This window comes from Sphingomonas sp. (assembly GCF_026460985.1).
In the GTDB taxonomy this organism is placed as follows: domain Bacteria; phylum Pseudomonadota; class Alphaproteobacteria; order Sphingomonadales; family Sphingomonadaceae; genus Sphingomonas.
Window position 1 is genome coordinate 1 of sequence record NZ_JAPKNM010000072.1, and the last position, 51,034, is coordinate 51,034.

A 51,034-nucleotide genomic window follows, 5' to 3' on the forward strand; every position below is an offset into this window, starting at 1 on the left:
GGCACCCAATAGCCGTTGCGGCCCTGATCGTTGTGGAAGATCGGCACGTTGATGCCGTCAGCCCGCGCCTTGGCGTAGAGATGGTCCATGTAGCGGCGTTGCGCCGGCGTGGTCAGCGCCAGCTCGTTCTCGATCTGGTGGAGGATGACGTTGCCGCGATTGCCCTTGCCGTCGCCGTTGATCTGGTGGCGCGCGATGATCGCGTTGACCCTGGTCAGCCACTCGTCCGAGGCGGCGAGATATTCGGGATCGTCGGTGCGGGCGCGGCCGCGCTGGTTGACCAGCCAGCCCGGGAAACCGCCGCGGGTGAGCTCGGCGTTCACATAGGGGCCGGCGCGGGTAATGACCCACAGGCCCTCTTCCTCGGCCATGGTGAGGAGGCGGTCGATGTCGCGGATGCCGCTGAAATCGTAGACCTGCTTTTTCGGACTGTGGAAGCCCCAGTCGAAATAGAAGGCGACGGTGTTGAAGCCGCTGGCCTTCATCTTCTGCAGCACGTCGCGCCACAGATCGGGCGAGGGCAAGCGGAAGGCGTGCATCTCGCTCGACCAGATGATCGTGCGCTTGCCGTCGATCATCAGCGAGCGTGCGTCGTAGGAGACGCGGCCGAAACTCTTGACCGGTGCGTTGAGATTGGCGGTCTGTCGGGCTTCCTGCGCTGCGGCGGGGAAGGCGAGCAGCGACGCGACGGCGAGGAGGGCGGTGCGGATCACGGCAGGTAGAACACCGGCTTGAGCGGCCATTCCTTCGGCTTGTTGTCGGGTTCGACCTCCATCAGCGGCGCCATGTAATCCCACCATTTCTTCATCACCGGATGCGCGGGCAGCGCCTCGCGGCTATTGTCGTCGGTGAGCTTGAGGACCGCGAAGAGCGACAACGTCTCCTCGTCGAGGAAGATCGAATAGTCGCGGATACCGCTAAGGTGGAGCAGCTCGGCGAGTTCGGGCCAGATCGCGTCGTGGCGCGCCCTGTATTCGTCGACGACGCCCGGCTTCAGCTGCATCTTGAATGCGTGGGTGGTCGTCATGCCCTCTCCTGAAGCCCATTATGTGGGATTGTAATGCAACATTTGGATAGTCGAATGGCGCGGCGGCGTCAAACTTCGGTGGGCCAATATTGCGCATCCTCGGCACGCGCGTGGGCGCTATCGAGCAGCACCGGCGGACGCGGATCGCCGGCCTCGCGCGACAAGCGCAGCTTCTTCACTTCGAGCCCGGTCACGTGGCGTGCCCAGAAGCCCCAGGCCGGGGTGGGGCCGAACATGCTCGGCTCGGGATAGGCGTCGGCCAGCTCGGGCGGGCTTGCGGGCACGGGCTCGGAATAGCCGCCGCGGAACGACAGGTCGATGTCGCGCAGCTGGACGCATTCGATCGCATGATCGGGGAGGCCTGCGAGGATCGCGGCGAAGCGCGGGTCGATGCCGGTCGCTTCCAGACCGCGTATCTCGACATTGCGCATTCCGCCCGGTTTCGTCCCCTCGGGCCCGCGCAGCCGCGCACCGAGACGGAGGAACAGCGGCGCGGTGGTGACGTCCTCCATCAGGATATTCTCGGCGAGCACATCCTCGATCGTGCCGCCGTCGACCGTCTCGAGCGCGAGCCCGCGGCTGCGTTCGAAGCGGCAATTGGCGATGCGGATGCGGCGGAAGTCGCCATTGCTCTCGGTGCCGATCTTGATCCGCCCGGTTACCCGGTCGCGGTCGGGCGCCAGCTCCTGCGTGCGCTGGCGGGTGCCGTCGAGCATGGTGCCGAGATCGTAGCCGCTGACTGTGCAGTCGCGGATCGCGATATCCTCGCAGTTGGCGCGTTGCCTGAGTCCGAGGCTGGTCTTGAGCACGATCGCGTCGTCATTGGGGGTGTTGACCCGGCAGCGCTCGATGCGGGCGTTGCGGACGCAATCGAGATCGAGCCCGTCGCGATTGGTGTCGATGGTCAGGTCGGTGACGTCGAGCCCGTCGACCTCGCTGGCGAGCAGCGCGAAGTGCCCGCCCTTGAAGAGCGTGAAGCCGTCGAGCCTGACGCGCTCGCAATGCGCGAGGGCGATGGCCTTGTTGCCCATGCCCTGCATGGCCGCGCGGCTGCGCTCGAGCTTGCCGATATCGGCGGTGGCCATGCCCGCCATCGACAGCGGGCGCTCGCCTGCCTGCTTGCTCCACGGGGTGCCGGGGCCGTTGCGCGTGAGGCCGAGCCCGAGGATCCGGCCCTTGCCGATGATCGCGATGTCCTGGGCTCCTTCGGCCCAGATCAGGCTGTTGTGCCAGTGGCTGTGGCCGAAATCCTGATAGAGCTGTGGCCCGCGCTCTTCGGGCAGGTCGTATTGGCCAAGCGTGCCCTTTTCGGCGGCGATCAGCGTGGCGCCTTCTTCGAGGACGAGGGTGACGCGGCTCTTCAGGCGCAGCGAGAAGCTGAGGTAGCGGCCCGGCGGCAGGATCACCATACCGCCGCCGGCCTTCTCGGCCGCGAGGATCGCGGCGTTGATAGCGGGGGAATCGAGCGCAATGCCGTCGCCCCGGGCGCCGTGGTCGCGGACGTCGAAGGTTTGGCCGGTGCGCATTAGATCCTCCCCCGGAGGGGGAGGGGGACCGCGAAGCGGTGGAGGGGTATTCTCCACGAACGACATCGCCTGAGGCGCGCTACCCCTCCGTCAGCTTCGCTGCCACCTCCCCCTCCGGGGGAGGATGAGGAAAGCGGGCGCATCAGCTCCCCGCCGGTCGCACGTCGCTCTCGGCGAGGCTCGGGGCGATCGCGCCTTCGCCGAGATCGGGACGGGCCGCATCGAAGCTGCGCGCCTTCGGCTTCAGATGCGCCGCCAGTTCCGGCACCTGCGTCGCGATCTCGGCGGCGATTGCGCGGGCGAGGAACCAGGCGCCGGGGTTGTTGTGGTGCGTGCGGTCCTTTCCGCCGTCGTTGAACAGCTTGGCCGCCTCCGTCTCGCTGAGCGCTTCGTAGAGTGTGACCGTGCGTTCCTGCAGGTCGATCAGCGGGATCCCGTCCTCGCGCGCGACCTTCCGCACCGCCGCGCCATATTCGGCGAGCGTGCGGCGGACTTTGCCGTCAGCCTCATAGTTGCGCCGCTCGGGCGAGGTCACCAGCACCGGATGTGCGCCGCGACGGCGCGCCTCGGCGATATAGGTCCTCAGCCAGGCGGGATAGGTGGCCGCCGGATCGACATAGGTCTGCGGCCACTGCGCTTTCTGGTCGTTGTGGCCGAACTGGATCAGCAGCCAATCGCCCGGCCTGATCAGCGACAGCATCTTGTCGAAGCGCAGCTCGGTGACGAAGGATTTGAGCGTCTCGCCCGATTCCGCGTGATTGGCGATCGCGATGCCGGTGTCGAACAAGGCGGGCAGCATCTGTCCCCAGCTCGCCGCGGGCTCGGCGCGCTGGTCGGTGACGGTCGAATCGCCGGCGAGGAACACGGTCGGCACATCGACCGGCTCGATGTCGATCGAGGCGACGCGCGGGGCCCCCAGGAACTCGAGCGTCAGTTTCTCGTCCCAGGTATAGCTCCCCGCCTCGCGGCTCTTGAGCTTGACCTGCGTGCCGCCGGGCGCGTTGGCCGGGGGCGGGGCGAGCTGGGCGTTGCGGACGTTTACGATGAAGCTCGCGGTGACGTACTGGCCCGGCTTGGTCGTGATGTCGCGCAGCATCAGCCGGCGGGCCTCGGCCTTGACCGTGACGCGCCCGCCGAGCCGCACGGTCACCCGGTAATTGCCCTCCGGCACCGCGGCCGAGAAGAGAAACTCCTTGCCGCGGCGCTGGGGCTCATAGCCGTAGTCGCCCCTCTCGTACGGCTTGTCCGCCGCCACTACGACGCGGCCGGTGGGGTGCTTGGGCGGCTCGAGATCGAAGCGGAGCGGGGCCTGGGTCATCGCCATCTGGAGCGCGATTAGCAGCATCGGCGGTTACTTCGCGCCCAGGAAATACGAGGTGTGCGGCGGCTGGTTGTACGCTGTGTTCTGCCACGCCACGCCGAGGCGATAGACCGGATCGTGCATCAGCGTCACCATGCGTTCGCCGGTGGGGAAGGGCGTCGCATAGATGCGCAGCTCGCGGCTGTCGTCGCTCGGTACCACCAGTTCCTCGCGCCAGTCGCCGATTATGTCGGCCGAGAGCGACGGGTTTTGCTTCGTCCCGTTGTTCGAGACCACGCCCGGCGGATCGAGCAGCACCTGCTCGCTGCCGGCATTCCAGTCCCATTTGGTGATCTTCTTGCCGTCGAGCAGCTCGCGCAGCCGGTCGCCGTCCCACCATATGCCGAAATTGGCCGCGCGCGGATGACCGCCGGGGATGACGTTGCCCTTCACGTCGTAAAGCTCGCGCGAGTTGCTCGCCCAGGCCTCGGCGCCGGGATGGCGCGGGTCGATGTCGATTGCGATGCCGCGGCCGGTATCCTTGTCGGCGGGGGTCGACCAGAGGATGGCGCCGGTCTTCGCGTCGAGCATCGCCGCGCCGCGATTGCCGCTCATCCGCATAGTCTCGTGGACGCCGAACTTCTCGAGGCCGGGATGCGTCGGGTCGAGGTCCGACAGGTGCATCGCGTCGCCATGGCCGAGCCCCGAGGACCAGAGGCCCTTGCCGTCGTCGTCGATCACCATCGATCCGTAGAACACCTCGTCGCGCCCGTCGCCGTCGACATCGGCGACCGAGAGCTGGTGGTTGCCCTGGCCGCCGAACTTCTCGTTGCCCGGTGTCGCGCTGTCGAACAGCCAGCGCATCGACAGCTTGCTGCCCCGATAGTCCCATGCCGCCACGGTCGAGCGGCCATAATAGCCGCGCCCGAAGACCAGGCTGGGCTTGTGCCCGTCGAGATAGGCCACGCCCGCGAGATAGCGTTCGGAGCGGTTGCCGTAACCGTCGCCCCAGACCGCCTTCATCGCCTCGTAGCTCGGATTGTCGCCGCTCGGATCGCGCGACGGGGCATAGGGCGCGCTGGCGAGCGCGCGGCCGGTGAGCCCGTCGAACACGGTGAGATATTCGGGCCCTTTGAGGATGCGGCCCTTCAGTTCGGAGACCTTGCGCCCGTCGGAAAGCACCTTGGCGCCGGTGCGGTCGTCGATGTCCACCTCGCCCTCGCGGCTGGTCCAGCTGCCGTGCGGATCGCCGATCATGTGGCGGGTGCCGTCGACGGTGCCGTCGGCGGTCTTCATCGCGATCTCGGCCCTGCCGTCGCCGTCGAGGTCATAGACCATGAACTGGGTATAGTGCGCGCCCGAGCGGATGTTGGGACCCAGGTCGATCCGCCAGAGCTTTTTGCCCTCCAGCGTATAGGCGTCGATCAGCGTCGTGCCGGTATAGCCCGAAAAGGCATTGTCCTTGGCGATCGTCGGATACCATTTGACGATCAGCTCGTAGCGGCCGTCGCCGTCGAGATCGCCGACCGAGGCGTCGTTGGCGGTGTAGCCATAGGTCTCGCCGTCGAAGGTGCGGCCGTCGGCGGGCTTGTCGAGCGGGATGGCGAGATAGCCGTTCGTCCAGGCGGCGACACCGGCATCGCGCACGGCGAGGGCGTAGCGCGACGTCGCGGTGCCGGTCTTGTCGAGATAGCTCGTCGCCGCGTTGCCTGCGATCCGCGCGATCGGCCTGCCGTCGCGGTAGAGCGTGAAGCGCGCGCCCTTCGGGTCGGTCGCGAGCAGCCGCCACGAGACATGGTTGCCCCCACCCGCCGCCGGCACCGCGACCAGCCCGCGATCGAGCCGTTCGACCTGCCGTCCCGCCACCACGGGCGCCGCGGGCGCCGGCAGCGCCGACGCGATGATGAGTGCCGCCAGCATCAAAACTCTCCCCGGATCGTTTTGCGCGACGCTGCGCCCGGACCGGGACGGAGTCAATATATTCCCAATAAATGGCACGACGATTTATATTTCGGGATAACCTCCGCATCGGCCTTGATGCAAAACGGGCTGCGATCCGAAGATCGCAGCCCGTTTCCCCCTTATGCGGATGTCCCGAAAGAAGCGGGCCGCCGCGCGCGACGGCCCATAAGGGAGGCAAGGCCTAGAACTGGAAGTTCACGCCGAAGTTGAACGTCCGCCCGATCCGGGTCTGGAACAGCGTGTCCTTGCGGGTGCTGTCGATATAGAGGTTGTTGCGCTCGTCGGTGAGGTTCTGCGCTTCCAGGATCACCTTGATGTTGTCGGTGATCGCGTAGGATGCGGAGGCGTCGACGAACAGGTTGGGCGAGTTGCCCTGCAGGTTGCTGCCCGGCGAGGCGGGGATGCCGCGGATATAGCGGTCGCGATAGCTGCCCGTCGCGCGGATGCTGAACTTGCTGTCCTCGTAGAAGAGCGTGCCGCTCGCGGTGTTCTTCGAAAGGCCGATCAGGTCCGCGGTGGTGGTCACCGTCGGCACGCCGTTCACGCTCGCCAGCACGTACTGGATAGTCGAGGTGACGTGGGTGTAGTTCGCCAGGATGCCGAAATTGCCGAGGAAGCCCGGCAGGAAGTCGAGCTGGACCTGCGCGTTGACTTCGATGCCCTCGAGCGGGCCGCCCGGCGTGTTCACCGGCTGGCCGATCGTGAAGATCTCGGTCGGCGCGGTGTTGGTGTTGGCGAGCAGCGCGTCCGGAAGGCCCAGCTGGTTGAACGGGATCTGGCTGGTGACGCGCTGGATGTAGGTTTTGATGTTCTTCTTGAAATAGGCGACCGACAGCAGCGAGCCCGGCTTGAAATACCATTCGAGCGCGGCGTCGAACGTGTCGGCGCGGATCGGGTCTAGATAGGGATTGTTGATGTTGCCGGTGCGCGTCGTCGCGGTGATGCCGCTGGTCGGCGCGAGCTGGCCCAGCTCGGGACGCGACAGCACCTTGGCGGCCGAGAGACGGAGGATCACGTTCTCGACCGGCTCGATCGCGACGTTGCCCGAGGGCAGCCAGTCGTCATAGCCGCGCGCGACCCGCGCATATTGGCCGCGCAGATTGGTGGGCGTCGAGCCGGCGGGCGCGGCGACCGAGATATAGCCCGCGGCCAGCATGTCGGTCCGGACATAGCGCACGCCGATGTCGCCACGGATCTTCACCGGGAGCGCGTCCTCGGTGTCGAAGGTGGTCATCACATAGGCGCTCTTGATCTCCTCGCGGATCCGCGAGGCGCCGGCGCCGCACTCGGTCCGGCAGAAGCGGATCGAATCGAAGTCGAACACGCCGTCCCATTTGTCGGGGTCGATCGCCGCCCAGCTCGCCGGCGCGCCGCGGCCGAACAACTCGTCGAGGCCGCTGATCTGGCGCGTGATGCTGGCGAGGCTGGTGCCTGCCGGCAGCGCGCGGACGACCGTGTCCGCGGTATAGGGGCTGGAGTTGTAGGCGTTGTAGTCGCTGCGCCGGAACTGGCCGCCGATCTTGAGCTTGAGGCCCTGGTCGACGTCCCAGTCGGTGTTCACCTCGGCGGTGAGGTTGTCGGTCTGGTTCTTGGAGGGCTTGCCCTGGAAGCTGAACCCGCCGAGCACGGTGCCGTCGGCAAGGCTGGGCGCATAGGTGAAGTTCGCGGGATCGGAGACGTCGAAGCCGAAACCGATGATCGGGGTGGCTTCACCATCGCGGAAATCGACCGAGAAATTGTCGGTATCGATCGCATCCATGAAGGTCTGGAAGCGCTTCGGACCCCACCAGACCGACTGGTTGATCCCGAAGAACATCGTCATCTCGAACTTGTCGGTGAAGCGGTGGCGGAAGTTCAGATTGCCCTGCTTGAAGTCCGAGATCCAGTGATCGACCAGCCCCTCGGAGCGCACGTCGACGCCGTCGAACAGGCCGTAGACGAGCGAGCCGTTCTGGTCGAACTCGATGTCGCGGACCGACACCATCGGCTGGCCGTTGTTGGTCACGCTGCGGCCGAAGGAGAGGCCGAGGATGTAGTTGTCGCGGCGCTCGACGTCGTAGCGCGAATAGAGCGCATCGACGCTGATGTCGGTGTCGTCGTCGGGCGAGAACTGGATCGTCAGCGTGCCGCCGATGCGCGTCGTGTCCTGCTCCGAGTTCACGTAGCGCGGCAGGCGCGGCAGGAAGGCGCCGCTGCCCGGCGTGTTGGGCAGATCGGCGCGGCGCAGGTTGGCGACCGTGTTGTACGCCGTCAGCGTGCTGGTGCGCGGATTGTTGGTGCTGCACAAGGTCGCCGTCGCGCCCTTGGTGCCGACCGCCGGGCTCACCGGGGTGAAGCCGATCGGCGTGCAGAAGGGCTGGAGCGCGGCGGGGCCGGCGCCGTCAGGATCGAGGCCGTTGGTGTTGGCGGAGAGGATGTCGACCGCCGAATAGCCGACCTCGCGGATGTTGCGGCGCTGATAGGCGATCGAGGCGAGGATGCCCCAGCTGTCGCCGAGCTTCTTCGAGACGAGCAGCGAGGCGCGCGGATCGACCTGCTTGCTGATCGTGTTGTAGACGCCGCGCGCGGTGGCCGAGAGGACGAAGTCCTTGGCGAAGTCGAGCGGCTTGGGCGCCTTGAGGTCGACGGTCGCGCCGAGCGAGCCTTCCTCGACGTCCGCCGACGTGGTCTTGCGCACCGACAGCGACGAGAAGATCTCGGTCGGGAAGACGTTGAAGTCGAAGCTGCGGCCCGAATTGCCGGCGCCGTAGATGTCCGACGAGCCGGTCTGCGCGGTGCCTTCCATGCCGTTGATGCGGACGCGGGTGAAGCCTGAGCCGAGGCCGCGCACCGCGATGTTGCGGCCCTCGCCGCCGTCGCCGCGCGTCAGCGCCACGCCGGGGACGCGCTGCATCGATTCCGCGAGGTTGCTGTCAGGGAACTTGCCGATGTCCTCGGCGACGATCGAGTCGACCGCGGCGGTCTCGTTGCGCTTCTGGTTGAGCGCGCTGTTGAGCGAGGCGCGGAAGCCCTGGACGACGATCTCGCCCTCGTCCGTCGCCTCGGGAGCCTGCTGCGCCGTCGGGTCGGCGGCGGGCGCGTCCTGCGCCATTGCTACCGGTGTCCACGCCAGCGCCACGGCTAGCGCCGCGCCCGAAATCCCCGCGCTGCGAACGCGCGAATATGCTGAAACCCTCATGCTCATCCCCTCCTCTGGTGCCGCCATGACCGCCGCGCTTTTCGCGCTGGTCGGTCTCATTTCTTGTTCTTATTTCCCAATATATATGACGTAACCGGAAGGCTCCGCCAATCCCCTTTTGCCCATTTGTTCCGGCAATGTGGGGTTTCGGTCACACTCCAGACACAGGTGGTCGCCGTCGACCGCGTCGAACGGTGTCCACCGGTGTCAACTCGAGGTCAAGGCTTCGGTTTTCGCCGGGTCTAGAAGCGCGTCAATGGCAGGCGGCGCTGCCGAGCGGCGTGGTCCGGGTGAGGTCGGGGCGTTCGGCGAGTACCTTCTCGGCCACCGGCACCTTCAGTCCCTTCAGTTCCTGCGCGACCAGATTGGCCATCGCGCGCGCGCCGAGTTCGCTGAAATGGGTGTCGTCGGCGATCCCCTTGGGGAAGGCGGCGACATTGTCGGCCGGGGCATAATGGAGATAGAGCCTCTTCGACCCCGCCTCGCCGGCGCGGCTGACCAGATCGAGCGAGCGCGCCTCGAGATCGATCATCGGGGTGTTGGTGCTCGCCACCAACTCGCGCTCCACTTGCGAATAGGCGGCGAAGTCGGCCTTGGCGCGGGGCCCGTCGAACGAGCGGCGGGCGGGGGGCGTGACCAGCACAGGGGTCAGGCCCCGGCCGCGCGACTCCCAGATCATCCGCAGCAGATTGTCGCGATAGAGCGTCGCCGCCGGCGCATAGCGCTCGGGGCGCGACACGGACGCGTCGTTATGGCCGAACTGGATCAGCACCAGGTCGCCCAGCTTCGCCTCGGCGAGCAAGGCGTCCCACTTGCCTTCGGAGATGAAGGTGCGCGTGCTGCGTCCCCCCACCGCGCGGTTGATCACCTCGACGTCCGGCGCGAGCCCGCATTTGAGCATCATGCCCCAGCCGAGCTGCGGATACTTGTCCGCGCCGTAATTGGCCGCGGTCGAATCGCTCGCGATCAGGATGCGCTGCTGCGCGCTTGCGGGTAGGGCGGTGGCGAGCAAGGCCGCGGCCGCGACGAGCAGCGCCCTCATTGCAGGTTCACGAAAGCGCCGCCGTCGACGAGCAGCGCGGCACCGGTGACATAGGCGGCCATGTCCGAAGCGAGGAATATGATCGGGCCGGCGAGATCCTCGGCCTGGCCGAGCCGGCCGAGGGGGATGCGGCCTTCCATGTACTTGCGCTTCGCCTCGTCGGCGAGATCCTCCTTGTTGATCTCGGTCAGGATCGTGCCGGGGAGGACCGAATTGCAGCGGATATTGTGCTTGCCGAGCGCGATCGCGGTCGACTGCATCAGCGAATGGAGCCCCGCCTTGGTCGGCGTATAGTGCGTCTGATATTCGCCGCCGACCAAGGCCGAGATCGACGAGACCGCGATCAGCGCGCCGCCATGGCCCTGCTTCACCATCTGGTTGGCCGCTGCCTGGCACATGAAATAGCCGCCGAGCAGATTGACCTGCATCGTGCGCTGGACGGTCTCGACCGGCATGTCGAGGAAGCTGTGGAAGGGGCAGATCCCGGCGTTGGAGACCATCACGTCGACCTTGCCGAACGCCTCGACCGCCTTGGCCACGAACTCGGTTGCGGTCTCGGGCGCGGCGACGTCGCCCTTCACCGCAAGGCCGCGCCGGCCGGCGGCCTCGATCTCGGCGATGCAGGCCGCAGCGTCGTCGTCGCGGCTGTGATAGTTGATCGCGACGTCCGCGCCCGCCTTGGCTGCGCCCACCGCCGCGGCGCGGCCGATGCCCGTCGATGCGCCCGTGACGAGCACGGTCTTGCCTTCCAACAACTTCACTTGCCTCTCCCGGATAGGATTATCTGCGCGTGCGGCGCGGCGGGCGCACGTCGGGGCTCCAGCCCAGATCGGTGCTGATCCGCTGCGCGGTCTCGCGGACCTCGGTGCTCAAAGCCGCCATCCGCTCGTCGTCCATATATTGCGCCGCGCTCGACACGCTGATCGCCGCGACGATCTTGCCCGAGACGTCGCGCACCGGCGCGGCGACGCAGCGTATCTGGTCCTCATTCTCCTCCAGGTCGAACGCGTGGCCCGCCTGGGCATAGCCGCGCATCCGCTCGAACCAGAGCTCGCGGTCGGCGCTGGGGGCGCCATGCGCCTGGTCGGCATCGAACACGCGCGTCCATTCGGCCTCGCTGGCGTCGACGAGCAGCGCCTTGCCGAGCCCGGTCGAGGTGAGCGGCTGGCGGTCGCCGATGCGGCTCGAGATCTCGACGCGGCGGCGGCCGGGGATCTTGTCGAGGTAGAGCGCGAGGTCGCCGTCCATTCTCCCCAGATGCACCGTGTCCTCGGACGCCGCGGCGAGCTCTTCCATGCGCGGGCGCGCGATCTGGACGATGTCGGCCTGGCTTTGCGCGAGGAAGCCGAGCTGAATGAGTTTCGGGCCGAGCTGATAGCCGTCGCGCGGCAGATAGGTGAGGAAGCCGCGATCGATCAGCGCGTTGGCGAGCCGGTGGGTGGTCGAGCGCGTGAGCGCCATGCGCTGCGACAGTTCGGCGAGCTTGATCGGGCCGTCGATCACCTTGTCGAGCATGTCGAGGCCGCGGATCAGCGTCTGGCTGCCCTGCACCTTGGGGCCCGCTTTCTTGGCGGCGGGTTCCGATTCAGCGTTTGACGTTTCGCGTCTCATCTCGTAACATCCTATCCCATAAAGTGAGAAAGTAAAGCATCGGGAGGGGTGCGAAGCGGCGGAGCATTTTGGCTACCGCCATACCCGTTCATCAAGGCACAGCAGCGCGACGTATCACATGATGGTATGTCATGCTCGCGGTTTTTCACATTATCAGGTGGCGTATCCGGATATGGTACGGTGCCGAAAAAGGGATCAGTCGACGTGGCGGCAGCCGGCCTTTCGAAGATCAAGCATGTCCGTGCCTTCACCGTCCGCGGCGGCGGCGCCGATTACCACGATCAGGGCGAGGGGCACTGGATCGACGACCACATCGCCACGCCGATGGCGCGCTATCCCGAATATCGCCAGTCGCGGCAGAGCTTCGGCATCAACGTGCTCGGCACGCTGATCGTCGAGATCGAGGCCGAGGACGGCACGATCGGCTTCGCGGTGACTACCGGCGGCGAGCCCGCGGCGTTCATCGTCGAGAAGCATCTCGCCCGCTTCCTCGAGGGCCGAGATCCGCGCGAGGTCGAGAAGATCTGGGACCAGATGTACTTCTCGACGCAATATTATGGCCGCAAGGGACTGGTCGTGAATGCGATCTCCGGCGTCGACCTCGCGCTCTGGGACCTGCTCGGCAAGCTGCGCGGCGAGCCCGTCTATCAGATGCTGGGCGGTGCGGTGCGCGACGAGCTGCAATTCTACGCGACCGGCGCGCGGCCGGACGTCGCCAAGGAGCTGGGCTTCATCGGGGGCAAGCTGCCGCTTCACCATGGTCCGGCCGAGGGGCTGGAAGGCCTACACAAGAACATCGCCGAGCTCGCCGAGATGCGAGCCCGCGTCGGCGACGATTTCTGGCTGATGCTCGATTGCTGGATGAGCCTCGACCTCGACTATGCCACGCGCCTTGCGCACAGGGCTTACGACGAGTGCGGGCTGAAGTGGATCGAGGAGGCGCTCAGCCCCGACGATTACTGGGCCTATGCCGCGCTCAAGAAGAACGCCCCCAAGGGCCTGCTCGTCACCACCGGCGAGCATGAGGCGACCCGTTGGGGCTTCCGCATGCTGATGGACATGGAATGCTGCGACATCATCCAGCCCGACGTGGGCTGGTGCGGCGGCGTCACCGAACTGATCAAGATCGCCAACTATGCCGACAGCAAGGGCGTGCTGATGATCCCGCACGGCTCGAGCGTGTACAGCTACCACTTCGTGATCACCCGGCATAACAGCCCGTTCGCCGAGTTCCTGATGATGCATCCCGGGCCGACCGAAGTCGTCCCGATGTTCCACCCGCAATTGATCGGCGAGCCGGTGCCCGTGAACGGGCGCCTGCACGTGAGCGCGCTCGACAAGCCCGGCTTCGGGGTCGAGCTCAATCGCGACCTGCCGATGCACCGCCCCTACACGCACTGAAAAGCGAGAGACCGACCCACATGAAACTCTGCCGATTTGGACCCGCCGGAAACGAACGCCCCGGCCTGATCGATGCCGAGGGGCGCATCCGCGACCTTTCGGGCCATGTCAGCGACATCGGGCCCGACCAACTCCAGCCCGAAGGCCTCGCCGCGCTCGCCGCGATCGATCCCGCCTCGCTGCCGCTCGCGCCCGAGGGCGTCCGCTACGGCCCGCCAGTGGCGGTCACGCGCCAGTTCATCGCGATCGGCCTCAACTATGTCGATCACGCGCACGAATCGAACCTGCCGATCCCCGAGGAACCGGTGATCTTCACCAAGGCGGTGAGCTGCATCCAGGGTCCGCACGACATTGTCGTGATCCCGCGCGGATCGGTGAAGAGCGACTGGGAAGTCGAGCTCGGCGTGATCATCGGCAAGGGCGGATCGTATATCGACGAGGCGTCGGCGCTCGATCATGTCGCCGGCTATTGCGTGGTCCACGACCTTTCCGAGCGCGATTACCAGATCAATCGCGGCGGCACCTGGGACAAGGGCAAGGGCTGCCCGACCTATGGCCCGGTCGGCCCGTGGCTGGTGACTTCGGATGAGGTCGGCGATCCGCAGCAGCTTCGCCTCTGGCTCGACGTCAATGGCGAGCGCAAGCAGGACGGCACCACTTCGACGATGATCTTCCCGGTCTCGAAGCTCGTGTCGTACGTCAGCGAGTTCATCAAGCTGCTGCCGGGCGACATCATCACCACCGGCACCCCGCCGGGCGTGGGCATGGGGCAGAAGCCCGAGCCGGTGTACCTCAAGGCGGGCGACAAGGTCGCGCTCGGCATCGAGAAGCTCGGCGAGCAGGCGCAGGACGTCGTCGCCTGGTCGGAGGCACGCGCTTGACGCTCTATCCGGATCGCTTCGCGGGCCGCACCGCAGTCATCACCGGCGGCGCTTCCGGACTCGGCCGCGCCGTCGCCAAGCGCTTCGTCGCCGAGGGCGGCAAGGTGGCATTGTGGGATGTCAACGCTGACTGGCTCGCCGACGTGGCGGGCGAGGTCGGCGCCGCGCACACGGCTTTGGTGGACGTTTCGGATGCCGCCGCGGTCGCCGCGGCCGCTGCCGGGACCGCCGCGGCGCTCGGCCGGATCGACGTGCTCGTCTGCTCGGCGGGCATCACCGGCGCCACCGCGCCCGCGCACGAATATCCGCTCGACAGCTGGGAGCGCGTGGTCGAGATCAATCTGAACGGCCTGTTCTACTGCTGCCGCTCGGTCGTCCCCTACATGCTCCAGAACGGCTATGGCCGCATCGTCAACGTATCGTCGGTGGCGGGCAAGGAAGGCAATCCCAACGCCTCGGCCTATTCGGCGTCCAAGGCGGGCGTGATCGGCTTCACCAAGTCGCTCGGCAAGGAGCTGGCGGGCAAGGGGATCATCGCCAACGCGCTGACACCGGCGACCTTCGAGAGCCCGATCCTCGACCAGCTTCCCGCTAGCCAGGTCGACTATATGCGCTCGAAGATCCCGATGGGCCGGCTGGGCGAGGCCGAGGAAAGCGCCGCGATGATCCTGTTCATGGCGAGCGAGGAATGCAGCTTCACCACGGCGTCGACCTTCGACACCTCGGGCGGGCGGACGACGTACTGACGAAACTAAGCCCCTCCCCTTCAGGGGAGGGGTTGGGGTGGGGCCTTTCCGCGAGTACCGTCTCTGCGAGACCTCCCCCACCCCCAACCCCTCCCCTGAAGGGGAGGGGCTTGATAGGAGGAAGAGGTTAGTGGCGCGCGATCTGCCGTTCATCGATGCCCATGTGCATCTCTGGGACCTCGACCGTATCGCCTATCCCTGGCTGACGCCGCCCTTTGCCGATGACGGCCCCAACGGCAGCGTCGAGCCGATCGCCAGGACCTACCTCCTCGACGACTATCTCGCCGACGCCCAGGGCTGGGACGTGCGCGGGATCGTCCATGTCGATGCCGGCGCCGACGCCGGCGCGGCGCTGGCCGAGACCGAATGGCTGCAGGGCCTCCACGACGCGCGCGGCATGCCCAATGCGATCGTCGCCTTCGCCGCGCTCGACGATCCGGGCGTGGAGGCTTTGCTCGACGCGCATGCTGCGCATCATGCCGTCCGCGGCATCCGCCATATCGTCAACTGGCACGCAGATCCGCGCCGCACCTATAGCCGCCGGGACGTGACACAGGACGAGGCCTGGGCGCAGGGCTTCGCGCTGCTCGGCAAGTATCAGCTGAGCTTCGATCTCCAGGCCTATCCTGGCCAGTTCCCCGGACTCGCCAAGCTGATCGCGCAGCACCCCGAAACGCAGGTCGTCATCAACCATAGCGGCATGGCCGTTCCCGGCGAATGGGAGCAATGGCGCACCGGCATGGCCGCGCTCGCCGCTCTGCCCAATGTCGCGACCAAGCTTTCGGGCATGGGCTTCACCCATCGCCCGTGGAGCCTCGACCAGGCGCGGCCCTACATCCTCGAGGCGATCGAACTGTTCGGCACCGATCGCGCGATGTTCGCCAGCGACTTCCCGACCGACAAGCTCTTCGGCAGCTTCGCGCAGCATCTGGGTGCCTACGACGCGATCACCGCCGGCTTCAGCGAGGACGAGCGGCGCGCCCTGTGGGGACGCAACGCCGATCGCATCTACCGGCTCGGGCTGGGCGTCTAGGGGGCAATGATGCGCGAGACCCGGGACCATAAGTGGCGCAACACGATCCTTGCAGGGCTCGCCAACTATATCGACGCGGGATCGATCGTCGCCGGATCGGTGGCGCTGGCGCTGTGGAAGGAGATCTACGGACTCTCCGACAATTTCATCGGCCTGATCGGCGCGTTCAGCGCCAATGCGATCTCGGCGGGTGTGGGCGCGCTGATCGGCGGCGTGCTGTGCGACAAGTTCGGGCGGAAGAAGATCTACCAGTACGACATGCTGTTCTACGCCTTCGGCATGCTCTTCCTTGTCTTCGCCTCGGCGCCGTGGATGATCGTATTGGGCTTCGTGCTCGTCGGTCTCGCGGTGGGCGCGGACATCCCCGCCTCCTGGTCGCTGATCGCCGAGCAGGCGCCCGACGACAAGCGCGGCGCGCATTCGGGCGTCGCGCAATTGCTCTGGTATCTGGGGCCGGTCGCGGTGCTGGTCGCGGCCTATTTCCTCCAGCCTTGGGGGATCACCGGCATTCGCTGGCTGTTCGCGCACCTCGCGGTGCTCGCGATCGCGCTCACCTTCCTCCGCTCGCGGATGCGGGAATCGCAGCGCTGGGAGGAGGCGCAGGCCGCCTCGGCGGGGCAGGCGCTCAGCCGGAACTGGCGCGAATTGTTCAGCCCGCGCTACTTGGGCGCGATGCTGTTCCTCGCCGCGATGTACGGCTTCTGGAACCTCTGGGCGGGCTATAACGGCTTCTTCACGCCGTTCCTGATCGCGCAGAACAACCTGCCGGCCTGGACCGCGACGATGCTGCCGGCGAGCTATTTCCTGATCGGCATGTTCTCGATCCTCGGCATCTTCATGACGCTGTCGGACAAGGTGAACCAGCGGCTGCTGTTCGGCATCTCGGCGGCGCTGCACGTGGTCGGCATGGCGCTGCTCGCGATATTCGGCTTCAAGCTCGAGATCGTCATCCTGCACGTGATCATCATGGGCGTGGCCGGCGGCTTTGGCGCACAGAGCTTCTTCCAGCTCTGGTCGGCCGAACTCTTCCCGACCGCGATCCGCTCGACCGCGCAGGGCGCCACCTTCGCGATCGTGCGTATCGGTCTCGGCATCTGGAGCCTCGCGGTGCCGACGCTGGCGGCGCACGACTTCACCACGCTTGCGTGGATCCTCACCGGTTTCCTCGTCGCCTCGGGGGTGATCGGGCTGATCTGGGCGCCGCGCAACGAGGGCAAGTCGCTCGAGGAGATCGCGGCAATGCCGTCATCCCGGCGAACGCCGGGATCTCGGGCGGCAAGCGAACGGCCCGTGGCCTGAGGTCCCGGCTTTCGCCGGGATGACGGAGGAGGGGTTACTCCGGCAACACCAGCCGTAATACCGTCGGCTCCGGCGCTTCCTCGCGCGGCAAGTCCCGGTTCGGCGGCAGCGTCGCCCAGGCGATCGCCACCCCGGAGCGATCCTCGATGGTGTTGAGCTGCATCCCCTTGGGCACCGCGATCCGCGCCGCCAGCCGATCCGCCAGGGTAACCCCCGGCCGCTCGCCGACCCGTGCCAGCGTCGCGCCGTCGAGCAGCAGGTCGATCGGCTTGCCGTCGCGCACCACCGGCACGCGCAGCTTATTCCCTTCCATCGTCGGCGCCGTGACCCGCAACCGGAAGTCGAGCGAGCCCATCCCGCCGAAGTCCCAGCGAAAGCCCTTCCAGTCGCTCGCCTGCGCCACCCGCCAGCCCTTCGCCTCGCGCCGAGCGACGAAGACCTGCGTGTTGCCGCCAGCATCGAACTTGTGGAACGCGATCACCGCCCGCCCGGCGGCATCGAACCCGATCGGCGTATTGTTGTTGATCATGCCCCTGCGCACCGGCACCGGATCGATCACCTCCGCGCCGCCCAGCCGGATCGGCAGGGGCAGGAGCGTTCCATCCGATCGCTCCCAGCGCACCAGGTCGCGGCTGCGCGCATAGGAAAGGTCGTGATTGGTCGCGGCATCCGGCGTGTCGCGCCATACCCAGCTCAGGTGGAACCAGCCGTCGGGGCCCGCCACCGGGCCGACGAAATAGGCGCTGCGCTTGCCCTCGCCATCGACGAGTGGTGCGTCGAGCAGTCGCTTCCAGCCGCCGTCGAGACGATTGTAGATCTCGCGCCCGCGTCCGCTGCCGCCGTCGCGATATTTGAAGATCAATCGTCCGGCAGCGTCCTTCAGGAAGACGGGGTAGGTCATGCTCCGCTCGGCGGCGGCATTGACCATCGCGGGCACCCGCGCCAGCGTCCGCACGTCGCCGGCATTGGTGGTGCGGAAATAGACGAGCGGATCGTTGTGCATGTTCGCGGCGACGTGGAGCCGGCCGTCCGCATCCACCGCCATCGCGATGCTGTTGTGGCTGTCCCAGCCCACCCAGCTCGGCAGCCGGGCATAGATCCACCACGAAGAGCCGCGCGGGCGGCTGGCCACGCTCAGCTGGCGCGCGGAATCGTAATAGCCGACATAGATGTGGCTCTCGGTCACCACGAGCGCGAAGGGCACCTCGTGCCCCGCCCAGACGCGGTCGATCGCCTCCATCCGCTGCGCCGCCGCGGGCGCCGCACAGGTCAGCGCGAGCGGCGCCAGCAGCCGCAGCATCAATCGAGCTTCAGGTCCGCGACCGCGGCCGCCGCGAGCAGGAAGCCGCCGACGCCGTAATATTGCGTGTCGGTGGCGAGCACCTGCTCGGGCCGGTCGCTGACCTGCTGCACCCAGCCGAGCCGTCCGTCGGGCTGGATCGCGCGCTGCAGCGCCGACCAGCCCTTGCGGATCGCCGGTTCATATTCGGCGCGCGATAGCAGCCCCGCCTTGACGCCCCAGGCCAGGCCAAAAGTGTAGAAGGCGGTGCCGCTCGATTCGGGAGGCGAATCCTCGGGCGCGAGCAGCGAGGGCGCCCAATAGCCGTCGGGCTTCTGCACCGCCTTCACCTTGCCCGCCATCTCGACGAACAAGGCCTCGAGCTTGCGCCGCTCGGGATCGCCCTTGGTCAGCTTGGGGATCATCAGCGCGAGCCCCGCGACCACCCAGCCATTGCCGCGGCTCCAGAACATCTTCCGGCCCTTGGCGTCGCGCCGGTCGAAGAAGCGGCTGTCGCGGTAGAAGAGCCGCTCGGCCGGATCGTAGAGGAAGTTGACCGTCGCCCAGATCTCGCGGATCGCATAGTCGCGATAGCGCCGGTCGCCGGTCTGGCGCGAGAGCTCGAGCATCGCCGGGGGCGCCATGAACAGCGCGTCGCACCAGCACCAGCGCTTGAGGCATTCGGTGGCGCCATAGCCGCCCTTCTCGGGCACGACGAAGGCGAGCGTCACGCGCGGTGGGTTCGCCAGGACCTTGTCGAAGGTCCGGCGCACCGCCTGGAGCGCCTCGCTGCCCGCACCGTGCTTCGCGGCCCAGAGATAGCTCTGCGTGATCGCATGATCGTCGGCGAAGAAGGGGAGGCGGCCCGGCTGCCATTGATTGGCGCGGCCCATGGCGAGGATCGCGGCGGCGATGTCGGGCGGGGCGCCGTGATCGGCGAGCGCGGTCATGCCCACCCAGAACGCCGCCTGCTCCCAGGCGCGCGGGTTGCCGGTCTCGCCGCCCGCGCGGGAGATGTGGCTGGTGTCGCTCATCCGCTGGAGCTGCCAGCGCGCCAGCCTGGTCGCCGCGTCGATCGCCGCTTGCGGGCTAGCGGCGGCGGGCTGCGCCATCGCGACGCCCGGCAGCGCACCGCCCAGGGCCAGCAGGAGCAGGGTGGCGGTGCGCAGCGACATCCGGGGCGTCTCCCTAGAAGGCGAAAGGCGCCGTCACACGCCGCTCGGCCATCATGAAGGCGTCCGCGACGATCTGCAGCGGACGGACGTCGACGTCGCTTTCGCCGGCCGCGACCAGTTCGGCGAAGCGCGCATAGAGCCGCGGATATTCGCGATCGGGCGCCTTCTGCTCCTCGGCGCCGGGAAGCTGAAGGATGCTGCCGCCCATGCCGAGCCGCAAGGTGCCGGCATCGGTGTCGATCTCGATGTCCCAGGTCTGCGGACCGGTCTGGAGGAAGTCGAACACGACGTCGACGCGCGCATCGCCGCTGCGCATCTTGAGCTCGGCGGCGAGCGGGGAGGCGCGTCCCTCGGGCACTTCCATCCAGGCCGAATCGAGCAGCATCGGATCGGGCAGGATCTTGGTCGCGATCGAGAGCGCGTTGATGCCGGGATCGAACACGCCGAAGCCGCCCGCGGCGAGGATCCATTCCTGCCCCGGATGCCAGCGGCGAATGTCCTCGCGCCAGGTGATCCGCACCGCGTCGATGCGCTTGCCCGCGAGCCAGGCCTTGGCGGGCTCGACCCCCGCCGCCTCGCGCGAGTGCCAGGTGGTGAAGAGGACGACGCCCTTGGCCCTGGCGCGGTCGGCCAAAGCGGCGATCTCGGTCAGCGTGGTCGCCGGCGGCTTTTCGAGCATCACGTGCAGCCCGGCGTCGATCGCGATGGCCGCCTGCTCGTAGCGCCCGTCGGGGGGCGTGCAGAGCGAGACCGCGTCGAGCGCGTGCCCGCCCGCGATCATCGTGCCGATGTCGTGATAGCCGGCGACGCCATCGAGCGTGGCATGGCGGCTGGCGGTCGCCACCAGCTCGAAACGGCCGTCCGCCGCCAGGGCGGGGAGGTGCTGGTCCCGTGCGATCTTGCCGATCCCCACCAGCCCCAACCGAATCCGCCGCGTCCCGCTCTCCGTCATCCTCGTAACTTTCCTTTTATAAGATATATATGCTTCCTATTGCCGCGCACTGCCGGTATCAAGCCCGCACGACGCTGCCGGCGCCAACAAAACGGCGCCGGGGCACAAAGCAATTACCCACCGGAGAGGTGAATGAGCGACGCGGATAACGGTTCGAACGGCGGGCGACCGCCTCTGAGGTCGCGCGCCTGGTTCGACAACCCCGCCAATCCCGACATGACCGCGCTCTATGTCGAGCGCTATCTCAACTTCGGAATCAGCCTCGAGGAGATCCAGTCGGGCAAGCCGATCATCGGCATCGCGCAGACCGGCAGCGACCTCTCCCCCTGCAACCGCCACCATCTCGAGCTCGCCAAGCGCGTGCGCGAGGGCATCCGCGACGCGGGCGGCATCGCGCTCGAATTCGGCACGCACCCGATCCAGGAGACCGGCAAGCGCCCGACCGCAGGGCTCGATCGCAACCTGCAATATCTGAGCCTGGTCGAGGCGATCTATGGCTATCCGATGGACGGCGTCGTCCTGACGATCGGCTGCGACAAGACCACGCCCGCCTGCCTGATGGCGGCGGCCACGGTGAACATCCCGTCGATCGCATTGTCGGTGGGGCCGATGCTCAACGGCTGGTTCAAGGGCGAGCGCACGGGTTCGGGCACGATCGTGTGGAAGGCGCGCGAGATGCTCGCGGCGGGCGAGATCGACTATCAGGGCTTCCTCAAGCTCGTCGCCTCCTCGGCGCCGTCGACCGGCTGGTGCAACACCATGGGCACCGCGACGACGATGAACTCGCTGTGCGAGGCGCTCGGCATGTCGCTGCCCGGATCGGCGGCGATCCCGGCACCCTATCGCGACCGGCAGGAGAATGCCTATCGCACCGGTCTCCAGATCGTCGAGATGGTCCATGCCGACCGCAAGCCTTCGGACGTGCTGACCCGCACCGCCTTCATGAACGCGATCAGGGTCAATTCGGCGATCGGTGGCTCGACCAATGCGCCGATCCACTTGAACGCGATCGCGCGCCATATCGGGGTCGAGCTGAGCCTTGCCGACTGGGAAGAGCATGGCTCGGACATTCCTCTGGTGGTGAACCTCCAGCCCGCCGGCGAGTATCTTGGCGAGGATTTCTATCGCGCCGGCGGCGTTCCCGCGGTGATGGGGCAATTGCTCCGCGCCGGGCTGATCGACGGCAGTGCGCTCACCGTCAACGGCAAGAGCGTCGCCGACAATGTGGCGACCGCCGAGAGCGAGGACCCCGACGTGATCTTCCCGCTCGACGCGCCGATGAAGCCCGCCGCGGGGCTCACCGTCCTGTCGGGCAATCTGTTCGACAATGCAGTGATGAAGCTCAGCGTGATCTCGGACGAGTTCCGCAGCCGCTATCTCAGCAATCCGGACGATCCCGAGGCGTTCGAAGGCGTCGCGGTCGTGTTCGACGGCCCCGAGGACTATCACCACCGCATCGACGACCCTTCGGTCGGCATCGACACCCATTCGATCCTGATCATGCGAGGCGCCGGCCCGGTCGGCTATCCCGGCGGCGCCGAGGTCGTGAACATGCGCCCACCCACGGCGCTGATCCAGGCCGGCGTCCATGCCTTGCCTTGCCTCGGCGACGGCCGCCAGTCGGGCACCAGCGGGTCGCCTTCGATCCTCAACGCGGCGCCCGAAGCCGCGGTCGGCGGCGGGCTCGCGCTGGTCCAGACCGGCGATCGCATCCGCATCGACCTGGGCAAGCGTACCGCCGACATGCTCGTCGACGATGCCGAAATAGCGCGGCGCCGCGAAGCGCTCGCCGTGGATTACGTGCCCGAGGCGCAGACGCCATGGCAGGAGATCCATCGCAATCTGGTCGGCCAGTTCGATACCGGCGCGGTGCTCGAGAACGCGGTCAAATATCAGCGCATCGCCCAGACGAAGGGCATTCCCCGCGACAGCCACTGATGCGACACTGACACGACAAAATGGAGAGGGAGAGAGAATGAAGACGATCGCAGCTCTGGGAGTTCTGGCCGCCATGGCAATCGCCGCGCCCGCCGCCGATGCCGCCACCGCCAAGCGCGGGACCTTCGGCAAGCTGCCCGACGGCCGCACGGTCGATTCGGTGCTGCTCACCAACAATCGCGGCGTCTCGGCCAACATCATCGCCTATGGCGCGTCGATCCAGTCGCTGGTGATGCCCGATCGCGTGGGGAAGAAGGCCGATATCGCCCTCGGCCATGAGAGCATGGAGGGCTATCTCAAATTCCCCAATTTCATCGGCTCGACCGTCGGCCGCTTCGCCAACCGGATCAACGCCGGGCGCTTCACGCTGAACGGCCAGACCTATCAGACCCCGCTCAACGACACCACCAATTCGCTCCATGGCGGCTCGATGGGCTTCGACAAGGTGCTGTGGGACGTCGTCTCGGTGAAGGACGGCCCGACCGCGTCGGTGACCCTGCGTTACGTCAGCCCGGACGGCGATCAGGGCTATCCCGGCAAGCTGACCGTCGACGCGACCTATTCGCTCGACGAAGCCAATAACCTGACGATCGAGTACACCGCCACCACCGACAAGGAGACGATCGTCAACGTCACGAACCACGCATATTGGAACCTGTCGGGCGAGGGCTCGTCGAACGGCGCGATGGGGCACGTCGTCACGATTCCGGCGAACACCTATACGCCGGTCAACGAGACGCTGATCCCCACCGGCGAGCTGCGCCCGGTCACCGGCACCGTGTTCGATTTCCGCAAGCCCCGCGTGATCAACGATCGCGTCCGTGACGCCAGCGAGCAGCAGATCGCCTATGGCCGCGGCTACGATCATAACTGGGTCGTCGGCAGCGCGGTCACCAAGACCCAGCATCTGATGGCGAAGGTCTCCGATCCCGCCTCGGGCCGCAGCTTCGAGCTCTGGTCGAACCAGCCGGGGCTGCAATTCTATTCGGGCAATTTTCTCAACGGCACCTTCTCGGGCAAGGCGAAGAAGATCTATCGCGGCGGCGACGCGATCGTGATGGAGCCGCAGATCTTCCCCGACGCGATCAACCAGAAGGGCTTCCCCGAGGCGCGGCTGCAGCCCGGCCAGACCTATCGCAACATCATGACCTATAAGCTGAGCAGCGGCGCGCCCGCCCGGCGCTGATCGCAGGGAGCCCGCACATGATCCGTCGCAGCTTCCTTCTCGCTGCCACGGCGCTCGTCCTCGTCGGGGGCATCGCCCCCGCCGAGGCGCGCGACCAGTGGAGCAAGGCCCAAGCCCATGCCTGGCACGCGAAGCAGCCCTGGCTAGTCGGCGCCAACTACACGCCGGCATCGGCGATCAACCAGCTCGAGATGTGGCAGGCGGAGACCTGGGACCCGGCGACGATCGACAGGGAGCTCGCGCTCGCCGAGTCGATCGGCATGAACACGATGCGCGTGTTCGTCCACAACCTGCTCTGGGAGAACGATCCCGAGGGCCTCAAGCGGCGGATGGACGAATTCCTCGCCATCGCCGCAAAGCACAGGATCCGTCCGCTCTTCGTGCTGTTCGACAGCTGCTGGGATCCCGACCCGGTCGCGGGTCCGCAGCGCCCGCCGATCCCCGGGGTCCATAATTCGGGCTGGGTCCAGGGCCCCGGCGCGGCGCGGCTCAAGGATGCGAGCCAGTACGGCAAATTCGAATCCTATGTGAAAGACGTCGTAGGCCGCTTCGCCAAGGACGATCGCGTCCTCGGCTGGGACCTGTGGAACGAGCCCAACAATGGCGGCGGCGGCAACTACAAGCCGACGCCCGACAAGAACAAATATGTCGCGCTGCTGCTGCCGCAGATCTTCACCTGGGCGCGCTCGGTCGACCCGGTCCAGCCGCTCACCTCGGGCGTGTGGATCGGCGACCATTGGGACGACCAGGCCAGGCTCGACGCGGTCGAGAAGACCCAGATCGCCCAGTCGGACATATTGAGCTTCCACGACTATAACTGGCCCGAGAAGTTCGACGAGCGCGCCAGGCAGATGCTGAGCTATGGCCGTCCGGTCTGGTGCACCGAGTACATGGCACGCGGCAACGGCTCGACCTTCGACGGCTCGCTGCCGATCGCGAAGAAATACGATATCGCGATGTTCAACTGGGGCTTCGTCGACGGCAAGACCCAGACGCGGTTGCCATGGGACAGCTGGAAGAAGCCCTATACCTGGGACGAGCCGACGATCTGGTTCCACGAGGTGTTCCGCGCCGACGGCAAGCCCTATCGCCAGGCCGAGGTCGACCTGATCAAGCGCCTCGCCACATCGCCCAAGGGCGTGGTCCCCGCCGCGGGGAAGTGATGCGCGCGGCGCTGCTGCTCGGGGCGCTGCTGGCGGGGATCCCGCCGGCAGCGTCCGCGCAGTCGGTCTTCGCCGGCGCTGATCCCGATATGGAAGCGGCTGAGGGGCGCTACTGGATCTACCCGACCGGCGGTGGGGTGCTCGCCGCCTGGTCCTCGTCCGACAGGGTCGCGTGGACGCGCGGCGAAACGTTGCTCCGGCTAGAGGACATCAGCTGGATCGACGATGATCGCGCCCCGCGCCACCATCTCTGGGCGCCGGACATGGTCCAGGCGAAGGGCGGCTGGTACCTCTATTATTCGGTCGGCCCGCAGAACCCGACCCCGAGCCGCATCGGCGTGGCGGTGTGCAAGGGGCCGGCGGGTCCCTGCACCGACAGCGGCAAGCCGCTGATCACGGGGGGCGAGGGGTTCGAGGCGATCGATCCGGCGGTCTTCGTCGATCCGAAGAGCGGGACGCCCTATCTCTATGCCGGCGGCAGCGCGGGCGCGACGCTGCGGGTCTGGGTGCTCAGGCCCGACATGCTCGGCGTGGACCGCGAAGTGAAGGTCGAGACGCCGCCCGGCTTCACCGAAGGCGCGTTCATGCACGTTCGGAACGGCGTCCATTATCTGTCCTGGTCGTCGGGGAGGTGGGACAGCTCCTCCTATCAGGTCCATTATGCCGTCGCGTCCTCGCCGACCGGCCCGTGGCGCCATGGCGGGCCGCTGCTCGTCGGCGACCGGCACTATCGCGGCCCCGGCCACCACGCCTTCTTCGAGGATCCGAAGGACGGCACCTGGTACATCGCCTATCATCGCTGGGAGGGGCAGGAAGGCGACGGCCCCTATCGCGGCGAGCGCCGCATCGCGATCCAGAAGATCGCGTACGGCGCCGACGGCGCGATCCTGCCGATCCGGATGCGATGAAAGGGAAGGGGCGCCGCGGCATCTGCCACGGCGCCCCTTCTTTGCAGTTGGTGGCTGTTCTTAGAACGAGGCCCAGTCGTCGTGGCTGGCATTGCCGTTCGCCATCGCGGCGGCGGGAAGCGCCTTGACCGGCGAGACATAGGCCGAGGCCTTTGCCGCCTTGGCTGGCCTTGCCGGCACGTTCGCGCGGACCGCGACGGCGCGCGCGCTGTTGCCGACGTTGAACTTCGACGCCTGCTCGCTGAGCGCGGCGACTTCGCCGGTCAGGTTGCGCGCGGCGGCCGACGTCTCTTCGACCATCGCGGCATTCTGCTGGGTCGACTGGTCCATCGTCCCGATCGCCACCGAGATTTGGGTGATAGCGGTCGACTGGGCCTGGTTGTCGGTCGCCATCTGGTTGAGCAGCGCATGGACCTCGCCGACGTCGCCCGAGATGTCGGCGAGTGCGCTGTCGACTTTCTGCACCATCTCCACGGCAGCGACGATGTCGGTCTGGGTGGCGGTCAGCTGGTCGCGGGCGCGGCCGGCTTCCTCTTCCGCACGCATCGCGAGCGCGCTGACGAGGTCGGCGACCACCGCGAAGCCACGGCCCGCCTCGCCGGCGCGACCCGCTTCGACCGCGGCGTTCATCGCGAGCACGCGCGTCTGGAAGGCGATCTTGTCGAGACCCTCAATGACCGAGTCGATGCCCTTGGCCGAATCCGCCACGCGGGTCATCGCCTGCACCGCTTCGTCGGCGATGCCGCGCCCGCCCGACACGGTCGAGATCGCGCCGTCGGCACGCTCGACGGTGCGGCCCGCCGAGGCCGCGGTCGCCTTGAGGCGGCCGTCCATCTGCGTCACCGCCGCCGAGGTCTCCTCGAGGCTTGCGGCATTGGCTTCGGTGCGGCGCGCCAGGTCTTCGGAGGCCTGGGCGATCTCGTTCGAGCCGGTGCGGATCGTCGCGGCGCTTTCCATCACCGTGCCGATCAGGTTGCGCAGCTCGGTCACGGCGCCGTTGAAGTTGACCTTCACCGATTCGTATGCCGGCGAGAAGGCCTCGTCGATCTGGCTGGTCAGGTCGCCCTGGGCGAGCTTGCTCAGATTGGCCTCGAGCGTCTCGACCACGCGCTGCTGTTCGGCATCGGCGATCTTCTTGGCCGCGTCGGTCTTCTCCTTCTCGATCGCCGCCTCGCGGAACACCAGCACCGCCTTGGCCATGTCGCCGATCTCGTCGCCGCGATCGGTGGCCGGCACGTCGACCTTGTTGTTGCCGCTGGCGAGCGTCTTCATCACGCCGGTCATCTGGGCGACCGGCGTGGCAATGCCGCGCGAGAGCAGCCAGCCGAGCAGCACCGAGAGCGCGACCGAGAAAGCGCCGCCGAGCCAGATCGCCCATTCGGATGCGAGGACCGCCGCGTTCTCAGCCTCGATCTTCTCCTGGACGCGCTCCTGCTGCGTCGCGTTGATGTCCTTGATCAGCGCGCGGATCTTGCTGAGCATCTTGACGCCGGAGAGCTCGCCCGCCTGGCCGCGCGTCGCCGGATTGCGTGCCAGCCGAATGACATTGTCGAGCTTGACGCGCAGATCCCGCACTTCGCCGGCGAGCGCATCGGCCCGCGCGTGCTGCTGGTCGGCGGTCGAGTGCTCCTTGAACTTCTGGACCGTCTCGAAGAACTTGCCGCCATTCTCCGCATAGGTCTTGTAGAACTCTTCCTTGCCGAGGATGGCGAAGCCGCGCGCGGCATTCTGCTGCTCGAGGACCAAGGTCAGCAGCGTCTGGCTGAGCTCGAGCGCGCGCAGCGACCGCTCCTTGTCCGCAGCCGCCTTTTCGAGCGACGAGAGGTTGGAGAAGACGATCCAGCCGACTCCGGCGAAGATCACGATCAGCGCGGCGAAGGCACCGGCGAGTTTTCGTGAAATAGGGATGTTCTGCAACGACATCATAAGCTCCGTAACATTGTTCCGGCGACGCCCGCCGAAGCGAACGCCTGCGAGCCCGCCCCCTCGTTCCGCGGGTTCGACGCACCGGTCATCAATGCCATCATAGGAGGAGCAGGAGGGCCTATAGGGCGGCTGCCCTCACAATTTCGGGCGCGGAAAGGCGCTCCGAAGCCATTCCTTGTGTATTTTTTAAGAGAATTCCGAGACTTAGCTCTTTGCCTCGCCCGCCTCGACGTGATCGATAAGTTCGAGCACGTCGCCGATCAGCGCGCGCATCGCGGCGCGTGCCGCCTCCGGATCGCGTGCCTCGATCGCATCGCGCACCGCGGCGTGATCGGCGACATTGGCGGTGCGGCCCTTGAGCCGGTTGGTGAAGCGGATCGAGGTCCGGAGCGCGGTGCTGACCACGTCGCGGAACTGCGCGTAGAAGGGATTGCCCGACGCACGCAGGATCGCGACGTGGAAGGCGATGTCCGCCTCGAGCGTGTCCTCGAGGCCCTGTTCGGCCGCCTCCATCCGCTCGAGCCCGTGCGAGATCCGTGCGCGATCCTCGGGCGAACCGACGCGCGCGGCGAGCGCCGCCGCCTCGGGCTCGATCGCGACGCGCAGCTGGTTGAACTGGCGCAGCAGGTCGATCGAGAATTGCCGCTCGAGCAGCCAGCGCAGCACGTCGGTGTCGAACAGGTTCCACGAGGTCGAGGGCTGCACCACCGTACCCTGGCGCGGGCGCGCGCTCAGCAGGCCCTTGGCGGTGAGCATCTTCACCGCCTCGCGCGTCACCGATCGGCTGACGCCGTGCTGCTTGGCCAGCTCCGCCTCGGTCGGGAAGGGCTCGCGCTCGTAGCGGCCCGTGACGATCGCCCGGCCCAAGCTGTCGAGCATGCCGTAAGTGAGGTTGCGGCCAAGCTGGGGCCGCGCATCCTCCGCCCCCAGTGTCGGATAGGTGTTCGACATCCCCATGAGCCTCTTGATCGGCCCCGACAACGATGTCAGGACCCTCTTCACGCCACTGTTGCGCCTACGTTAGCGGAGTGGTGGCGCTGGACAAGTCCAATAAATACGATAAATGAACCAACGCCGCCAGATCAGGCGGCTAAGGGCGGGCACGAGAGCGCGGCTTCAGCCGCCGGCGCCCGGGGCAGGGAGGAAGCAATGACGAGTCTCTCGCAGATCGATCTCATCGTCGTGATCGTCTACGCCATCGGCATTTTCGGCCTGGCGCAATGGGTTAGCCGTGAGAAGGCGGGCCATGCCAAGGATACGTCGGATTATTTCCTCGCGTCCAAGTCGCTGCCCTGGTGGGCGATCGGCGCGTCGCTGATCGCGGCGAACATTTCCGCCGAGCAGATCGTCGGCATGGCCGGTTCGGGCTATGCGATCGGCCTCGCGATCGCTTCCTATGAGTGGATGGCGGCGCTGACGCTGCTGATCGTCGGCAAATACTTCCTGCCGATCTTCCTCAAGAACCAGATCTACACGATGCCGCAGTTCCTGGAGCAGCGCTACGGGCGCGTGCTTCCGGTGCTGATGGCGGTGTTCTGGCTCGCGCTCTACGTCTTCGTGAACCTGACCTCGATCATCTGGCTCGGCTCGATCGCAGTGAACAAGGTCGCCGGCGTCAATCAGGACGCGGCACTGATCGCGCTGGGCGGCTTCGCCTTGCTCTACCAGCTCTATGGCGGCCTCAAGGCAGTGGCGCTCACCGATATCGTCCAGGTGACCCTGCTCGTGCTCGGCGGCCTCGTCGTCTCGTACCTGACGCTCAACCAGATCGGCGGCGACCAGGGCGTGATCGCCGGCTTCGGCGTGCTGACCGAGCGCGTCCCCGGCCATTTCAACATGATCCTCGAGGCCGATCATCCCTTCTACAAGGATCTGCCCGGCATCGCCGTGCTGGTCGGCGGCATGTGGATCGCGAACCTCAGCTATTGGGGCTTCAACCAGTATATCATCCAGCGCGCGCTGGCCGCCAAGAACCTGGGCGAGGCGCAGAAGGGCGTGGTGTTCGCGGCCTATCTCAAGCTGCTGATGCCGGTGATCATCGTGCTCCCGGGCATCGCCGCCGTCATCCTCGCGCCCGAGCTGGCCAAGCCCGACGAAGCCTATCCGACGATGATGAAGCTGCTGCCCCCGGGGCTGCTCGGCCTCGTCTTCGCGGCGCTGATCGCGGCGATCATCGCTTCGACCGCGTCCAAGATCAATTCGATCGCGACGATCTTCACGCTCGATCTCTATGCCAAGGCGCGCAAGATCCCGACCCGCGCCGAAGACAGCACCGGCGGCGAGGGGCAGGAGAAGCACCTCGTCCTGGTCGGCCGCATCGTCGCCGCGCTCGCGGTGGTGATCGCGGTGATCGCCGCCCGGCCGCTGATCGGCCAGTCGGACCAGGCCTTCCAGTTCATCCAGGAATTCTCGGGCTTCTTCACGCCGGGCATCACGGTGATCTTCCTGCTCGGCCTGTTCTGGAAGCCGGCGACCGAAGCCGGCGCGATCGTCGCGGCGCTCACTTCGGTGCTGCTCTCGTTCTTCCTCAAGTCGGCGATCCCGGCGCCGTGGCTGCCGGAGGCGCTCAACGCCTATCTGCTGCCCTTCATGAACCGCATGATGTTCGTGTTCGTGGTGAGCCTGTTCCTGGCGATGGTCGTGTCGCTGGTCGTCCGCGGCCGCGGTGACGCCAACCGCGTGACGATGGAGGGCGTGACCTTCCGCACCCCGGCGGTGTTCAACGTCGCGGGCGTGGGCGTGATCCTGATCCTCATCGCATTGTACGCGACCTGGTGGTGAGTTTCGGCAGCACCTTCCTCGCCGTCGACTGGGGCACGACCAACCGGCGCGTGTTCCTGATCGACGGCGGTCAGGTCGTTCGCACCGAGCGCGACGACCGCGGGGTTACCTCGGTCGAGGATTTCGCCGCCGAGGCGACGGCGATCCGCGAGCGGTTCGGCGATCTGCCGATGCTGCTCGCGGGCATGGTCGGATCGAACATCGGCTGGCGGCCGGCGCCCTATGTCGCCGCGCCCGCCGGGGTGGCCGAGCTCGCCGCCGGGCTGCTCCGGATCGACGATCGCACCGCGATCGTTCCGGGCATCTCGACCCTAGCCGGCGGCCGCGCGGACGTGATGCGCGGCGAGGAAGTCCAGTTGCTCGGCGCGGTCGCGGCGGGGCTGGTCCCGGCGGACTCGCTGCTCGCCCAGCCCGGTACGCACTGCAAATGGGTCGAGATGCAGGGCGGCAGGGTGATGGATTTCGTCACCGCGATGACCGGCGAGCTGTTCGCACTGCTCCGGAAGCACGGCCTGCTCGCAGCGCAGCTCGGCGGTGAAGTGACGCTCGGCACCGCGTTCCGCGAAGGCGTCGAGGAAGGCAAGCGCCGGGATCTCGCCGCGTCGCTGTTCGGCATCCGCGCCGCGAAGATGCTGGGGCAGCGCGACGATGTCGATGCCGCTTCCTACGCCTCCGGCTTGCTGATCGGCGCCGACGTCGCCGCGCGACTTGCCGGCACTTCGCACGACAGCGTCCATATCCTCGCCGATCCCGTTTTGGGCGGACTCTACTCGGCGGCCATTCAAGCCCATGGCCGCAATGCCACTCTGATCGACAGCCACGCCGCGTTCGTCGCGGGTATCAACGAGATCGTGAAGCAATGACCCATATCGCCGCCTTCGATGCCGCCTTCGCGCGCTGCCCGCTCATCGCCATCCTGCGCGGGGTGAAGCCGGAGGAGGTCGAGGGCGTGGGCGACGCGCTGGTCGAGGCGGGCTTCACGCTGATCGAAGTCCCGATGAACTCGCCCGATCCGCTCGACAGCATCGCCCGGCTCTCGCGACGGTTCGAGGGGCGCGCGGTGGTCGGCGCGGGTACCGTCCTCACCGAGGGCCAGGTCGAGCAGGTCCGCGCAGTCGGTGGCACGATGATCATCTCGCCCAATGCCAACACCCGCGTGATCGCGGCCAGCGCCAAGGCGGGCATGGTGTCACTCCCCGGCGTCGTGACGCCGACCGAGGCCTTCGCGGCGATCGAGGCCGGCGCGACCGCGCTCAAGCTCTTCCCGGCAGAGGGATCGAGCCCGCAAATCCTCAAGGCGATGCGCGCGGTGCTGCCGAAAGACATGCGCCTTCTCCCGGTCGGCGGCATCGCTCCCGACAATATGGGCCCGTGGCGCGAAGCTGGCGCGGCGGGCTTCGGGCTCGGCTCGGCGCTCTACAAGCCCGGTTTCACAGCCGCGGACGTGGGCGCGCGGGCAAAGGCGTTCGTTTCGGCTCTGGCAAGCTGAGGCGATAATCGCCTACACCCGCTCCCCGAGAGGGGGCGAGGTGAACCGACCACGCAAGAAAGTGATCGTCGTCGGCGGCGGAACCGCCGGCTGGATGGCCGCGTCGGCGATCGCGAAGCTGCTGCCGCACGCGGCCAGCGTCGCGCTGATCGAATCCGCCGAGATCGGGATCGTTGGGGTGGGCGAGGCGACGCTGCCGCATCTGCGCGCCTTCATCGAGACGCTCGGGCTCGACGAGGCCGAGTTCATGGCAGCCACCCATGCCACCTACAAGCTTGGGATCGAGTTCCGCGACTTCGGCAAGCCGGGGGACGCCTATCTCCACCCGTTCGGCGCGTTCGGTCGCCCGCTCGGCGACGTGCCCTTCCTTGCCTACTGGCTGCGGATGCGCGCGCTGGGGCAGGGCGGCGACATTTCCGATTATTCGGTCGCCAACGTCATGGCGGCGCAGCGGCGCTTCGCCGTACCGCTCACCGATCCCGACGTGCTGCTTTCGAGCTACGGTTACGCCTATCAGTTCGATGCGACGCGCTTCGGCCCCTATCTGCGCGGCTTCGCCGAGGAGCAGGGGGTGACGCGCACCGAGGGCCGCATCGTCTCGGTCGAGCGCAACGCCGAGACGGGCGACGTGGCGGCGGTGGTGCTGGAAAGCGGTGCGCGCGTGGAAGGCGACCTATTCGTCGATTGCTCGGGGTTTCGCGGCCTGCTGCTCGGTGACGCGCTGGGCGAGGAATGGGAGGACTGGTCGCACTGGCTGCCCTGCGACCGCGCGATGGCGCTGCCCTGCGCCTCGCCGCCGGGCGAGATCGAGCCGCTCACCCGCGCCACTGCGATGCCCGCCGGGTGGCGCTGGCGCATCCCGCTCCAGCACCGGGTCGGCAACGGCTATGTCTATTCGAGCGCACATCTGTCCGACGACGAGGCGGCGGAGGCGATCCTCGCCGCGGTGGAGGGCGAGCCGCTCGCCGAGCCGCGCATGCTGCGCTTCCGGGCGGGGCGCCGCAAGCGCAGCTGGTCGCACAACGTCGTTGCGGTCGGGCTCGCCTCGGGCTTTCTCGAGCCGCTCGAATCGACCAGCATCTATCTCGTCCAGGCGGCGATCCTGCAGCTGATCGAGTTGTTCCCGATCGATGCGATCGAGGCTGCCGACCGCGACGAGTTCAACCGGCTGATCGACTATGAATATGACCGGATCCGCGATTTCCTGATCCTCCATTACCACGCCAGCACGCGTGATGATTCGGCGTTCTGGAACCAGGTCCGCCACATGCCGATCCCCGACAGCCTGGCCGACAAGATCGCCTTGTTCCGCCGCGCCGGGCGCATCGAGCGCTACAGTCACGGCCTGTTCTTCGAGCCGAGCTGGATCGCGGTGATGATCGGGCAGGGCGTGATCCCGGAAGGGCGCGACCAGCGCGCCGACGCTGTCGACCCGCGCGAATTGGGCGCCGCGCTCGAGCGGCTGCGCGGCCAGATCGCCGGCGAGGTCCGGCGCCTGCCCGGCCATCGCGAGGCGCTGGGGATGCAGAAGCTGTCATGAGCGACCGCGCGATCCGCAGCGTCGCGATCCTGGGCGGCGGGATCACCGGGCTGTCCGCCGCGCTCGCCTTCGCGCGGGCGCTTCCCCAGCTCGCGGTCACGCTCGTCGAGACTCCGCCCGATCCCGCCGCGCTTGCCGACCACCTGCCGGGCAGCACGACCGCGATCCACCGCTTCCACGCGAGCATCGGCATCGAGGAGCAGGCTTTGGTCCGCGCGGGCGTCGCGGTGCCGCGGCTCGGGCTGCGCTTCGACGATTGGCCCGCGGGCGGCGAGAGTTGGTACCATGTCCATGGCGACCATGGCCCGCCCGGCGGCGCGATCGCCTTCCACCAGCTCTGGGCGCGCGCCCGGCGCGAGAGGCGCGCCGAGGCCTGGCATCTCTATGCCGCCGCGGGCGTCCTCGCCGGGGCGGGGAGGTTCGTGCATCCGCAGGGCAAGCCCGGCACGCCGCTCGCGACCTTCGACTATGCGCTGCGCCTCGATCCCGAGCGCTATCGCCAGATGCTGGCGGCGCTGGTCGATCGGCTGCGCGTGACGCGGCTGCCGGGCGCGTTCGGCGGGATCGAGCGGCGCGAGGACGGCAACGTGTCCGTGTTGCTGCTCGCCGACGGGAATCGGATCGAAGCCGATCTCTATCTCGACGCTTCGGGGGCCTCGGCGCCGCTCGCCCAGGCGATGGGGGGAGGCTTCGAGGATTGGAGCGACTGCCTGCCCTGCGATCGGGTCGCGCTCGCCGAGGCGCCTTCCGGCGCGCTCGGCCCGAACGATCGCGTCGCGGGGACGGCGCGGGGCTGGCACTTCGCGTCCGCGCTGCCGGGAAGGACGATTCTCGGCGAGATCTGGTCGGCCGGCCGAGGCGGCTCCGACGAGGGTGCGGTCGTTATCCGCCCTGGTCGCCGCGCCGATCCCTGGGTGCGCAACACGCTCGCGCTGGGCGACGCCGCGGTCGCGCTGGACCCGCTGCACTGGCCCAATCTCCATCTCGCGCACAGCGGCATCGCCCGCGCGCTCGAACTGCTGCCGGGGCGCGACTGCCACCCGGTAGAGATCGCCGAATATAACCGCCGATCGCGCGAGGAGGCCGAGCGTATGCGCGACTTCCAGGCGCTCCACTATCTCCACAAGGGCGGGGATGCGGCGTCGCTCCGCGTGCCTGCCAGCCTCGCGCATACGCTCCAGCAGTTCGAGAGCCGCGGCCGGCTGCCCGCTTATGACGAGGACAGCCTGCCGAAGGAGATCTGGCTCTCGGCGCTGCTCGGCCTCGGCGTGCTCCCGCGCGCCATCGAGCCGCTTGCCGCGGGCGTGCCTGCGGACGTCGCCGCTGCGCGCATGGCCGAGATGCGCGCCGGCCTTGCGCAGTTGCCGGCGCGGGTGCCTTCCTATGCCGACTATCTGGCGCGGTGCGGAGTGCCGAGGGACTAGCGCAGATTCTCTCCCGTTCGTGCTGAGCTTGTCGAAGCACCGTTCTTCTTTCGCCCGAAGTAAGACGGCCCTTCGACAAGCTCAGGGCGAACGGGAGGAGGCTAGGGCTGGCCTGCCGCCGCCTCGGGACCCTGCGGCGTCGCGTGGAGCAGCGAATCGCCGCCCAGCGTGCGGTATAGCGTCACCAGGTTGCTCGCCTGCACCAGCCGGGTGGCCACCAATGTGCGCCGCGCCGAATAGAGCGAGCGCTGCGCGTCGAGGCTCGACAGGAAGGTGTCGATCCCGCCGCGATAGCGCGCCTCGGTGAGGCGGAAAGTGTCGGCCGCGGCGTTCGCCTGCGCCTCGGTCGCGCGGAGCTGCTCGGTGATCGTCCCGCGCCGCGCCAGCGCATCGGCGACTTCGCGGAAGGCCGACTGGATCGCGCGCTCGTATGTCGCGACCGCCGCGTCGCGCTGTGCCTCGCTCAGCCGCACGTTCGCGCGGCCGGCGCCCGCGTTGAAGATCGAATAGTCGCCGCTGGCGCCCGCGGACCAGTTGAACCCGTCGCCGCTGAACAGCCCGGTCAGCGCGTTGCTCGCGAGCCCGAGCAGGCCGGTGAGCGAGATGCGCGGGAACAGGGCCGCCCGTGCCGCGCCGATCTCGGCATTGGCGGCGCGCAGCTGATATTCGGCCTGCACCACGTCGGGGCGGCGGAGCAGCACGCTCGAATCGAGCCCGGCGGGCAATTCGGCGATCGTCGGCGCGGCCTCGTCGAGCGAGGCGGGGAGCAGCGCCGGATCGATTGGCGCGCCGACGAGCAACTGGAGTGCGTTGACGTCCTGCGCCAGTGCGGTGCGCTGCTGGGCAAGGTCGGCGCGCGCGCCCTCGAGCACCTGCTCGGCCTGGCGCAGGTCGGTGCGCGGCGCGATCCCGCCCTCCAGCCGCGCGCGCGTCAGGCGGACGCTGTTCTCGGCATTGGCGGCAGTGTCCTGGGCGATCTTGAGCAGGCTCGCATCGGCCGCATAGGTCAGCCAGGCATCGGCGATGTCGCCGACGAGCGTCAGCCAGGTCGCGCGCGCCCCGGCCTCGGTCGCGAAATAGCGGTTCTGCTCGGCATGGGTGAGCGAGGCGACGCGGCCGAACAGGTCGAGCTCGAAGCCGGTGATCCCGGCATCGGCGGTGAAGCGCGTGCGTGCGTCCGACGAGGTCGTGGTCGATCCGCTGCTGCTGCTTTGCCCGCCTGACACCGTGGCGCCCGCGCCGGCCGCGACCTCGGGCAGCCGATCGGCACGCTGGATGCGATATTGCTCGCGCGCCGCGCGGATGTTCGCGGCGGCGAGGCGCAGGTCGCGATTCTCGGCGAGCGCCTGCGCGATCAGCTTCTGGAGCCGCGCGTCGCGGAAGATGTCGCGATACGTGACCGCGGGCAGCGCCGCCTCGCTGTTCGCGAGATAGGCGTCGCCGACCGGCCAGGACGGCGGCACCAGCGCCGCCGGCTGGACGTATTTCGGCCCCATTGAGCAGCCGGCGAGCATCGTCGCGGCAAGGAACGATGCGGCGCGCTTCATGCCGTGGCCTCCGGCGGCTGGCGGCGTGCGCGCAGCGCCTTCAGCCCGTCGCGCACCCCGCGGCGGACCAGCACGAAGAACAAGGGGATGTAGAAGATCGCCAGGATCGTCGCGGTCAGCATGCCGCCGATCACCGCGGTGCCGATCGCGATGCGGCTGTTCGCGCCCGCGCCGGTCGAGATCGCGAGCGGCAGCACGCCGAAGATGAAGGCGAGGCTGGTCATCAGGATCGGCCGCAGGCGGATGCGCGCCGCCTCGATCGCCGCGTCGATCACGCGCTTGCCTTCCTTCTCGGCACGCTCGGCGAATTCGATCATCAGGATCGCGTTCTTGGCGGCGAGACCCATGGTGGTGAGCAGTCCGATCTGGAGATAGACGTCGTTCTCCAGTCCTCGCAGCGTCACCGCGAACACCGCGCCGACGAGGCCCAGCGGGATCACCAGCAGCACCGCCACCGGGACCGACCAGCTCTCGTACAGCGCCGCGAGGCACAGGAACACGACGAGCAGCGACACCGCGTAGAGATACGGCGCCTGCCCCGAGGACAGCCGCTCCTGGAAGGAGAGGCCGGACCAGGCCACGCTGGTGCCCGGGATCTGCGCCGCGAGCGCCTCCATCTTGCGCATCGCCTCGCCCGAGCTGGTGCCCGCCGCCGCCTGGCCCTGGAACTCGAACGAAGGAATGCCCTGGAAGCGCGACATCGTCGTCGGCGCGGTCGCCCAGCTCGTCTGCGCGAAGGAGGAGAAGGGCGCCATCTGGCCGTTGCCGGAGCGTACGAACCATTCCTCGATATTATCGGGCCGGGCGCGGAACTGCGCGTCGCCCTGGACATAGACGCGCTTCACGCGGCCGCGATCGATGAAGTCGTTGACGTAGCGACCGCCCCAGGCGGTCGACAGCGTGGAATTGACGTCGCTCTGAGCGAGGCCGAGCGCGGCGAGCTTCTGCTGGTCGATATCGACTCGGAGCGTGGCGACATCGGGCAGGTCGGACAGGCGCACCTGGGCGAGCTCGGGATCGCTGTTGGCGGCCGCGAGCAATTTGTCGCGCGCGGCGAGGAACTGCTCGCGCGACATGCCGCTGGCATTCTGCAGCTGCATGGTGAATCCGCTCGACTGGCCGAGCCCGCGGATCGCTGGGGGCACCAGAGCGAAGACCTGCGCGTCGCGGAAGTTGCGGAACGCCGACGATGCGCGCTGGACGATCGCGTCGGCGGAATTCTCCTTGCCCGGGCGCTCGGACCAGTTGGCGAGATTGATGAAGCCCTGGCCGGTATTCTGCCCGCTCGCGGCGGCGCCCCCGCCGCCGGTGACGGTGAACATCGTCGCGGTGTTCTTGCCTTCCTGCTCCATGAAATAGCGTTCGATCGCCTTCTGCACTTCCTGCGTGCGGCTCTGGGTCGCGCCCGCGGGAAGGCGGAACTGCACCGATGCCGCACCCTGGTCCTCGGTCGGCAGGAAGCCGGTGGGCAGCCGCGTGAACATCAGCACCAGCAACAGGCACACGGCGGCATAGATCAGCAGGAACAGCCACTTGCGATTCACTACCGTGGTGACCCCGCCGATGTAGCGCTGGACGCCGGCATCGAAGCCGCGGTTGAAGCCGTCGCGCGCGCGGCCGAAGAAGCGGCCGATCGCGGGGAAGCGCCGCTCGACCCAGCCGTGATGCTCCTCGCTCTTCTTCTTGAGCAGGGTGGCGGTGAGCGCGGGCGTCAGGATCAGCGCGACCAACACCGACAGCACCATCGCCGAGACGATCGTCACCGAGAATTGCCGGTAGATCACGCCGGTCGATCCGCCGAAGAATGCCATCGGCAGGAACACCGCCGAGAGCACGAGCGCAATGCCGACCAGCGCCATCTGGATCTGGTCCATCGACTTGATCGTCGCCTCGCGCGGGGAGAGCTCGGGGTCCTCCTCCATCAGGCGCTCGACATTCTCGACCACGACGATCGCGTCGTCGACGAGCATGCCGATCGCGAGCACCAGCCCGAACAGAGTCATCGTGTTGATCGAGAAGCCGAGCGCGTAGAAGACCGCGAAGGTCCCCAGCAGCACCACCGGCACCGCGATGAACGGGATCAGGGTCGCGCGCACGCTCTGCAGGAAGATGAACATGACGATCACGACGAGGATGATCGCCTCGACCAGCGTCTTCACCACTTCCTCGATCGAGAGCTTGATGAACGCCGTCGTGTCGTTGGCATAGGCGTATTTGAAGCCGGCCGGGAAGCCGCGCGAGATCCGCTCGACTTCCGCCTTGACCAGTTCGGCGGTCTCGAGCGCGTCGGCGCCGGGGGAGAGGCTGACCGCGATGCCGGCGCCCGGATGGCCGTTGACCCGGCTGACCGCATTGTAGCTTTCGGCGCCCAATTCGACTCGCGCGACGTCCTTGAGCAGCACCTTGGCGCCGCTGGTCTCGGTCTTGACGATGATCTGCTCGAACTGCGCGGGGGTCTGGAGGCGCGACTGGGCGGTGACGGTCGCGTTGAGCATCTGCGTGCTCGGCTGCGGCTGGCCGCCGATCTCGCCCGCGGCGACCTCGGTATTCTGGTTGGTGATCGCGGTGATCACGTCGCTCGGCATCAGCGAATAGCTCGCCAGCCGATCGGGGTTCAGCCAGATCCGCATCGCATAGGGCGCGCCGAACACGTTGGTGTCCCCCACGCCCGGGGTGCGCGCCAGCGTGTCCTGCATGTTCGACGCCATCCAGTCCGAGACGTCCTGGTTGGTGCGCTTGTCGGTCTCGTCATAGACGCCGACGATCAGCAGGAAATCGGGGTTGGACTTGGTGACGCGCAGTCCCTGCTGCTGCACCTGCTGCGGCAGGCGGGACAGCGCCTGCTGGACCTGGTTCTGCACCTGGACCTGCGCGATGTCCGGATCGGTTCCCTTCTCGAAGGTCGCCGAGATCGTCACCTGCCCGCGCGAGGTCGAGGAGGAGTTGAAGTAGATCAGCCCGTCGATTCCGCTCAGTTGCTGCTCGATGATCTGCGTCACCGAATTCTGCACTGTTTCCGCCGAGGCGCCGGGATAAGTGGCGCGGACGTTGACCTGCGGCGGCGCGACGTCGGGATATTGCGCGATCGGCAGCGACATGATCGCGCCGACGCCCATCAGCATGACGATGATCGCGATCACCCAGGCGAAGATCGGGCGATCGATGAAGACGCGGGACATGCCGGCTCAGCCGCCCTTCTTCGCCGCGCCGCTTTGGCCGGCCTTGGTCGCCTCGATGCGCTGCGGCGTGGTGTAGGGGACCGGACGGACCTCGGCGTCGGGGCGGAGATTGGCGGTGCCCTGCACGATCACCTTGTCGCCGGCGGCGAGGCCCTGGGTCACCACCCAGTCCGCGCCGAGCGTGCGTGCCGCGACGACGGTGCGCGCCACCGCCCGGTTGCCCGGGCCGACGACATAGACCGTGGCGTTGCCGCGCGGATCGCGCGACAGCCCGGCCTGCGGCACCAGGAACGCCTGGGTGTCGATCGCCTGCGCGAACGAGGCGCGGACGAACATGCCCGGCAGCAATATACCCTGCGGATTGGGGAAGCGCGCGCGCAGCGTGACCGTCCCGGTATTCTCGTTGACCATCACTTCGGCGAACTCGACCGTGCCGGTCTGGCTGTATTCGCTGCCGTCCTCGAGCTTGAGCCGGACGACGGCGCTCGTGGGGACGAGCCCGCCCTTGGCCAGCGCCTTGCGCAGCGCGAGCATGTCGGCGCTCGATTGCTGGATGTCGACGAAGATCGGATCGAGCCGCTGGATCACCGCCAGCGGATCGGCCTGGCTCGCGGTGACCAAAGCGCCCTCGGTGACCAGGGAGCGGCCGATCCGTCCGGTGATCGGGGCCGGGACGCGGGTGAAGCGCAGGTTGATCTGCGCGGTGCGCAGCTGCGCGCTGTTTTGCGCGACCGCCGCCGTCGCCTGGCGCGCCTGCGCCGCGGCGTCGGTATAGTCCTGCTGGCTCACCGCCTCCATCTTGGCGAGCGGGCGATAGCGATCGGCGCGGACGCGCGCGGCCTCGGCATTGGCGCGCGCGCTCTGCAGGTTGGCCTGCGCCTCGGACGCCTGCGCCTGGTAGAGGCTCGGATCGATCTGGTAGAGCGTCTGGCCCGCGCGGACGATCGAGCCTTCGGTGAACATCCGGCGCTGGACGATGCCGGCGACCTGCGGCCGCACCTCGGAGGTCTGGAACGCCGTCACCCGGCCCGAGAGCTCGGTGACCATCGGAACGTTGCTCGGCTGCACCACGACATAGCCGACCTGCGCGGGGCCGGCGGCGCCCTTCTTCTGGGCACTGCCGCCGCTGCCGCTGCAGGAAGTGACGAGGAGGGCCGCGGCAACAAGCGCCGCGCAGGATCCACCGGGAAGGTTCGAAAGGTTCAGATTCAATTCGCAGACCCGCTCATAGCGCCCTCGGGCAGGCGCAGTTCAGTTCCGTAGCTTGCCCATATGACAGACGGCCGCGCGGCTTCTAGCGAAGAAATGTATCAGAGTGTGTCAGCGATAGTCCCGATATGCGAAAGGCCGCTCCCCTAGGGGAACGGATACTCCGCGTGGGGGGAGGATCGGGTCCGCCGGAATAAGGGTTTTCGTTTTCTCGCCATCGCCCTAGAAACCCGCGCGAAATGGCACGTATCGAAACCCCCAAGCGCATCCGGGGCACCCAGGACATCTTCGGCGACGAGCAGCGGCGCTTCGCGCATGTGCTCGACACGTTCGAGCGCGTCCGCCGGCTCTATTGCTTCCAGCGGCTCGAGATCCCGATCTTCGAGGCGACCAATGTGTTCGCCCGCTCGATGGGCGAGACCTCGGACGTCGTCTCGAAGGAGATGTACACTTTCGAGGACCGCGGCGGCGATTCGATCACCCTGCGCCCCGAATTCACCGCCGGCATCGCCCGCGCCTACATCACCGAGGGCTGGCAGCAATATGCGCCGCTCAAGCTCGCCACCGCGGGCCCGGTGTTCCGCTACGAGCGCCCCCAGAAGGGCCGCTTCCGCCAGTTCCACCAGATCGACGCCGAGATCATCGGCGCGGCCGAGCCAGCGGCGGACGTCGAACTGCTCGTCCTCGCCGATCAGTTGCTCCACGAGCTCGGCATCGCCGAGGGGGTGACGCTCCAGCTCAACACCTTGGGCGACGCCGCGACGCGCGATGCGTGGCGCACGGCTTTGGTCGCGCATTTCGAGGCGCATCGCGACGCGCTGTCCGAGGACAGCCAGGTCCGGCTCGACAAGAACCCGATGCGCATCCTCGATTCGAAGGATCCGCGCGACCGCCCGATCGCTGACAGCGCGCCCGATATCGACGCGTACCTGACCGAGGAGGCGGCCGCCTTTTTCAAGGCGGTGACCGACGGCCTCGACGCGGCCGGGGTGAAGTGGACCCGAAACAGCCGCCTCGTCCGCGGGCTCGATTATTATCGCCACACCGCGTTCGAGTTCGTTACCGATCGCCTCGGCGCGCAGGGCACCGTCCTCGCGGGCGGGCGCTATGACGGGCTGATCGGCTCGCTCGGCGGGCCCGAGACGCCGGGCGTGGGCTGGGCGGCGGGCGTCGAGCGGCTGGCGATGCTGATCGGGGAGCCGGCGGTCGAGCGGCTCGACGTCATCATCGCCGTCGAGGACGATCGCGCTATTGGCGATGCTATCCGTACGCTCAAGGCATTTCGGATGGCGCAGCTTTCTGCCGACATGATCGCAACCGGCTCGCCGCGGAAGCGGTACGACAAGGCCGCCAAGGTTTCCGCCAAAGTGCTCGTGTCGTTCAATTGGAAGGACGACAAAGTCGTGGCGAACACGCGCTCGGCATCGCCTTCGGAAGTGCACCGGCAAGTAGAGCAAGTCCTGCAGCAGCTCGGAGGAGCTGGGGCATGATCCACTCCGTCATCCCGGCGAAAGCCGGGACCTCGTGCAGCATGCTGCTCGCGGGCAGCGCGTCTCCTGAGGCCCCGGCTTCCGCCGGGGTGACGGGTTCCCCGTCATGACCTCCATCCCCGCAGACCGCATCGCCGCGATCGAGGCGCGGCGCGACGAATTGCAGGCGCTGATGGCGACCGGCGACCTGTCGGGCGACCGCTTCGTCCAGGTCTCCAAGGAATATGCCGAGCTCGAGCCCGTCGCGCAGGCGGCGGGCGAGGTACGGCGGCTGCGCGCCGAGGCGGGATCGCTCCAGCACATGACGCAGGACGCCGACGAGGAGCTCCGCGCCCTGGCGATCGACGAGCTCCGCGCCAATGAGGAGGCGCTGGCCGCCGCCGACCGCAGGCTCGCGCTGGCGCTGCTCCCGCGCGACGCCGCCGACGAGCGCGCCGCGATGCTCGAGATCCGCGCCGGCACCGGCGGCGACGAAGCCGCGCTCTTCGCGGGCGACCTGTTCCGCATGTACCAGAAATATGCCGAGGGGCAGGGCTGGAAGGTCGAATTGATCTCCTCCTCGGCCTCCGATTCGGGCGGGTTCAAGGAAGCCATCGCCTCGGTCGAGGGCAAGGGCGTGTTCGCGAAGCTGAAGTTCGAGAGCGGCGTCCACCGCGTCCAGCGCGTGCCGGTCACCGAGGCGGGCGGGCGCATCCACACCTCCGCCGCCACCGTCGCGGTGCTGCCCGAGGCCGAGGAAGTCGACGTCAAGATCGACGACAAGGACCTCCGCATCGACATCTATCGCTCGTCGGGTCCCGGCGGCCAGTCGGTCAACACCACCGATTCGGCGGTGCGCATCGTCCACATCCCCACCGGCCTGGTGGTGATCCAGCAGGACGAGAAGTCGCAGCACAAGAACAAGGCCAAGGCGATGAAGGTGCTCCGCACCCGCCTCTACGAGCAGGAGCGCGAACGCCTCCACGCCGAGCGCGCCGGCGCGCGCAAGTCGATGGTCGGCTCGGGCGACCGCTCCGAGCGCATCCGGACGTACAATTTCCCGCAGGGCCGGGTGACCGACCACCGCATCAACCTGACCCTCCACCGCCTGCCCGAGATCCTCGAGGGCGAGATGGACGAGCTGGTCGGCGCGCTGATCGCCCAGGACGAAGCCGACCGGCTGGCGCAGCTGGATGGGTAGCGAAGCCCCTCCCCTTCAGGGGAGGGGTTGGGGGTGGGGGATGTCTCATCGAGACTGTCGCCCGCGGACAGGCCCCACCCCAACCCCTCCCCTGAAGGGGAGGGGCTTATGATTCGCTCCGCGCTCGCCGAGGCCACACAACGCCTCGCCCCGGTCACCGACACCCCCCGCCTCGACGCCGAGCTCCTGATGGCCCACGCCCTCGGCGTCTCGCGCCAGGACCTGCTCCTCCGCCATCTCGACGAAGCCGTTCCCGACGCCTTCGAGCCGCTCCTCCAGCGCCGTCTCGCGCACGAGCCGGTCGCCTATATCACCGGCAGCCGCGCCTTCTGGACGATCGAGCTCGCGGTGGGCCCCGGGGTGCTGATCCCGCGGCCCGACAGCGAGACGCTGATCGAGGCGGCGATCGAGCATTTCGATGAGCGCGTGCCGGCCCGCATCCTCGATCTCGGCACCGGGCCCGGCACCCTGCTTCTCGCCGCGCTCGACCAATGGCCCGAAGCGAGCGGGCTGGGCGTCGACGTTTCCGAACGGGCGCTCGCTTATGCCCGCACCAATGCCGAACGCCTGGGCATGGCCCATCGCGTCGAGTTCCGAACCGGCAACTGGGCGGAAGGGCTGGAAGGCCCGTTCGACCTGATCCTCGCCAACCCGCCCTATATCGGCACGCACGAACCGCTGCCCGCCGAGGTCCGCGAGCACGAGCCCGCCTCGGCGCTCTTTGCGGGAATCGACGGCCTCGACGACTATCGCCGCATCGTCCCCGATCTCCCGCGGCTGCTCGCCCCGGGCGGCGCGGCGGTGCTCGAGATCGGCTGGACCCAGGCCAGGGCCGTCTCGGCGCTGGCGCTCCAGCAGGGTCTGTTGCCCGCGGTCCACAGCGATCTCGGGGGACGTCCCCGCGTGGTACTACTTACTTGAAACCGGGCACCCCGTGCCCCATATTTCCTCTTGGAGATTGGTGCTCCACGGGCTAAGACAGCGCCGGGGCGAGGCACTTTCAACCAAGTCGTTGAAATAAGGGGCTACGGCCCACTCCATGGTCATGTGAGCCGTTGCAGTCCGACGGCCGTGGCGAGGCGGAAGCGCCGGCAGGGCGCTGTCCGCAAGTGTAACGTGCATCCGGGACCCCGAATGGATCGACGGACGGCTTAAGTAGACAGGACATACAGACCTTGATGAACAATCGTCAGGCTAACAACGGTCGCCGTCGCGGCCGTGGCGGTCAGCAGCGCCAGGGTGGCAACCCCAACCAGGGCAATGGCAACCGCATCGACAATCGTGCGCGCGGCAACGCGGCGCAGCTTCTCGAGAAATACAAGAACCTTGCTCGCGACGCGCAGATGCAGGGCGATCGGGTCAACGCCGAATATTATCTCCAGTTCGCGGATCACTATTTCCGGGTGCTGAGCGAAAGCCGCTCGCGCTTCGAGGAGCAGAATCCGAACCAGCGCCAGCCCCGCCCGAGCAACGACATCGACGGCGACGACGAGGATTTCGAGTTCGAGGCCGAGGGCAATCGCAGCGACGAATCGCGCGACGACCGCCCGCAGCAGCGCGAGCCGCGCTACGAGCGTGAACCCCGCCAGGACCGCGAAGCCCGCCGCGACCGCGACGATCGCGAGCCGCGCCAGGATCGCGAATTCCGCCAGGACCGCGAACCGCGCCAAGATCGCGAGCCCCGCGAAGGACGCGACCGTGACGGCCGCCGCGATCGCCGCCCGAACGGCAACGCCAACGGCTATGCCAATGGTCACCAGGCCGAGGCGCAGGAAGCGCCGGCTCCCGAGCTGTTCGCCGAGCAGCGCGACGAGGAGCGTCCGGTGCGCGCCGCCCGCGGCCGCGGCCGCCCGCGCCGCGAGGAGGCCGAGGCCGATGCGCCGCAGGGCATCGACGCCGCGATCCTCCCGCCGGCCTTCGGCACGGAGGCGAGCGCCGCCAACGATGCCGACGAGGCGCCCAAGAAGCCGCGCCGCCGCCGCACCAAGGCCGACGACGCCGAAGTTCCGCCGGCCGCCTGATATCTTCCGCGACGGGCTGGCCCTTCGCGATCAACCTGCTAGCATCCTCTCCTGAGACGGCCTTGGGGGAGGATGCTTTGCGTTTGACGGCTCTCGTTCTGGCGGCGGCGCTCCCGTGCGCCGCGCACGCCCAGACCGCCACCGATTCGCCTTCCGAAAGCCGGACGGCTCAGGGCGACGTCGCGGTCACGATCTACAACAACGATCTCGCGCTCATCCAGGACAAGCGCATGCTCGCGCTTCCCTCGGGGCGCACGCGGCAGGAGTTCGCCGACGTCTCCGCCGCGATCCGGCCCGAGACGGTGACGCTCGCCGCCGCCAACACCGCGATCGTCGAGCAGAATTTCGATTTCGACCTGCTCACTCCGCAGAAGCTGATGGACAAGGCCGTTGGCCAGACCGTCACGCTCGTGAAAACCAACCCGGAGACCGGTGCCGAGAGCAGCGAGAGCGCCCGCGTCCTCGCCAATAATGGCGGCACCGTCGTCCAGGTCGGCAATCGCATCGAAGTGCTCAACGGCACGCGGCGCGTCGTCTTTTCCTCGCTGCCGCCCAATCTCCGCGCACGGCCGACGCTCTCGGTGACGCTCGACAGCGGCGCCGCCGGCCCGCGCCCGGTCACGCTCAACTATCTGTCGAGCGGATTCGGCTGGAAGGCCGATTATGTCGCCTTGTTCGACGAGGGCGCCGGCAAGATCGACGTGCAGGGCTGGATCACGCTCACCAACACCACCGGCACCAGCTTCCCCAACGCGACGACCCTGCTGGTCGCGGGCTCGCCCGGCAGCGACGGGGGCTCGCGGCCGCGTTATGGCCGGAACCCGTCGCGCGCGATTCCCGGCAACGCGCCGGGCACCGAGACCGCGCGGCGCGAGCAGCTCGGCGACTTCTACGTCTATCCGCTCAAGGAGCGCACGACGATCGCCAACGCCCAGCAGAAGCAGGTCGGCTTCCTCGACGTCGCGGGCGTGCCCGCGGGCAAGGCCTATTTCTATCGCAACGGCTGGCTCGATACCTCGGACGAAGCGAAGAGCGCCGACACGGTGTTGCGTTTCTCCTCGTCGCGCGACGGCGGGCTGGGCGATGCGCTCCCCGCCGGCACGGTGCGCGTCTATATGCGCGACGCTCGCGGCCAGCCGCAGTTCATCGGCGAGAGCAATATCGGCCACACGCCCATGGGCTCGCGGCTCGCGCTCAAGACCGGCGAGGCGTTCGACGTCAAGGTCCAGCCGACGGTGGTCAAGCGCGAGCGGCTCGGCGGCGGGGATCGCTGGCGCACGACGATGCACTACAAGCTCACCAATGCGCGATCGCAGCCGGTTACGGTCGAGCTCGCCCAGGCGGGGCTCGACAGCTGGTGGGACGACACTCGCATCGAGAGCGAGAGCCTGAAGAGCGACCGGACCAATTCCGACGAGGCGCTGTGGAAGGTCGAGGTGCCTGCCAATGGCGAGGCGTCGCTCGACGCCGTGTTCATCACGCGCTTCTGACGATGCGGCTCTTCCGCCTCGTGGCGGCGTGCGCCGCGGCGATGCTCGCGACGGCGCCCGCCTCGGCGCAGGTCGTGACGTCGCCGGGGCCGGACAACGTCTCGGTCACCATCTATCGCGAGCCGAACCGCAGCCCCTCGGCGGAAATCGATCTGCGTTGGCTGAGCGGCTATGCGCTCGTCACCGAGAAGCGCACCGTCGCCATCCCCGCCGGGCGCGCGGTGATCCGTTTCGAAGGCGTCGCCGGCGGGATCCTCCCCGAGAGCGCGATCGTCACCGGCCTGCCGAGCGGCGTGCGCGAGAAGAATCTCGATGCCGATCTGCTCGCGCCCTACAGCCTCTATGCGCGCCATGTCGGGCGGCCGGTGACGATCCGCCGCACGATCAAGGGCAGGAGCGTCGAGGAGCGTGCGATCCTCCGCTCGGGTCCCGACGGCGCCGCGATCCTCCAGACCAAGGAGGGGTTCATCGCCGTCGGCTGCGGCCCCTCGCGGGACGAGATCGTCTATGATTCGGTGCCCGAGGGGCTCACCGCGCGGCCGACCCTGTCGGTCGAGACCGATTCGCCGCGCGCGGGCAAGGTGACGCTGACGCTCTCCTATCTGGCATGGAACTTCGACTGGCAGGCCAATTATGTCGCGACGATGCGGTCCGACGGCCGGACGGCGGACCTCCTCGCCTGGGTCACGCTCGCCAATGGCGATGTCACCAGCTTTGCCGATGCCGAGACGATGGTCGTCGCCGGGCGGCTCAACCGCGAGGACAACGGGCGCGCCGACGGTCCCGAGGGCCGGTCGCTCCAGGTCACTTGCTTCCCGCGACCCGTCGCCGAACCGATGCTCATGAGGATGAAGCGGATGGAATCCCCGCCCGCGCCCGCGCCGATGGCCGCCATTGCCGAGGACGCAGAGAGCATCGTCGTCACAGGCTCGCGCATGGCGAAGCAGGAGGAACTGGGCGACCTCAAGCTCTATCGCATTCCGGATACGACCACCGTCGCGGCGATGAGCCAGAAGCAAGTGATGATGTTCGACAAGAAAGCGGTGCCGGTCGACGTTCTCTACCGGACACAGGTCTGGGGCGGCGGGGCTGGTGAAGTCCGCCTCGCGCTCCGCGCGCAGAACCGCAAGGAGAAGGGGCTCGGCATCCCGCTCCCCGCCGGCCGCGTCGCGGTGTTCGAGCCCTTGGGCGAGCGCAGGCTGTTGGTCGGCGAGGCGTCGCTCGACGACAAAGCGGTCAGCGAGGAGGTCCAGCTCGAGATTGCCGAGGCGACGCAGGTCACCGCCGATGTCGCCACGGGCAAGGAGGGAGACGATTGGGAGGACCAGATCCTCACCGTCACCAACGCCAACCCGCATCCGATCCGGTTCGAGGCCGAGTTCCAGCGCGACGACGGTTACAAGCTGACGCAGATGTCGGCGCGGCTCGGCCGCCATAACGGTAAGGATGTCTGGTCGGTCGAGGTGCCCGCCAACGGCTCGGCGACGCTGCGCTACCGCAAGGTCGATGTCGACGATTAGTCGCCGATATCAACCTCGCCCTTGAGCGGGTCTTCGACGCGTTCGTCATGCCGGGTCCCCGAGCTCAGGAACATCAGCCCCATCAGGGCCGCGGCGAGCATCATCGTCAGGAAAACGCCGAGGAAGGTCGCGCTCGCGGTGACGAAGTTGAGCTCGCCGAGCCAGAGGTAGAGCACCAACTCGGCAAGCCCTGCGGTGAGCAATGCGACGAGCGCCATACCCTTGAGGATCCGCCGGAATCGTCCCCAGGCGAAGGCGGCATATTCCGGGTCGTCGAGATCGTGCCGCGGCGTGCGCATGGCTTTGCAATTGGGTGCGAATCATGGGAGAAACAACCGCCTGAACCCGAAAGCGGAGACATGCGATGACCATCGCGGCAATCCTGGGGGGAAAAGGGCCCGACGTGGTGTCGATCGCCGGCGATCGCACCGTGGCCGAGGCGGTGGCTTTGCTCGCCAGCCGCCGGATCGGCGCCGTTCCGGTGATGGACGGCGAGCAGGTGGCGGGCATCTTCTCCGAACGCGACGTGATCTACTGCCTCGAGCGCGAGGGCGCCGGGGCGCTGGACCACAAGGTGCGCGACGTGATGACCACGCCCGCGCTCACCGTGGGCCCCGACGAATCGGTGCTCGGCGCGCTCGCGCTGATGACGCGACGGCGGGTTCGCCATCTCCCCGTGATCGAGCGCGGCAAGGTGATCGGCTTCATCTCGATCGGCGATCTGGTGAAGTACCGGATCGAGCGGATCGAATCCGAGGCCGAGGCGATGCGCGCCTATATCCAGGCGGTTTAGGGTCCGCTCAGCCGCGCCGGTTGCGGACCAGCGCCACCACTTCGTCGAGCGTGTCGCGCGCGAACAGCGCCAGCCAGCCGCCATAGGCCGCGACTCCCGCGGCGGTGAGCAGCACGAGCTCGGCCAGCGCCGGCATCGGCGGCAATATGCGCGCTAGCAGCGAGACGATCACCGCCATCCCGGTCGCGGCGATCACCGGCGACGCGAGCCCGTCGGCAAGATCGCGCAGCCGCACCCCGATCACCGGCAACGTCCGCCAGGTCGAGATCGCTAGGTAGAGCGGATAGGCGGCGAACCATGCCGCGACCAATCCCATGATCCCCCAGTGCACGCCGATCAGGAATGAAGTGGGCAGCAGGATCGCGCCGGTCGCGCCATTCTGCGCGCCGATCCCGGGCCGCCCGCAGGCGTCGCTCGCGGGCGAGTAGAGCGTCTGCAGCGTCATCATCGGCATGGCGAGCGCCAGCCAATGGACCACCGGCGCCGCCTCGATCCATTTGGGCCCGAGCACCACTTCGACCAGCGGTCGCGCGGTCACCGCGAGCCCGAGATAGAAGGGCATGGCCACGACGAAGATGATCCGCGCCGACTTGACGAACGCCGCCGCCATCGCGGCGCGGTCGTCCTTGATCCGCGCATAGGCCGAGAAGGCGACTTCGTTGAGCGGCGGCACGAACTTCGAGACGAAGATCTGCGTGAGGAACAGGCTGGTCGTGTAGATGCCCAGCCAATGCGGGTCGAACAGCCGGCCGGCGATGAACACGTCGGCCTGGCTCTGGAGGAACCAGAAGATCTGCCCCGCCGCCATCACCCCGCCATAGCGCGCGATGTCGCCCGCGCCGCGGAAGTCGAAGCTCGGCCACATCAGCGAGTTGGCTGCCCAGGTCATGCCGATCGCACGCACCGCGAACAGGGCGATCGGCGCCGCCACCAGCGTCCACACGCCGAGCCCGCCCCAGGCGCCGCCCAACGCGACGAGCGCGCCCGCGATCCCCGAGACGAAGTTCACCTTGGCTTGCTTGCGGAAGTCCATCGCGCGCGCGAGCAGCGCATAGGGGAGGGCGATGAACGGCGTCGCGACGTAGAGCAGCGCCTGGACGCGCAGCAGATCGGCGACCATCGGCTGGCGGTAATAGGCCGCGGCGAAGGGGGCGCAGGCGAATTGCACCGCGCCGAGGGCGAGGTTGAGCAGGATCAGCATCCCGAACAACTGGCGCTGCGCGTGCCTGCTCGCATCGCCGCGCTGGATCAGCGCGCTCGCCAGGCCATAGCCATTGAGCATGTTGAGCAGGACCAGCACGACCTGCGTCATCGCGAACAGCCCATAATCCGAGGGGCTGAGCACGCGAATCACGACGAAGGTCGAGCCCCAGGTGAGCAATTGCCCGAGAATCTGCGTGCCCGAACGCCAGATCACGGCGCTGCGCACCTGGTCCTTGAGCGATTCGAGCCCCTGATTCGGGCTATGGGCGGTTGATTCGGTCACGGGAGCTTCATGCCCCGACACCTGTTGAGATGGCGTAAAGCACGGTTTTCCGCGGGTTTCGGGCGGGATTTCAAAAAAGTGACAGAAAGCGCCGAAACGCTGTTGACCGAATCAAAAGCCAGGCATAGAAGCCGCTCCACCGCAGCGATTGTCCACACGGAACGGCGACGCGGTCATCAAAAACCAGGCGCACAGGTCGCCCCGAGAAAAAGGGGATGGCTAGGGCGTCGGTCTTTTGCGCTCTTTGACATAGTGATTTAGATGAAGGGACATGTGGGCGGCGGCTCCTGGTCTCGTGGCCTCAGGGCGCGAGTAATCAGGTTAAGCAACAAGCTGCTCGTACATGTCCTTT

The 51,034-nt window shown here is 67.7% G+C and carries 40 protein-coding genes; 21 read left to right on the forward strand and 19 right to left on the reverse strand.

Annotated elements, in window-relative coordinates; all coding sequences use genetic code 11:
- The 9 genes from MT490_RS12185 to MT490_RS12225 all read right to left on the reverse strand — a co-directional run.
- Positions 1–710: beta-galactosidase (locus MT490_RS12185; RefSeq protein ID WP_297387867.1), on the reverse strand; the 710-nt coding region annotated here is incomplete at its 3' end.
- Entirely contained in the window at positions 710–1,027 is a 318-nt protein-coding gene (locus tag MT490_RS12190; RefSeq protein WP_297387869.1) for an L-rhamnose mutarotase, read from the reverse strand. The genes MT490_RS12190 and MT490_RS12185, both read right to left, overlap by 1 nt.
- A 68-nt stretch (positions 1,028–1,095) precedes the next feature.
- Complete coding sequence (locus MT490_RS12195; RefSeq protein ID WP_297387871.1) at positions 1,096–2,553, reverse strand: glycoside hydrolase family 28 protein; 1,458 nt, start codon at positions 2,551–2,553, stop codon at positions 1,096–1,098.
- Positions 2,554–2,695: 142 nt separating this feature from the next.
- Complete coding sequence (locus MT490_RS12200) at positions 2,696–3,898, reverse strand: rhamnogalacturonan acetylesterase (RefSeq protein WP_297387873.1); 1,203 nt, start codon at positions 3,896–3,898, stop codon at positions 2,696–2,698.
- A 6-nt stretch (positions 3,899–3,904) separates the two neighbouring features.
- The gene (locus MT490_RS12205; protein WP_297387875.1) at positions 3,905–5,773 is read right to left on the reverse strand and encodes a rhamnogalacturonan lyase; all 1,869 of its coding nucleotides are present in this window, start codon (positions 5,771–5,773) and stop codon (positions 3,905–3,907) included.
- A 223-nt stretch (positions 5,774–5,996) separates the two neighbouring features.
- Complete coding sequence (locus tag MT490_RS12210; protein ID WP_297387878.1) at positions 5,997–8,993, reverse strand: TonB-dependent receptor; 2,997 nt, start codon at positions 8,991–8,993, stop codon at positions 5,997–5,999.
- Between the two features lie 253 nt (positions 8,994–9,246).
- Positions 9,247–10,035: a rhamnogalacturonan acetylesterase gene (locus tag MT490_RS12215; protein WP_297387881.1), complete on the reverse strand. Its 789-nt coding sequence runs from the start codon at positions 10,033–10,035 to the stop codon at positions 9,247–9,249.
- Entirely contained in the window at positions 10,032–10,796 is a 765-nt protein-coding gene (locus MT490_RS12220; protein WP_297387884.1) for a glucose 1-dehydrogenase, read from the reverse strand. The genes MT490_RS12215 and MT490_RS12220 overlap by 4 nt, the downstream gene beginning before the upstream one ends.
- Positions 10,797–10,815: 19 nt before the next feature.
- The gene (locus MT490_RS12225; RefSeq protein WP_297387886.1) at positions 10,816–11,646 is read right to left on the reverse strand and encodes an IclR family transcriptional regulator; all 831 of its coding nucleotides are present in this window, start codon (positions 11,644–11,646) and stop codon (positions 10,816–10,818) included.
- Between the two features lie 204 nt (positions 11,647–11,850).
- Between MT490_RS12225 and rhmD the strand changes: the two genes are divergently transcribed.
- From rhmD to MT490_RS12250, 5 genes are all read left to right on the forward strand, one after another.
- Positions 11,851–13,047, forward strand: coding sequence for an L-rhamnonate dehydratase (gene rhmD / locus MT490_RS12230; protein WP_297387889.1), 1,197 nt, complete (start codon positions 11,851–11,853; stop codon positions 13,045–13,047).
- A gap of 20 nt (positions 13,048–13,067) precedes the next feature.
- Positions 13,068–13,928 carry a fumarylacetoacetate hydrolase family protein gene (locus MT490_RS12235; RefSeq protein ID WP_297387892.1) on the forward strand — a complete coding sequence of 287 codons (861 nt, stop codon included), beginning with the start codon at positions 13,068–13,070 and terminating at the stop codon, positions 13,926–13,928.
- Positions 13,925–14,674: an SDR family NAD(P)-dependent oxidoreductase gene (locus tag MT490_RS12240; RefSeq protein ID WP_297387895.1), complete on the forward strand. Its 750-nt coding sequence runs from the start codon at positions 13,925–13,927 to the stop codon at positions 14,672–14,674. The genes MT490_RS12235 and MT490_RS12240 overlap by 4 nt, the downstream gene beginning before the upstream one ends.
- A 130-nt stretch (positions 14,675–14,804) precedes the next feature.
- Positions 14,805–15,707, forward strand: a complete 903-nt coding sequence (locus MT490_RS12245; protein WP_297387898.1) for an amidohydrolase family protein — start codon at positions 14,805–14,807, stop codon at positions 15,705–15,707.
- Between the two features lie 9 nt (positions 15,708–15,716).
- On the forward strand, positions 15,717–17,006 hold the full coding sequence (locus MT490_RS12250; RefSeq protein ID WP_297387901.1) for an MFS transporter: 1,290 nt from the start codon (positions 15,717–15,719) through the stop codon (positions 17,004–17,006).
- 34 nt (positions 17,007–17,040) lie between these two features.
- Here MT490_RS12250 and MT490_RS12255 read toward each other — a convergent pair whose 3' ends face one another.
- Genes MT490_RS12255 through MT490_RS12265 form a run of 3 tightly spaced genes read right to left on the reverse strand, consistent with a single transcriptional unit; the run spans position 17,041 to position 20,412 of the window.
- A complete protein-coding gene (locus tag MT490_RS12255; RefSeq protein WP_297387904.1) occupies positions 17,041–18,306 on the reverse strand; it encodes a BNR repeat-containing protein in 1,266 nt (421 codons plus the stop codon).
- Positions 18,306–19,460 carry a glycoside hydrolase family 88 protein gene (locus MT490_RS12260; protein WP_297387907.1) on the reverse strand — a complete coding sequence of 385 codons (1,155 nt, stop codon included), beginning with the start codon at positions 19,458–19,460 and terminating at the stop codon, positions 18,306–18,308. The genes MT490_RS12255 and MT490_RS12260 overlap by 1 nt, the downstream gene beginning before the upstream one ends.
- A gap of 13 nt (positions 19,461–19,473) precedes the next feature.
- Positions 19,474–20,412 (reverse strand): Gfo/Idh/MocA family oxidoreductase, encoded by a 939-nt coding sequence (locus MT490_RS12265; RefSeq protein ID WP_297387910.1) that lies wholly within the window; start codon positions 20,410–20,412, stop codon positions 19,474–19,476.
- Positions 20,413–20,544: 132 nt separating this feature from the next.
- On the opposite strand from MT490_RS12265, the gene MT490_RS12270 reads away from it, so the two are divergent.
- Genes MT490_RS12270 through MT490_RS12285 form a run of 4 tightly spaced genes read left to right on the forward strand, consistent with a single transcriptional unit; the run spans position 20,545 to position 25,607 of the window.
- Positions 20,545–22,350, forward strand: coding sequence for an IlvD/Edd family dehydratase (locus MT490_RS12270; protein WP_297387913.1), 1,806 nt, complete (start codon positions 20,545–20,547; stop codon positions 22,348–22,350).
- Positions 22,351–22,387: 37 nt separating this feature from the next.
- Positions 22,388–23,536, forward strand: a complete 1,149-nt coding sequence (locus MT490_RS12275) for an aldose epimerase family protein (RefSeq protein WP_297387916.1) — start codon at positions 22,388–22,390, stop codon at positions 23,534–23,536.
- Positions 23,537–23,553: 17 nt separating this feature from the next.
- Positions 23,554–24,699: a cellulase family glycosylhydrolase gene (locus tag MT490_RS12280; RefSeq protein ID WP_297387920.1), complete on the forward strand. Its 1,146-nt coding sequence runs from the start codon at positions 23,554–23,556 to the stop codon at positions 24,697–24,699.
- A complete protein-coding gene (locus MT490_RS12285; protein ID WP_297387923.1) occupies positions 24,699–25,607 on the forward strand; it encodes a family 43 glycosylhydrolase in 909 nt (302 codons plus the stop codon). The genes MT490_RS12280 and MT490_RS12285 overlap by 1 nt, the downstream gene beginning before the upstream one ends.
- A gap of 60 nt (positions 25,608–25,667) precedes the next feature.
- Here MT490_RS12285 and MT490_RS12290 read toward each other — a convergent pair whose 3' ends face one another.
- Both MT490_RS12290 and MT490_RS12295 read right to left on the reverse strand, forming a co-directional pair.
- Complete coding sequence (locus MT490_RS12290; protein ID WP_363321745.1) at positions 25,668–27,530, reverse strand: methyl-accepting chemotaxis protein; 1,863 nt, start codon at positions 27,528–27,530, stop codon at positions 25,668–25,670.
- A gap of 207 nt (positions 27,531–27,737) precedes the next feature.
- A complete protein-coding gene (locus tag MT490_RS12295) occupies positions 27,738–28,484 on the reverse strand; it encodes a FadR/GntR family transcriptional regulator (protein WP_297387928.1) in 747 nt (248 codons plus the stop codon).
- 198 nt (positions 28,485–28,682) lie between these two features.
- On the opposite strand from MT490_RS12295, the gene MT490_RS12300 reads away from it, so the two are divergent.
- Genes MT490_RS12300 through MT490_RS12320 form a run of 5 tightly spaced genes read left to right on the forward strand, consistent with a single transcriptional unit; the run spans position 28,683 to position 34,767 of the window.
- Positions 28,683–30,314: a sodium/solute symporter gene (locus tag MT490_RS12300; protein ID WP_297387932.1), complete on the forward strand. Its 1,632-nt coding sequence runs from the start codon at positions 28,683–28,685 to the stop codon at positions 30,312–30,314.
- Positions 30,311–31,177, forward strand: coding sequence for a 2-dehydro-3-deoxygalactonokinase (locus MT490_RS12305; RefSeq protein WP_297387934.1), 867 nt, complete (start codon positions 30,311–30,313; stop codon positions 31,175–31,177). The genes MT490_RS12300 and MT490_RS12305 overlap by 4 nt, the downstream gene beginning before the upstream one ends.
- Entirely contained in the window at positions 31,174–31,803 is a 630-nt protein-coding gene (locus MT490_RS12310) for a 2-dehydro-3-deoxy-6-phosphogalactonate aldolase (protein ID WP_297387937.1), read from the forward strand. The genes MT490_RS12305 and MT490_RS12310 overlap by 4 nt, the downstream gene beginning before the upstream one ends.
- 40 nt (positions 31,804–31,843) lie before the next feature.
- Positions 31,844–33,343 (forward strand): tryptophan halogenase family protein, encoded by a 1,500-nt coding sequence (locus MT490_RS12315; protein ID WP_297387940.1) that lies wholly within the window; start codon positions 31,844–31,846, stop codon positions 33,341–33,343.
- Positions 33,340–34,767, forward strand: coding sequence for an FAD-dependent oxidoreductase (locus tag MT490_RS12320; RefSeq protein WP_297387943.1), 1,428 nt, complete (start codon positions 33,340–33,342; stop codon positions 34,765–34,767). The genes MT490_RS12315 and MT490_RS12320 overlap by 4 nt, the downstream gene beginning before the upstream one ends.
- A 101-nt stretch (positions 34,768–34,868) precedes the next feature.
- On the opposite strand, the gene MT490_RS12325 is transcribed toward MT490_RS12320, so the two are convergent.
- The 3 genes from MT490_RS12325 to MT490_RS12335 are packed head-to-tail and all read right to left on the reverse strand — an operon-like array spanning position 34,869 to position 40,705.
- Entirely contained in the window at positions 34,869–36,314 is a 1,446-nt protein-coding gene (locus MT490_RS12325; protein WP_297387945.1) for an efflux transporter outer membrane subunit, read from the reverse strand.
- The gene (locus MT490_RS12330; RefSeq protein ID WP_297387948.1) at positions 36,311–39,493 is read right to left on the reverse strand and encodes an efflux RND transporter permease subunit; all 3,183 of its coding nucleotides are present in this window, start codon (positions 39,491–39,493) and stop codon (positions 36,311–36,313) included. The genes MT490_RS12325 and MT490_RS12330 overlap by 4 nt, the downstream gene beginning before the upstream one ends.
- A gap of 6 nt (positions 39,494–39,499) precedes the next feature.
- On the reverse strand, positions 39,500–40,705 hold the full coding sequence (locus tag MT490_RS12335) for an efflux RND transporter periplasmic adaptor subunit (protein ID WP_297387950.1): 1,206 nt from the start codon (positions 40,703–40,705) through the stop codon (positions 39,500–39,502).
- 236 nt (positions 40,706–40,941) lie between these two features.
- Here MT490_RS12335 and hisS point away from each other — a divergent pair, with 236 nt between their 5' ends.
- The 6 genes from hisS (at position 40,942) to MT490_RS12365 (ending at position 48,403) form a co-directional block, all read left to right on the forward strand.
- Positions 40,942–42,192 carry a histidine--tRNA ligase gene (gene hisS, locus MT490_RS12340; RefSeq protein WP_297387952.1) on the forward strand — a complete coding sequence of 417 codons (1,251 nt, stop codon included), beginning with the start codon at positions 40,942–40,944 and terminating at the stop codon, positions 42,190–42,192.
- A gap of 106 nt (positions 42,193–42,298) precedes the next feature.
- Positions 42,299–43,372: a peptide chain release factor 1 gene (gene prfA / locus MT490_RS12345; protein WP_297387955.1), complete on the forward strand. Its 1,074-nt coding sequence runs from the start codon at positions 42,299–42,301 to the stop codon at positions 43,370–43,372.
- A 108-nt stretch (positions 43,373–43,480) separates the two neighbouring features.
- On the forward strand, positions 43,481–44,293 hold the full coding sequence (gene prmC, locus MT490_RS12350; RefSeq protein WP_297387958.1) for a peptide chain release factor N(5)-glutamine methyltransferase: 813 nt from the start codon (positions 43,481–43,483) through the stop codon (positions 44,291–44,293).
- A 257-nt stretch (positions 44,294–44,550) separates the two neighbouring features.
- Positions 44,551–45,393, forward strand: coding sequence for a DUF4167 domain-containing protein (locus MT490_RS12355; RefSeq protein WP_363321746.1), 843 nt, complete (start codon positions 44,551–44,553; stop codon positions 45,391–45,393).
- Between the two features lie 77 nt (positions 45,394–45,470).
- Positions 45,471–46,883, forward strand: coding sequence for a DUF4139 domain-containing protein (locus MT490_RS12360; RefSeq protein WP_297387963.1), 1,413 nt, complete (start codon positions 45,471–45,473; stop codon positions 46,881–46,883).
- Between the two features lie 2 nt (positions 46,884–46,885).
- Positions 46,886–48,403 (forward strand): hypothetical protein, encoded by a 1,518-nt coding sequence (locus MT490_RS12365; RefSeq protein WP_297387966.1) that lies wholly within the window; start codon positions 46,886–46,888, stop codon positions 48,401–48,403.
- Here MT490_RS12365 and MT490_RS12370 read toward each other — a convergent pair.
- Positions 48,400–48,702: a hypothetical protein gene (locus tag MT490_RS12370; protein ID WP_297387969.1), complete on the reverse strand. Its 303-nt coding sequence runs from the start codon at positions 48,700–48,702 to the stop codon at positions 48,400–48,402. The two genes, MT490_RS12365 and MT490_RS12370, sit on opposite strands and share 4 nt — an antisense overlap.
- A 65-nt stretch (positions 48,703–48,767) precedes the next feature.
- Here MT490_RS12370 and MT490_RS12375 point away from each other — a divergent pair, with 65 nt between their 5' ends.
- Positions 48,768–49,196: a CBS domain-containing protein gene (locus MT490_RS12375; RefSeq protein ID WP_297387971.1), complete on the forward strand. Its 429-nt coding sequence runs from the start codon at positions 48,768–48,770 to the stop codon at positions 49,194–49,196.
- Between the two features lie 7 nt (positions 49,197–49,203).
- On the opposite strand, the gene MT490_RS12380 is transcribed toward MT490_RS12375, so the two are convergent.
- Positions 49,204–50,682, reverse strand: a complete 1,479-nt coding sequence (locus MT490_RS12380; RefSeq protein ID WP_297387975.1) for a lipopolysaccharide biosynthesis protein — start codon at positions 50,680–50,682, stop codon at positions 49,204–49,206.
- Positions 50,683–51,034 lie beyond the last annotated feature (352 nt).

Coding starts and splice junctions, on each gene's coding strand:
- MT490_RS12355 (WP_363321746.1), top strand. CDS start 44,551: ATGAACAATCGTCAGGCTAACAACGGTCGCCGTCGCGGCCGTGGCGGT.
- MT490_RS12365 (WP_297387966.1), top strand. CDS start 46,886: ATGCGGCTCTTCCGCCTCGTGGCGGCGTGCGCCGCGGCGATGCTCGCG.
- MT490_RS12275 (WP_297387916.1), top strand. CDS start 22,388: ATGAAGACGATCGCAGCTCTGGGAGTTCTGGCCGCCATGGCAATCGCC.
- MT490_RS12310 (WP_297387937.1), top strand. CDS start 31,174: ATGACCCATATCGCCGCCTTCGATGCCGCCTTCGCGCGCTGCCCGCTC.
- MT490_RS12295 (WP_297387928.1), bottom strand. CDS start 28,484: ATGTCGAACACCTATCCGACACTGGGGGCGGAGGATGCGCGGCCCCAG.
- MT490_RS12280 (WP_297387920.1), top strand. CDS start 23,554: ATGATCCGTCGCAGCTTCCTTCTCGCTGCCACGGCGCTCGTCCTCGTC.
- MT490_RS12325 (WP_297387945.1), bottom strand. CDS start 36,314: ATGAAGCGCGCCGCATCGTTCCTTGCCGCGACGATGCTCGCCGGCTGC.
- MT490_RS12215 (WP_297387881.1), bottom strand. CDS start 10,035: ATGAGGGCGCTGCTCGTCGCGGCCGCGGCCTTGCTCGCCACCGCCCTA.
- MT490_RS12285 (WP_297387923.1), top strand. CDS start 24,699: ATGCGCGCGGCGCTGCTGCTCGGGGCGCTGCTGGCGGGGATCCCGCCG.
- MT490_RS12290 (WP_363321745.1), bottom strand. CDS start 27,530: ATGTCGTTGCAGAACATCCCTATTTCACGAAAACTCGCCGGTGCCTTC.
- MT490_RS12225 (WP_297387886.1), bottom strand. CDS start 11,646: ATGAGACGCGAAACGTCAAACGCTGAATCGGAACCCGCCGCCAAGAAA.
- MT490_RS12300 (WP_297387932.1), top strand. CDS start 28,683: ATGACGAGTCTCTCGCAGATCGATCTCATCGTCGTGATCGTCTACGCC.
- MT490_RS12330 (WP_297387948.1), bottom strand. CDS start 39,493: ATGTCCCGCGTCTTCATCGATCGCCCGATCTTCGCCTGGGTGATCGCG.
- MT490_RS12250 (WP_297387901.1), top strand. CDS start 15,717: ATGCGCGAGACCCGGGACCATAAGTGGCGCAACACGATCCTTGCAGGG.
- MT490_RS12375 (WP_297387971.1), top strand. CDS start 48,768: ATGACCATCGCGGCAATCCTGGGGGGAAAAGGGCCCGACGTGGTGTCG.
- prfA (WP_297387955.1), top strand. CDS start 42,299: ATGACCTCCATCCCCGCAGACCGCATCGCCGCGATCGAGGCGCGGCGC.
- hisS (WP_297387952.1), top strand. CDS start 40,942: ATGGCACGTATCGAAACCCCCAAGCGCATCCGGGGCACCCAGGACATC.
- MT490_RS12320 (WP_297387943.1), top strand. CDS start 33,340: ATGAGCGACCGCGCGATCCGCAGCGTCGCGATCCTGGGCGGCGGGATC.
- MT490_RS12205 (WP_297387875.1), bottom strand. CDS start 5,773: ATGCTGGCGGCACTCATCATCGCGTCGGCGCTGCCGGCGCCCGCGGCG.
- MT490_RS12260 (WP_297387907.1), bottom strand. CDS start 19,460: ATGTCGCTGCGCACCGCCACCCTGCTCCTGCTGGCCCTGGGCGGTGCG.
- MT490_RS12195 (WP_297387871.1), bottom strand. CDS start 2,553: ATGCGCACCGGCCAAACCTTCGACGTCCGCGACCACGGCGCCCGGGGC.
- MT490_RS12255 (WP_297387904.1), bottom strand. CDS start 18,306: ATGCTGCGGCTGCTGGCGCCGCTCGCGCTGACCTGTGCGGCGCCCGCG.
- MT490_RS12190 (WP_297387869.1), bottom strand. CDS start 1,027: ATGACGACCACCCACGCATTCAAGATGCAGCTGAAGCCGGGCGTCGTC.
- MT490_RS12270 (WP_297387913.1), top strand. CDS start 20,545: ATGAGCGACGCGGATAACGGTTCGAACGGCGGGCGACCGCCTCTGAGG.
- MT490_RS12370 (WP_297387969.1), bottom strand. CDS start 48,702: ATGCGCACGCCGCGGCACGATCTCGACGACCCGGAATATGCCGCCTTC.
- prmC (WP_297387958.1), top strand. CDS start 43,481: ATGATTCGCTCCGCGCTCGCCGAGGCCACACAACGCCTCGCCCCGGTC.
- MT490_RS12200 (WP_297387873.1), bottom strand. CDS start 3,898: ATGCTGCTAATCGCGCTCCAGATGGCGATGACCCAGGCCCCGCTCCGC.
- MT490_RS12265 (WP_297387910.1), bottom strand. CDS start 20,412: ATGACGGAGAGCGGGACGCGGCGGATTCGGTTGGGGCTGGTGGGGATC.
- MT490_RS12210 (WP_297387878.1), bottom strand. CDS start 8,993: ATGAGGGTTTCAGCATATTCGCGCGTTCGCAGCGCGGGGATTTCGGGC.
- MT490_RS12235 (WP_297387892.1), top strand. CDS start 13,068: ATGAAACTCTGCCGATTTGGACCCGCCGGAAACGAACGCCCCGGCCTG.